This window comes from Pseudomonas sp. LAMO17WK12:I1 (assembly GCF_900177315.1).
Taxonomy (GTDB): Bacteria; Pseudomonadota; Gammaproteobacteria; order Pseudomonadales; family Pseudomonadaceae; genus Aquipseudomonas; species Aquipseudomonas marginalis.
In genome coordinates this window covers 1-55,782 of record NZ_FWZV01000020.1, presented here as the reverse complement: position 1 = coordinate 55,782, position 55,782 = coordinate 1, and the positions used below count along the sequence as shown (strand labels likewise).

The window sequence follows — 55,782 nt, the reverse complement described above, 5'->3', positions numbered from 1 at the left end:
CATCACGCACGCCACCGTCTGGTTCCGCTGGCGCTCCCAGGCTTGTACCGGATAGGTCTTGTTCCAGGCTTCGTACAACTGGCGATCCTGTTTCGACAGGCGCAAGCCGTACTGCTTGCTCATGTAGAAATACGTGCGTGCGATCATCCCGCGAATGGACGGGCGCGGCATGACCTTCTTGGCCTTGAAATCCACCTGGGTCAGGCACGAACCGTATTGCCCGCTTTGCACCGGCAGCCAGCCAAAACTGAAGTTACTTCGATCTCCATTGACCTCGCCGATGCTCGGCACCAGGTTGTGCAGATCCGCTTCGGCACGCTTGAATACGTCGTCATGGCGGGTGCAGTTCTTGCGTCCACCGTCTTGCCAGCACTGGCGCTGATGGCCGATCTGCCAGGCTGGAACAATGTGCTCCCACTCGATGCGCGCGGCACGGTTGGCGTTTTTGCGTGGGATGTAGCCGCAGGCTTTCAGGTCAACGCGGTTGCCGGTGTATTTGCAGCCGCAATAGAACTCGGTGGATTGTGGCGCGTACAACTTCCAGGCAACCTTTTTGGCTTCGCTGAAGGTTCGGGGCGCCTGGGCATGGGCAGTGACAGCAAAAAGCAGGCAGCACACAGCAATAAAACGGGCACTCATTGAATCAATCTTCCTTCGGCACAACCCAGAAAATCTGCACGCCGCCGTCATCCCGATAGGCGAGGGTGACGTTGTCGTTCTCCGCGATTTCCTCCAGCAAGCGCTGCCACTCGTCTTCTGGCTCGTCCGGCAAGCGGAAGATCAAGGCTGCCTTGGCTTTTTGAGCGTTGGTGGAGTTGATGATCTTTTGCACACGAATGGCCAGGCGTTCGTAGGCATCAGGTGGGGTTAGGGCTACGGAAGAGGACTTTGCCACGGAGTGTTCCTTAATAAGCTGTACGTGCATACAGTATTTAACTGTAGGCAATTTCGCAACTGCTTAAAATTCAATAAGTTCGTCTGACGGCGGTTTAGGCGAGTTGGTGTAAGGCGGGGAGGTGTTGGTTGCGGGATTTACACATGAAGTAGAGGCGGGTAAACCCGCCTCTACAGAGATGCCAATAGGAATCAATATTCCCAGAACATCCGTTGCAGTTCTTTGCTGTCCTGGGTCTTGGTCAGGGCGACCATCGCCAGAATCCGCGCTTTCTGCGGGTTCAGGTCGAGGGCGGCGACCCAGTCGTACTTGTCGTCCGGCTGTTCGGCATTACGCAGCACCATGCCCCCGGCATTCACGTGGGAAGAACGGATGATCTGCACACCTTGCTTGCGCAATTCCACCAGCGCAGGAACCACTTTGGACGACACCGAACCATTGCCGGTGCCGGCGTGGATGATGGCTTTGGCGCCAGCCTGGGCCAGTGCCTTGTAGGCGGTGTCGCTCACGTTACCGTAGCCGTAGGCGATTTCAACATCGGGCAGGCTCTTGATGTTCTTGATGTCGAATTCCGAGTCCATGGTGTGACGCTTGGCCGGCAGGCGGAACCAGTAGGACTTGCCTTCAACGACCATGCCCAGCGGGCCCCATGGGCTCTTGAAGGCTTCGGTCTTGATATTGATCATCTTGCTGACGTCGCGACCCGATTGGATCTCGTCGTTCATGGTCACCAGTACGCCTTTTCCGCGTGCATCCTTGCTGCCGGCCACGGCGACGGCGTTGTACAGGTTGAGCATGCCGTCGGCCGACATGGCGGTGCCTGGGCGCATGGAGCCGACCACCACGATAGGCTTGTCGGTTTTTTCCACCAGGTTCAGGAAGTAGGCGGTCTCTTCCAGGGTGTCGGTACCGTGGGTGATCACGATGCCGTCCACGTCCTTGCTGTCGGCCAGTTCGGCGACGCGGCGACCCAGTTGCAGCAGGTTCTCGTTGTTGATGCTTTCGGACGCAATTTGCATCACTTGCTCGCCACGCACATTGGCGATCTGGCTAAGCTCAGGAACTCCGGCGATCAATTGCTCGATACCGACTTTGGCAGCCTGGTACGTCGCACTGTTGGCGGCGCTGGCGCCCGCGCCGGCAATGGTGCCGCCGGTGGCGAGGATCACCACGTTGGACAGTTTGGTCTTGGATTCAACCTCCTTTGCCTGGGCGGCAACGGGGAACAGCAGCAGAAGGGCCAACGCCCCCGGAACAAAGTTCTTCAATGCAGATTTCATTATTTTTCTCTCTGGTTTTTGATGAGTGCTGTAGCAGGTTCATCTAGAACACCTGGGCATTGCTGAATGCCTCCAGGCGCTGTGTAGGAGCAGGATCTGTACCATGCCGAATATGTTCGAGCATATAAATTAACTTGTTGATATATATAAATTTTTACTGATTGAGCGATGAGGTTTTGCTTGCTGGGTGTCCGGCTTTCCGAACAACCTGGGGTGTGGCGTTCGGTTGTCCGAAAGTTATGACGAAAGAATCCTGAGTGCCGCGCCAAACCTGTCGTTTCAGAGAACGACCGAACGTGGCAGATGTTTAGGAGCGGCCTTCGCAGGACGGGAGAGCCGGGGCTGTAGGTCTTGCATGAAAGGCCATGTTCTACCGTTGACAAATCTCGACAAGGTTCTCATAGTTTGGCTAACGCAAACGTTTGCGAGATGTTTCACGAGACCCTCATTAGAGTCTCCTGTCAGCTCGTATCAGCCACCCGGGTGGGAGGGCCGCCGAAGCACACTTCGGTGCACGCGTTGCTCACAATAATCATAAGATCGGAGTGAACCCATGAAGCTGCCATTCGCCGGACGTCTTCTTGCTGTCGCTGTGCTTGCTGCCGCATCCGCCGCCTTACCTTTCTCCCCTGCATTCGCTGATGACGCTGCCGCCAAACCCAAGGTCGGCCTGGTGATGAAGTCCCTCGCCAACGAATTTTTCGTGACCATGCAGGACGGTGCCAAGGCGTATCAGAAAGACCACGCCGCCGATTTCGACATGATCACCAACGGCATCAAGGACGAAACCGATACCAGCGCGCAAATCGGTATCGTCAAGCAGATGATCCTGGCCAAGGTCAATGCCATCGTTATCGCGCCTGCTGATTCCAAGGCCCTGGTAAAAGTGCTGGAGGATGCCTCTAAAGCCGGGATCAAGATCGTCAACATCGATAACCGCCTGGACCCGGACGTGCTGAAAAGCAAAAACCTCGATATTCCCTTCGTCGGCCCCGACAACCGCAAAGGCGCCAAACTGGTGGGCGACTACCTGGCCAAGCAACTGGCTGCCGGCGACAAGGTCGGCATTATCGAAGGCGTACCGACCACCACCAACGCCCAGCAGCGCACCGCGGGCTTCAAGGATGCGATGGACGCTGCCGGTATGAAGATCGTTTCCACCCAGTCCGGCAACTGGGAAATTGACCAGGGCCAGAAAGTGGCCTCGGCCATGCTCAGCGAACACCCGGACCTCAAGGCGCTGCTGGCCGGTAACGACAACATGGCCCTGGGCGCCGTCTCCGCCGTACGTGCGGCAGGCAAGGCCGGTAAGGTGCTGGTGGTGGGTTATGACAACATCGACGCCATCAAGCCGATGCTGCAGGACGGTCGTGTGCTGGCGACCGCCGACCAGGCGGCTGCGCAGCAAGCGGTGTTCGGTATCCAGAACGCCCTCAAGCTGGTCAAGGGTGAGAAAGTCGATGCCAAGGACGGCATGATCGAAACCCCGGTCGAACTCGTCCTCAAGAAGTAATCCTGGCAGCACCCAACAGCGTCCGCCCGTCCTGGGCGGACGCCTGGAGATTTTCCTATGTCATCTTCCGCCCCGAACGCTGTCCTCTCGGTCAGCGGTATCGGTAAGACCTATGCCCAACCGGTTCTGGCCGACATTACCCTCACGCTTAACCGGGGTGAAGTACTGGCGCTGACCGGTGAAAACGGCGCGGGCAAGAGTACCTTGTCGAAGATCGTCGGTGGGCTGGTCACCCCGACCACCGGGCACATGCAATTCCAGGGGCAGGATTACCGTCCGGCCAGCCGTACCCAGGCTGAAGCGTTGGGCGTGCGCATGGTCATGCAGGAACTCAATCTGCTGCCGACGCTGACCGTCGCTGAAAACCTGTTTCTGGATAACCTGCCCAGCCACTGTGGCTGGATCAGCCGCAAGCAATTGCGCAAGGCTGCGATCGAGGCCATGGCTCAAGTCGGCCTGGACGCCATCGACCCGGACACTCTGGTCGGTAGCCTCGGCATCGGCCATCAACAGATGGTCGAGATCGCCCGCAACCTGATCGGCGACTGCCATGTACTGATCCTCGACGAGCCCACCGCGATGCTCACGGCCCGCGAAGTAGAGATGCTGTTTGAGCAAATCACCCGCCTGCAGGCCCGGGGCGTGGCGATCATTTATATTTCGCACCGGCTCGAAGAACTGGCCCGTGTCGCCCAGCGCATTGCGGTACTGCGCGACGGCAAGCTGGTCTGCGTCGAGCCGATGGCCAATTACAACAGCGAACAACTGGTCACCTTGATGGTGGGCCGGGAGTTGGGTGAACACATCGACCTGGGGCCGCGCAGCCTCGGCGGCCCGGCCCTGACCGTGAAGGGCCTGACCCGCTCGGACAAGGTCCGCGACGTATCCTTTGAAGTGCGTGCCGGTGAGATCTATGGCATCTCCGGCCTGATCGGCGCCGGTCGTACAGAGCTACTGCGGCTTATCTTCGGTGCCGACCTGGCCGACAGCGGCACTGTGGCTTTGGGTTCGCCGGCCCGGGTGGTGAGTATTCGCTCGCCAGTGGATGCCGTGGGTCATGGCATTGCCCTGATCACCGAAGACCGCAAGGGCGAAGGGCTGCTGCTGACCCAGTCGATCAGTGCGAATATCGCATTGGGCAACATGCCGGAAATTTCCGCTGGCGGCCTGGTTAATAGCCGCGATGAAACTGCCTTGGCCAAGCGCCAGATCGATGCCATGCGGATCCGCAGTTCCAGCCCGGCGCAATTGGTGTCCGAACTGTCCGGTGGCAACCAGCAGAAAGTGGTGATCGGCCGCTGGCTGGAGCGCGACTGCTCGGTGATGCTGTTCGACGAGCCCACCCGCGGCATCGATGTCGGTGCCAAGTTCGACATTTATGCCTTGCTGGGTGAATTGACTCGCCAGGGCAAGGCGCTGGTGGTGGTGTCCAGCGACCTGCGTGAACTCATGCTGATCTGCGACCGCATCGGCGTGCTGTCCGCCGGGCGCTTGATCGAAACCTTCGAGCGCGACAGCTGGACCCAGGACGAATTGCTTGCCGCCGCCTTTGCCGGCTATCAGAAACGTGATGCGCTGCTCAACGACGCAGTGCTTAGGGATACCCCATGAAACTAACAACTTTCCCCGGTAAAACCGGCGGCAACTTCTACGGCCTTGGCACCTACCTGGGGCTGGCCGGTGCATTGCTGGCGATGATCGCGCTGTTTTCGGTGCTCAGTGATCACTTCCTGTCCTATGACACGTTCAGCACCCTGGCCAACCAGATTCCTGACCTGATGGTGCTGGCGGTGGGCATGACCTTCATCCTGATCATCGGCGGTATCGACCTATCGGTGGGCTCGGTACTGGCGTTGGCGGCATCGGCGGTCAGCGTGGCGATTCTCGGGTGGGGCTGGAGTGTCTTGCCGGCGGCCTTGCTCGGCATGGGCTGCGCCGCGTTGGCCGGCACTATCACCGGCTCGATCACGGTGGCCTGGCGCATTCCCTCGTTTATCGTGTCCCTCGGCGTGTTGGAAATGGCCCGGGGCGTCGCGTACCAGATGACCGGCTCGCGCACGGCCTATATCGGCGATTCGTTTGCCTGGCTGTCCAACCCGATCGCCTTCGGCATTTCGCCGTCGTTTATCATCGCTTTGCTGGTGATCATTGCCGCCCAGCTGGTATTGACCCGCACCGTATTCGGTCGTTACCTGATCGGTATCGGCACCAACGAAGAAGCTGTACGCCTGGCCGGGATCAATCCCAAGCCGTACAAGATCCTGGTGTTCAGCCTCATGGGCCTGCTGGCCGGTGTGGCGGCGCTGTTCCAGATTTCGCGCCTGGAAGCGGCAGACCCGAATGCCGGTGCCGGCCTCGAGCTGCAAGTGATCGCCGCAGTGGTGATCGGCGGCACCAGCCTGATGGGCGGGCGTGGTTCGGTGATCAGTACCTTCTTCGGTGTGTTGATTATTTCGGTATTGGCCGCCGGCCTGGCGCAGATCGGTGCCACGGAACCCACCAAGCGCATCATAACCGGTGCCGTGATCGTGATTGCCGTGGTCCTGGATACTTATCGCAGCCGTCGTGCCAGTCGGCGAGGCTGAACCATGGCAACGATCAAGGATGTGGCCGCGATTGCAGGTATTTCCTACACCACCGTGTCCCATGTGGTGAACAAGACGCGCCCGGTGAGCGAGCCGGTACGGATCAAGGTTGAAGCGGCGATCAAGCAACTCGACTACGTGCCCAGTGCCGTCGCGCGTTCGCTCAAGGCCAAGACCACGGCCACCATCGGATTGCTGGTGCCCAACAGCCTCAACCCGTATTTTGCCGAGCTGGCCCGGGGCATCGAGGATTATTGTGAGCGTAACGGCTACTGCGTGATTCTCTGCAACTCCGACGACAACGCGGAAAAACAACGCAGCTATTTGCGGGTGTTGCTGGAGAAGCGCGTTGATGGCTTGATCGTGACTTCGGTAGGCGGTGATGACAGCGGCCTCGCCGCAGGCTTGAGCGCCGTGCGCACGCCCATGGTGATTGTCGACCGGGCGCTGGATGGCATCGATGTCGACCTGGTACGCATCGACCACGAGGAAGGCGCCTACCTGGCGACCCGGCACTTGCTTGAGCTGGGGCATCGGGACATCGCCTGCATCGGCGGCCCGGCCCACACCCGCGTCGCGCAAATGCGCCTGGCGGGTTACCAGCGTGCGCTCCATGAGGCCGGTGTGGCGGTGGTGGCCAATCGCATCCAGGAAAGCGACTTCACCAGCACCGGCGGTTATGCTGCTGCCGTGCAATTGCTGGCGCAGAACCCGCCCAGCGCGATTTTTGCCAGCAACGACATGATCGGCTTCGGCGTGTTGCGCGCGGCGGCGGAGCGCAATATCCGCGTGCCCGGTGAACTGTCGGTGATCGGTTTCGATGACATTCAAATGGGCCGCTACGTGTACCCGGCGCTGACCACGGTCGGGCAGTCGATCCTGCAACTGGGCGAGACCGCGGCCGAGCTTTTACTGCGACGAATTGCAACCCCCCAACTGCCGATCGATCAACGCATCGTGACGCCGAGCATCGTGTTGCGTGAATCGACGGCGCCCGTCGCCGGTGTGTTCGCCCAATACCGCTGAACCGAATTGATGAGTACTGATGTATGCCAGCAAAAGTAGTGGTAATAGGCAGCTTGAACATGGACCTGGTCACCCGCGCGAATCGGCTGCCCCGTGCCGGTGAGACCCTGGTCGGCCAGACGTTTTCCACGGTGCCTGGCGGCAAGGGCGCCAACCAGGCCGTGGCCTCGGCGCGACTGGGGGCCGATGTGGCAATGATCGGCTGTGTCGGTAGTGATGCCTATGGCACTGAACTGCGTGGCGCCTTGCTGGTGGAAGGTATCGATTGCCAGGCGGTGAGCACCGTGGACGGTTCCAGTGGCGTGGCCTTGATTGTGGTGGACGACAGCAGCCAGAACGCGATCGTGATCGTTGCCGGCAGCAACGGCGAGCTGACCCCCGCCTCACTGCAGGCGTCCGATGCGGTGCTGCAGGCCGCCGATGTGATTATCTGCCAGCTGGAAGTGCCGATGGATACCGTGGGCTATACCCTCAAGCGCGGTCGTGAACTGGGCAAGACCGTGATCCTCAACCCGGCGCCGGCCAGCGGCCCGTTGCCTGCCGACTGGTACGCCTCGGTCGACTACCTGATTCCCAACGAAAGCGAAGCCAGCGCACTGAGCGGCGTGACAGTCGACTCCCTCGACAGTGCCAAGGTCGCGGCGACCCACCTGATCAAGGCGGGGGCGGGCAAAGTCATCATCACCCTGGGCGCCCAGGGGGCGTTGTTTGCCGATGGCCAGGGCTTTGAGCACCTGGTGGCGCCCAAGGTCAAGGCGGTGGATACCACCGCTGCCGGCGATACCTTTGTCGGTGGTTTTGCCGCAGCACTGGCCAGTGGCAAAAGCGAAGCCGAGGCCATCCGTTTCGGCCAGGTCGCGGCAGCCTTGTCAGTCACCCGTGCTGGTGCGCAACCCTCCATTCCTACGCTGCATGACGTTCAAGGTTTTGTGCTTTTATGAAAAAGACCCCTCTGCTCAATATCGCCTTGTCGCGTTTGATCGCATCCCTGGGCCATGGTGACATCCTGGTGATCGGCGACGCCGGCCTGCCAGTGCCGCCCGGGGTCGAGTTGATCGACCTGGCGCTGACCCAGGGCATTCCCGACTTCATCAGCACCTTGCGTATCGTGCTCAGTGAAATGCAGGTGGAAAGCCACGTGCTGGCGGAAGAAATCCTGCTCAAGCAGCCACCCGCGCTGACGGAGCTGGATGCTTTGGCTGAACAGGCCGCCCTCGGCGAGCGACGTCTGCTCAGCCATGAACAATTCAAGCAACTGAGCCGTAGCGCGCGCGCTGTCGTGCGTACCGGCGAGTGCCAGCCTTACTGCAATATCGCGCTGGTCTCCGGCGTAACCTTCTAGAGTTTCCCAACGACAAGGAGTGTTTTATGCAACGTGGTCTGCCAACCCTGAAAAATCTGTTTCGGAGTGTCCTGCTTTTGTCCGCACTCACTGCTGCCAGCGCCCAAGCGGCGGAAAAAATCGACTTGATCATCGACACCGACCCAGGTGCCGACGATGTGGTAGCCTTGCTCTTCGCCATGGCTTCCCCGGACGAATTGAACATTCGTGCGCTGACCACCGTCGCCGGCAACGTACGCCTGGACAAGACCTCGCGTAACGCGCGCCTGGCCCGCGAGTGGGCCGGGCGTGAAGAAATCCCGGTGTACGCCGGAGCACCCAAGCCGCTGTTGCGCACACCGATCTATGCCGAGAACATCCATGGCAAAGAAGGTATTTCCGGCGTCACCGTCCATGAGCCTAAAAAGGGCCTGGCTGAAGGCAACGCCGTTGATTACCTGATCAAGACCCTGCGTGCGGCCAAGCCTCACAGCATCACCATTGCCATGCTCGGTCCGCAGACCAACCTGGCGCTGGCCTTGACCCAGGACCCGGAAATCACCCAAGGCATCAAGGAAGTGGTGGTGATGGGTGGCGCGCACTTCAACGGCGGCAATATCACCCCGGTTGCCGAGTTCAACCTGTTCGCCGATCCGATTGCAGCCGAGATTGTGCTCAAGAGTGGCGTCAAGCTGACCTACCTGCCGCTGGATGTGACCCACAAGGTGCTGACCAGCGAGGCGCGCCTGAAGAAGATCGCCGACATCAATAACAACGCGAGCAAGGTCGTCGGCGATATTCTCAATGAATACGTCAAGGGCGATATGGAACACTACGGCATCCCGGGCGGCCCGGTACATGACGCCACTGTCATCGCCTACCTGCTCAAGCCGTCCTTGTTCACAGGGCGTCAGGCCAATATGGTGGTGGACAGCCGCGAAGGCCCGACCTTCGGCCAGACCATCGTTGATTGGTACGACGGCCTGAAGCAGACAAAAAATGTGTTCTGGGTTGAGAACGGCGACGCCCAGGGCTTCTTCGATCTGCTCACCGAGCGCCTGGCACGCCTGAAGTAACCCGGTCGACGTTCGCCAGCCGGTTCTTATTCACGCTCGGGGTCTGGTGCCCCCATGTGATCGGCCGGGTATTTTTCGAATACCTGGCCGATGAATGCCTGTGCCGCCTGGGTGCCGAGTTCCTTGACCAGCAGGTCGATACCGATGATTGCCAGTTCTTCCGGGCTTCCTGGGCTGTAGGAGCTTTGTCCTTGGGGCCATTTGGCTTTGATGTCGGCTTGGAGCGTTACGGTGGTCATGGAAGTCTCACGGGTTGAAATGCTGGGCAATGCGCTGGAACGCGGCTCTAACCGGCGCAGTTAATCATTTTGCGCGGCGCTTGGCACTGCTACTTAGGCATGAAGCAGGTGCTGTGCGACACTGTCTCCCTGTTTAATTGCCGGGGGACCCCGCGTGCAGATCGATTTGAATAACCCCGAGAACCTGACACTGGCCGCCGTGCGTCAACTGATCGCCAGTGCCAGTGATGACGAGCATACCCAGTTGCGTGTGACCAGGGCCGGAATTGCCTACATATCTTCCGGGGTGGTGGGAGGCACTGACATCGATGGCCTGCTGTTCCGCCTGGAGACCTGGGCCAAGGGTTCCGGTTACGTCGGCAACGTCGCGGCCAGCGACGAGGTCTGGGTTACACAGATTTTCAATGCGCTGAAGCAGAACTGGCCGAAGCCGCCGTTCGATTACATCGACATCTACTGATTACGCTCATATTTGGTCACGATTGATCGGGCGAATGCCTGCTGATAGTCGGGCAGACTTACCTATCGGCGGTTTACGTTTTGAAACCTATCAGCCAGACCGCTGTCGCACGATCTCTGTTCATTTTTCAATAGGAGGCTTCATGCCTTGGAAGCTCGCATCATTCGGTACTTTGTTGGCAGCACTCGCGTTGGCGGGTTGCAGCACCCCGGGTGCCTCTGAGCCAGCCAAAGACGCCGCCGTGACCGATGCCGGTCATAGCCGCTGTGAGTCGAAGGCCGCCGAATTCAGCATTGGCCAGAAAGCCTCGCCGCAGTTGCTGGAGCAGGCCCGTACCCGTGCTGGCGCACAGAACGCGCGGATCCTCAAGCCCAACGATATGATCACGCTGGAATACCGCTCCGACCGCCTGAACCTGAACACCGATGACAACCTGGTGATCACGCGCGTTAATTGCGGCTGATCGTTTCCAGGCTTTTGCAACGCCCATAAAAAACCCCGTCACATGGACGGGGTTTTTTTAGCTCAGCGGAGAATTACTCGCCGCGAACCTGTGCAGCTTGCATACCCTTTTGGCCTTTCTCAGCCACGAAGGAAACGGTTTGGCCTTCTTTCAGGCTTTTGAAACCGTCGCTTTCGATAGCTTTGAAGTGTACGAACAGGTCGTCACCGCCACCTTGAGGAGTGATGAAGCCGAAGCCTTTTTCATCGTTGAACCATTTAACGGTGCCGGTTTGGCGATTAGACATGGTGTATCTCCAAGAAACATATATTTTCAGTAGTGCTGTGCTGCTCAGGCCAACTGGGCACACCGGGCTATCATAGTCGAAATGTTCGGCTTGGGAGCCCCCCCAAGGCATTGTTTGCTAATCAATAGCGTTGCGTTTGCTACTTGTGTCGGCTGAAAGCCCCGATCTACGGGGCTTCGGCGTGAAATATCAGCTGGTAAAAAAAGCCGTAAAAGCTGCGTAATTTGTGCGAAATGGCAGTTTTCGGGCTGTTTTCCTGGCAAAACGGTCGTCTGATCCCAGGCCGGTCTTACTTTTTCTTCACGACTTTGCAGGACGAAATAGCCGCGACTGCTTTGTTTTTAAGCTCCGGGCTGGCGTTCTGGTTAGTCATGAGCTCCTTGATTTCCGCAGTGCTCAATTCGGCGTTGATCTTGTCGGCGCCACATTCGCAGTGGGCCTTGGCAGTCTTGACGTCTACGTTCTGGCTGGCGGCCGCGCTGCAGTCGCTGACGAAACTGTCACGGGCACCGGCTGGCCAATTGGATGGAGCGGCAGCCTGCGCGCCGAGGGAAAGGAGGCTCAGGGTAGCGGCGAAAGCAAGGGTCGAGGTAAAACGCATCATGGGATGCTCCTTTGATTCGAGGACGAACGGCGATTCTCAGTGGGTTTGAGGTGTGGCGTACAGCTCAAGTTCACTTTTGCAGCTATAAAGGCTGGAATTTGTCTTTGCAGCGGATACTGCCGGCGCGGTGACCGTTCATCTGTGCTAGCATCCTTGGCTTGGCTAATTCCGGGTGCGCCATTTGCCGCCTTGCCATGTTTCTTTTCTGCTCACTCCAGTCACTGTGGTTCGATTATCGGTTGGCCGAAAGGCTCCTGCCGCTGTAAGGCAGGCGTTCATCATTGAACGGCCTGGTGTTGGATCTTGTACTGGCTCATCCCAACCCACGTGACCTTTGGTAGGGGTCACCACTAGGAGAGGAGGCGCCATGCCAACTATTACTCTTCCCGACGGCAGTCAACGTTCATTCGATCATTCGGTTTCCGTAGCCGAGGTCGCCGCATCCATTGGTGCTGGCCTGGCCAAGGCCACCGTGGCCGGCAAGGTCGATGGCAAGCTGGTTGACGCCAGCGACCTGATCACCTCCGATGCCAGCCTGCAAATCATCACGCCCAAGGATCAAGAGGGGTTGGAGATCATTCGCCACTCCTGCGCGCACTTGATTGGCCATGCGGTCAAGCAGCTGTATCCGACTGCGAAGATGGTGATCGGCCCGGTCATCGACGAAGGCTTTTATTACGACATCGCCTACGAGCGTCCTTTCACCCCGGACGATCTGGCCGCTATCGAACAGCGCATGCACGCCCTGATCGAAAAAGATTACGACGTCATCAAGAAAGTCACCCCGCGCGCCGAAGTGATCGACGTGTTCACTGCGCGTGGCGAAGACTACAAGCTGCGCCTGGTGGAAGACATGCCGGACGAGCAGGCCATGGGCCTGTACTACCACGAAGAATACGTCGACATGTGCCGTGGTCCCCACGTGCCGAACACGCGCTTCCTCAAGTCGTTCAAGCTGACCAAGCTGTCCGGTGCCTACTGGCGCGGCGACGCGAAGAACGAGCAACTGCAACGCATCTACGGCACTGCCTGGGCTGACAAGAAGCAGCTGGCCGCTTATATCCAGCGCATCGAGGAGGCCGAAAAACGCGACCACCGCAAGATCGGCAAGCGCCTGAACCTGTTCCACCTCCAGGAAGAAGCGCCGGGCATGGTGTTCTGGCACCCGAACGGCTGGACCCTGTACCAGGTGCTCGAGCAGTACATGCGCAAGGTTCAGCGCGACAACGGTTACCTGGAGATCAAGACCCCGCAGGTCGTTGATCGCAGCCTGTGGGAGAAATCCGGGCACTGGGCCAACTACGCCGACAATATGTTCACCACCCAGTCGGAAAACCGCGACTACGCCATCAAGCCGATGAACTGCCCATGCCACGTGCAGGTGTTCAATCAAGGCCTGAAGAGCTATCGCGAGTTGCCGATGCGCCTGGCCGAGTTCGGTGCCTGCCACCGTAACGAGCCATCGGGTGCGCTGCACGGCATCATGCGTGTGCGCGGCTTCACCCAGGACGACGCCCACATCTTCTGTACAGAAGAGCAGATGCAGGCCGAATCCGCCGCGTTCATCAAGCTGACCATGGACGTTTATCGTGATTTCGGCTTTACCGAAGTCGAGATGAAGCTGTCCACTCGTCCGGAAAAGCGCGTCGGTTCCGACGAGCTGTGGGATCGCGCCGAAGCGGCCCTGGCCGCAGCGCTAGACAGTGCGGGCCTTGCGTACGATCTGCAGCCGGGTGAGGGGGCCTTCTACGGGCCGAAGATCGAGTTCTCGTTGAAAGATTGCCTTGGCCGTGTCTGGCAATGTGGTACCTTGCAGCTCGATTTTAACCTGCCGGTCCGTTTGGGAGCCGAATACGTCTCCGAAGATAACAGTCGTAAACACCCGGTTATGCTGCACCGGGCGATCCTCGGCTCGTTCGAACGGTTCGTCGGTATCCTGATCGAGCACTACGAGGGTGCGTTCCCTGCGTGGCTGGCTCCGACTCAGGCAGTGATCATGAATATCACTGATAAACAGGCGGATTTTGCTGCTGAAGTTGAAAAAACTCTCAACGAAAGCGGATTTCGTGCCAAGTCCGACTTGAGAAATGAAAAGATCGGCTTTAAAATCCGCGAGCATACTTTGCTCAAGGTTCCCTATCTTTTGGTTATCGGAGATCGGGAAGTCGAGATGCAGACTGTCGCTGTGCGTACTCGTGAAGGTGCTGACCTGGGCTCGATGCCCGTCGCCCAGTTCGCTGAGTTCCTCGCGCAAGCGGTTTCCCGGCGTGGTCGCCCAGATTCGGAGTAATTATTATTAAGCGTGAAATGAGACAAGATAAACGAGCTGCACCGAAAGCCCCGATCAACGAGAATATCTCGGCACGCGAGGTTCGGTTAATTGGCGCTGACGGCGAGCAGATTGGCATCGTCTCGATTGATGAAGCGCTTCGTATTGCAGAAGAGTCCAAGTTGGACCTGGTGGAAATCTCCGCCGATGCAATCCCACCCGTTTGCCGGGTGATGGACTACGGCAAGTCGATCTTCGAAAAGAAGAAGCAGGTTGCCGCGGCGAAGAAGAACCAGAAGCAGATTCAAGTAAAAGAAATCAAGTTTCGTCCAGGGACGGAGGAAGGGGATTACCAGGTAAAACTGCGCAACCTGGTACGTTTCCTGAGTGATGGGGACAGGGCCAAGGTATCCTTGCGATTCCGCGGCCGTGAGATGGCCCACCAGGAGCTGGGGATGGAACTCCTCAAGCGGGTTGAAGCTGACCTGCTCGAGTACGGTTCGGTCGAACAGCATCCTAAGATGGAAGGACGCCAGCTGATCATGGTCATCGCCCCGAAAAAGAAGAAGTAATCAACAGGGCACGGCAGGCCTTCTGATTATGTTTATCAACTGAATGCGGAGTATCCGAACATGCCAAAGATGAAGACTAAAAGTGGTGCTGCTAAGCGGTTTCTGAAAACTGCTAACGGTATCAAGCACAAGCACGCTTTCAAGAGCCACATCCTGACCAAAATGTCGACCAAGCGTAAGCGTCAACTGCGCGGTAGCAGCTTGCTGCATCCGTCTGACGTGGCAAAAGTCGAGCGCATGCTGCGCCTTCGTTAATTTTTGGATCAAGAATAGAGGAAGTAACTCATGGCTCGTGTAAAGCGTGGCGTCATTGCCCGTAAACGTCACAAAAAAATTCTGAAACTCGCTAAAGGCTACTACGGCGCACGCTCACGCGTATTCCGTGTTGCCAAGCAAGCGGTAATCAAGGCAGGCCAATACGCCTACCGCGACCGTCGTCAGAAAAAACGTCAGTTCCGCGCTCTGTGGATCGCTCGTATCAATGCTGGTGCACGTGTTAACGGTCTGTCCTACAGCCGTTTCATCGCTGGCCTGAAAAAAGCGTCCATCGAAATCGACCGTAAGGTTCTGGCTGAACTGGCCGTGAACGAAAAAGCGGTGTTTGCTGCGATTGTCGAGAAAGCTAAAGCCACCTTGGCTTAAGTACCCCCGACAGTCACCCTGGGCTGCGCCTGTAGCCCAAGGTGGTAAACGTCATAAATAGGGGAAGAGCCTTCAAGCTCTTCCCCTATTTTGTATCTGGAGTCTGTACATGGAAAACCTGGACGCGCTCGTCGCTCAAGCTCTTGAGGCTGTGCAAAGCGCTGAAGATATCAATGCCCTGGAGCAAATCCGGGTTCACTACCTTGGCAAAAAGGGTGAATTGACTCAGGTGATGAAGACCCTGGGAAATTTGCCGGCTGAAGAGCGCCCGCAAGTCGGCGCGCTGATCAACGTTGCCAAGGAGCGTGTCACAGAGGTGCTCAATGCGCGCAAGGCGACCATGGAGGAGGCCGATCTCGCGGCCAAACTCGCCGCCGAGTCCATTGATGTAACCCTGCCTGGTCGCGGCCAGGCCTCGGGCGGTCTGCATCCGATCACCCGGACTCTGGAACGCATCGAGCAGTTCTTCACCCACATCGGCTACGGCATTGCCGAAGGCCCTGAGGTCGAAGACGACTATCACAACTTCGAGGCGCTCAACATCCCAGGCCATCACCCGGCCCGGTCGATGCACGACACCTTCTATTTCAATGCAAACATGCTGTTGCGCACCCATACCTCGCCGGTACAGGTCCGCACCATGGAAGCGAACAAGCCGCCGATCCGCATTGTCTGCCCAGGCCGTGTGTACCGTAGCGACTCAGATATCACCCACTCGCCGATGTTCCACCAGGTCGAAGGCCTGCTGGTTGATCGCGACATCAACTTCGCCGACCTCAAGGGCACCATCGAAGAGTTCCTGCGAGTGTTCTTCGAGAAAGAGCTGGCGGTGCGTTTCCGTCCATCATTCTTCCCGTTCACCGAGCCATCCGCAGAAGTCGACATGGAATGCGTGATGTGCAGCGGTAAAGGCTGCCGCGTCTGCAAGCAGACTGGCTGGCTGGAAGTGATGGGCTGCGGCATGGTTCACCCCAACGTGCTGCGCATGTCCGGGATCGATCCGGAAGAGTTCTCGGGCTTTGCCTTCGGCATGGGCGTTGAGCGTCTGGCCATGCTGCGTTACGGCGTGAACGACTTGCGTCTGTTCTTCGACAACGACTTGCGGTTCCTCGCGCAATTTCGCTAGTCGTAACGAATCTTTAGGAGAGCAGGATGAAATTCAGTGAACAATGGCTGCGCGGCTGGGTAAGCCCGCAGGTAGATCGCGATGCGCTGGTTGCGCGTCTGTCGATGGCCGGTCTTGAGGTCGATAGCGTTACGCCGGCCGCCGGTGTTTTCAGTGGTGTGGTGGTGGGCGAGGTGCTGAGCACCGAGCAACACCCCGATGCTGACAAATTGCGTGTGTGCCAGGTCAGCAATGGCGCACAAACGTTCCAGGTCGTGTGCGGAGCGCCTAACGTGCGCCCGGGCCTGAAGATCCCGTTCGCCATGATCGGTGCCGAACTGCCGGGCGACTTCAAGATCAAGAAAGCCAAGCTGCGTGGCGTCGAGTCCAACGGCATGCTGTGCTCCCAGGCGGAGCTGCAAGTAGGCGAGGGCAACGACGGCCTGATGGAACTGCCGGGCGATGCGCCAGTGGGCCAGGACATTCGCGTCTACCTGGAGCTGGAAGACGCCAGCATCGAGGTCGACCTGACTCCGAACCGTGGCGACTGCCTGTCCCTGGCTGGCCTGGCACGTGAAGTGGGCGCGCTGTACAACGCGCCAGTCACTCGTCCAGTGGTGGCCGCAGTGGCTGCGGTGCACGATGAAGTGCGACCGATCGAAGTACTGGCACCAAACGCCTGCCCGCGTTACCTGGGGCGTGTGATCCGCAACGTCGACCTGTCCAGGCCAACCCCGCTGTGGATGGTTGAGCGCCTGCGTCGCGCCGACGTGCGCAGCATCGACGCGGCCGTCGATATCACCAACTACGTGATGCTTGAACTGGGCCAGCCGCTGCACGCTTTCGATCTCGCTGAAATCAATGGCGGCATTCGCGTGCGCATGGCCGAAGAAGGCGAGAAGCTGGTTCTGCTCGACGGCCAGGAAGTCAGCCTGCGCGCCGACACCCTGGTGATCGCTGACCATTCCCGCGCCCTGGCGATTGCCGGTGTGATGGGGGGCGAGCACAGCGGTGTGTCCGCGACCACGCGCGACGTATTCCTTGAAAGTGCGTTCTTCGACCAGATTGCTATCGCTGGCAAGGCCCGCTCCTACGGCCTGCACACCGATGCGTCACATCGCTATGAGCGCGGTGTGGACTGGAAGCTCGCCCGTGAAGCCATGGAGCGCGCCACTGGCCTGCTGCTGGAAATCACCGGTGGCGAAGCCGGCCCGATCACTGAGATTGTCAGCGAACAGCATCTGCCGTCCGTTGCGCCGATCACCCTGCGCGCCAAAAGCGTTGAGCAAATGCTTGGCCTGGTCATCGCCCCGGCTGAAATCGAACAACTGCTGTCGGCCCTCGGGTTGAACATTTCTGCGGGTGGGGAAGGGCAGTGGCATGTTGAAGTGCCAAGCCATCGCTTCGATATCAGCCTGGAAGTCGATCTGATCGAAGAGTTGGCTCGCCTGTACGGTTACAACCGCCTGCCGGTTCGTTACCCGCAAGCGCGCCTGGCGCCGCAACCCAAGGCAGAAGCGCGTGCGCACCTGCCTGAGCTGCGTCGTCTGCTGGTCGCCCGTGGCTATCAGGAAGCGGTGACCTACAGCTTCATCGATCCGAAGCAGTTCGAACTGTTCAACCCGGGCGTCGAGCCGCTGCTGCTGGCCAACCCGATCTCCAACGACATGGCCGCCATGCGTTCATCCCTGTGGCCAGGCCTGGTGAAAGCCCTTTCCCATAACCTGAACCGTCAGCAAGACCGCGTGCGCATGTTCGAAAGCGGCCTGCGGTTTGTCGGTCAACTCGACGGCCTGAAGCAAGAGCCGATGCTGGCCGGTGTTGTTTGCGGCAGCCGCTTGCCGGAAGGCTGGGCGCAAGACCGGGATGCCGTGGACTTCTTCGACGTTAAAGCGGACGTGGAAGCGGTACTGGGCTTTGCCGGTGCACTGGACGACTTCACATTTGTGCCAGGCAACCATCCGGCGCTGCACCCAGGCCAGACTGCGCGTATCGAGCGCGAAGGTCGCCTGGTGGGCTTCGTCGGCGCCATCCACCCGGAACTGTCGAAAACCCTTGGGCTCGACCGCCCGGTCTTCGTCTTCGAACTGGTCCTGGCCGAGGTGGCCTCGGGCAAGATGCCTAAATTCAGCGAGTTGTCGCGCTTCCCTGAAGTGCGTCGTGACCTGGCCCTGATCGCCGATCGTGAAGTCGCCGCTACTGCTGTTCTGGATGTAATCCGTGAAAATGCAGGGGAATGGCTGACAGACCTCAGGCTATTTGACGTCTATCAGGGTAAAGGCATTGATCCGCATAGAAAAAGCCTTGCAGTTGGCTTGACCTGGCAGCATCCATCGCGCACTCTTAATGACGATGAGGTGAATGCCACGACACAAAATATCCTCACCTCGCTCGAACAAAGGTTGAACGCCACGTTAAGGAAGTGACGTATGGGGGCTTTGACGAAAGCTGAGATGGCGGAACGTCTGTACGAAGAGTTGGGTCTGAACAAGCGCGAGGCCAAGGAATTGGTCGAGCTGTTTTTTGAAGAGATCAGACACGCTCTGGAAGACAACGAACAGGTCAAATTGTCCGGTTTCGGCAATTTTGATCTGCGGGACAAACGCCAGCGGCCTGGCCGCAATCCAAAAACGGGAGAAGAAATCCCGATCACGGCTCGCCGTGTGGTCACCTTTCGTCCAGGGCAGAAGTTGAAGGCCCGAGTTGAGGCTTATGCTGGAACCAAGTCATAACGACGAGCTACCCGTCATCCCAGGCAAACGCTACTTCACCATTGGTGAAGTCAGCGAGCTTTGTGCGGTAAAACCGCACGTGCTGCGCTATTGGGAGCAGGAGTTTCCTCAACTCAACCCCGTCAAACGCACCGGGAACCGTCGGTATTATCAGCGCCAGGATGTGCTGATGATCCGACAGATCCGTGCGTTGCTTTACGATCAGGGATTCACCATCAGCGGCGCGCGCCAGCGTATGTCCGGTGATGAAGCCAAAGACGACACCACCCAGTACAAGCAACTGATCCGCCAGATGATCTCCGAACTGGAAGATGTGCTGGTGGTTTTGAAAAAATGATTCAGGCTTTTAAAATACTTCCACATTTCAAAAGCTTGCGGTATATTCCTGATCGCTTCGTTGCGAAGCGAACCCAGTAACACGCCTAGTCGGGGCGTAGCGCAGTCCGGTAGCGCACTAGCATGGGGTGCTAGGGGTCGAGTGTTCGAATCACTCCGTCCCGACCATATTATTCAAGGAGTTAGCCCAATCTGAGAAGGTTGGGCTTTTTCATGTCTGAAAAAATACTCCCACATTTACTCCCACGAAAATTTTTTATCTGGGTGGCGTTGCCATCCGGAAGGCGCAATTGTGTTCTGATCTCGTGTCTGGACGCTCTCCTTGCCAAGGCAATGCTCTGAAGTGACAAGTGCGTTCGTCAACATTGCCCATATCGAAGATCCACGAGGCGAGCATCGGGGGAAGGTATTAGCGGGGTGATAGTCTCGGTTGCTGCTGAGGTGATTCAGACAATCGCTCAGATTCCAGCAGAGGCATTAAGTATCACGCGTTTTTAGCGGCGTGACGTGGAGAGGGCTGATCAAGCGTGATCCCACTCAGCGAGCCGCAACCATCAGCAGCAACCACGGGTGGACGTGGGTATAGCATTTTGCTAGCTTCGATTCATTTCCCGTTACTCCCTAGGTAACTTTTTCGGCGTCGACTGGCCCGTTTTATAGCTCTGTTGGGTACAAGCAAGTACCGGCCAGGGTTGAGGTCGCGCGCAAGGACAGTCTTCCAGTCCCTTTCACATCAGTTGCGTGAGGCAAACAAGGAGTTCAGTTTGGCGGCCGTATTTATCCACCTCTCCGATATTCACTTCGGACAAGAAAAAGCTAGCAGCATTCGAATAGTCAATGAGGACGCTCGAAGGCAGCTAATCGAAGATGCGGCCGCACACGTGGCAGCACTACCTACCAGAACAGCTTCGGGGATCTTAGTGACCGGAGACATCGCATATGCGGGCAAACGTCATGAGTATGACGCAGCTGGATTGTGGCTTGATGAACTTGCCTCCCGCGTTGGTTGTACGGCAGCTGATATTCAAATGGTCCCAGGAAATCACGATGTCGATCGAGATCAGATCAAAGGATTGACTGAAATGATGCTCGCGGCGATCGGTAACGAAGGTGAAGCGAAGCTGGATGACTTTCTTGAAGAGGCGGTGGCAAGAGAGGTCCTTTATCTTCGCTTTGAAGAGTACCGACGCTTCGCCGACGCTTACCAGTGTCCGCTTGACTGCAGCGGCAATAGCAGTGCAGAGCGTAGGGTGGAGCTCGCCGATGGACGAGCGATTCGCTTTGTCCGACTAAACTCCGCTTTGATTTGTTCGAGGCGTAAAGACGAAAAGGGAAATTTGCTTCTGGGAGCCCGCCAGCGGGTTATGAATGAGGCGATCGGCGAAGAGCTGGTGGTGCTAACTCATCATCCACTTGATTGGTACGCCGACTCGGCTGAGACCAAGAGGTTCTTAAGAAGCCGAGCTCGAGTTTTCATTTCCGGCCATGAGCACCTAGCAGCAGTAGATGTCCAAAACGTAGAACCTGGGCGCGACCTCATGATGCTTGCCGCTGGAGCTACGACACCTGATAGCTTCGATGACACCTACACTTATGCTTACAACATTATCCAGTTTGACTGGGATGAGAACGACGATGCTCTTGCCGTGACACTGTACGCCCGAGCATGGAACGACGACATGAAGCGGTTCGAATCAGACGATGTGCGTCTTGGTGGGCATGGGCAACGAACCGTTTTAGGTTCACCCAATTTTCTTAAGGCAACAAGGCCTTCCATCGGCACCAGGGTCAAAACAGGCCAGGATGTGGAGCCGGCGTCGGTCGAGATTATCTTACCGCCGGAGGAAGAGATGACCGGCAGCTCGCGCGTTGATGAGACGGAGTATCAGAATCTCCATTTGCGTTTCTTCCGCGATCTTACAGAGGGCGAACGACTTCGTATTTTGGTGGAGCTTGACGCCGTACCTAATGAAAATATGGATCATTTTACTCACGAGACGGAAAGTAAACTTTTCCGAAATATCGCTAAAATGAATCGTTTCGATCAACTGCGCGAAAAGGTGGAAGAAGCCCTCACCAAGCGTAAAATCAACAAGGACAATCAATGAGCAACATGGCCGAATATGCTCGTATTTTTGATACTGGTACTGACGACGGATTGGTGGAGAAACGATTAAAAGCTGTGGCTGAAATCAAAGCGTGGTTTGAAAGTCTCACCCCGGATTTGGCCATTAGTACGGCGAGTCGTATTTCTTCCTCATTCGGCACCAGCGCATGTCTTCCCGATGAAATTGCAGCTATTGGTGAAGAAAAAATTCAGCGGCATGCTGTCTCATTTGTTCGGTCCGCCAATCCAGATGATCTGCAAATCAAGGTGGTTTTGGCAGTCGCCGCAATCGACGTTTTTCAAAGTGTCACTGCTAAAAGCGGCGGGACCTCGGTGGATGCTCTGGCGGCGGCCTTCTGGTCAGCTCTTGCGTTTCAGCGCCCTCTTGAATTGGAGAAGGTTGAACGCCTTCGTCAAGACTTGCTGACAGCCAGCCGCACACATGTGCTGAAAATTGCCGATGCCGCGCGCGTGCGGCAGACGGTGCCATCAATCGGTCTCGTGTCCATCAGTCAGGATTCAACACAGCCGTCTAGAGTCAATAAAGCCTTTAGCCAGGCCGTAGAGCCAATGATCTCGGCGATGCGTGAAAATGCTGTACTCGACCGTGAAGAGCTGGACTTTATGTGGTGGCTCCTCTCCGGGCGGAGCGAGTTGCTGGACGAGCCGCTCGATAGTTTGCCGTGTGCAGTTCGCGCCGTCGCCGCCGGATTGGATGGGGCGCTCAAATTGAGAAGACTTCCTGCGGACGCTCACCGCAACATCGTTCTGCGTAATATTGAGAATGGCGAACCGTTGTCACTCATGGAACTTATCGAGCTTTTAGGTGAACGCCGTACTAAATTAGCCACAAATTTTGATTCGGTTAAGGCTGATGAATCCGCGGTATTTCCGCTCATGGCGGCGATTAAAACCGGAAGTACTGATGCTTGCGCCTCGGATGAAAAGAAGACCGCTTGGGAGTGGGGCGCCCGCGCGTTACTGGAGGGGGCAATTCAGCATTTGCGTAAAGGGATGGCTAACGGACTATGACCGAGCCAGTGTGTACAGTCCCGGAATGCACATACTCACAGACTGGGGTATGCATGCAGAGCTATGCCACGCTTGAGGAGTGCCCAGCTCATCACGCATTGTTGTCCTTGACTGATGATTTGGATCTCCTGAAGGACGAGACGAGCACCGATTATGAGGGGCGGGCGGTCTCTGGAGATAAGGCAGGCCCTGGTCTCGGAGAGGCCGTCCTGGATGCGCCGACGAACAAGGCTCAGTTGCCACGCAGTGGCACACTTGGACTAGCAGAGGCTGATCTGCTGATGAGCGAGAGATACGTCAACCTGATCGGCATTGTTGGTCTACCCGACGCCGGTAAGACAGCCTGCATTGCAAGTCTTTATTTGCAGCTAGCCCATGACTCCCTTGACGGCTTCAGTTATGCAGACAGCATGACGCTCATGGCGTTTGAGGAGATTTCCCGCGGTTCACGACGCTGGAATGATGGCAGTCCTCCCCGACAGATGACGGTCCATACAGAACTGCCTGACGACAGGCAGGCGGGTTTTTTACATCTAAGGTTGCGGCGCCATTCGGACGCTTACAAATTCGATGTCTTGATGCCTGACCTTCCAGGCGAATGGTCGCGGAGCCTGATTCAAAATGGTGATTCAGAAAGGTTCGCCTTTCTCAAGGCCGCCGAGGTCCTTTGGATTATGGTGAACGGTCGAGACTTCCTTCACGGTAAAACTCGCGAACTGGCCATCCATAGGACGACGAATCTATTCGAACGTCTTTCTTTAGTGCTTCCAGTCTCACGGCCAAAAATAATTCTTGTCGCCAGTTGGCGAGACAGCGGAAGCATCCCTGAGCAGGTATTAAAACGCGTGCAGGACTCGGGGGGAGAATTTGGTTTTAAGATTGAATTCGCTTCGATCGCATCTTTTTCTGAGAGCCACGAAGTAGCACCGGGTTCTGGTTTCGCTGAGCTAATTAGTCTGTCGCTTAAACCCTCAGAGCAAGCTCCAGATCCATGGCCTGTGGACCAAGTGTCGCATTCGCATCGGGCGTTTCTCAACTTCGGAAAGGATTTATGAACCGGAAGTCTATAATTCTTGTAGGTGGGCCTGACTCCGGCAAGAGTAATTACGTCGGGAGGCTTTGGGCCGCGCTGAAAGCTGGTAAAGGGCAACTGAAACGCGCAGGCATGCCGCAAAATATTGAGTATGTTGAAAGCATCTGCGAAAACTTGCTTCAAGGAGAATTCGCTGGTCGAACGGATACCAATACTGAGCGCCAGGATTTTTGTGTACCGCTCAAACTCGAGCAGAGTAATAACCCTACTGAATTAATCGTCCCGGATTTCACAGGTGAGCTCTGGCGAGACGCGGTGAAAAACTCAGACATCCCACGTGAGTGGTTGGACACGTTGGAGAGCGCTGAGGGTGCTCTGCTCTTTGTGCGAGTACTGTCACCCCTGAACGTGCAGCCGCTCGACTGGGTGGCCACACGAGGTGCCCTTAGCTTCATCGGAGAGGGGAACGAGGAGGTAGAGCTGCCTACGCAAGTGATTCTATGCGAACTCTTACGTCTCTTGCAGCAACGTCTCTCTGTTAGACCAGATGGTGAAAAACCACGAGTGGCTGTTGTTGTAACTGCTTGGGATAAGTTAGACGCTGCCAGCCAAGAAGCTGGTCCACAGGCCTATTTACGTAGACAATTTCCATTGTTTGCAGGGGCGCTGGAGGATGTTCAGCGAGTCGAGGCGCGAGTTTACGGGGTCACCATCGTGGGCGGTGATCTGCAGTACGACCCTGAGTTTCAGGAAAAGTATCAGAGTATGATCATGGCTGAGAGTGGTTCTGTTACTCTCGAGCGTGATGGCGCCTGGTATCAAGATGCTGATGTCACAATACCTGTAGCTTGGGCCATAGGCGCCTAATGGAATCATGACAATTTTAGATCAGCAGCTACATGGCTACCGAAACGGGCACCAGCTCCTCTCCTCCTCGGCCAAGCTGTCCAAGACCGATCAGGATTTGGTTGACCGTCTATCTGACGTGGCCGGACCGCTTCGACCTGGCGAGCATTTTGAACCCTACCTCACCTGCTATCCACTTCCATCGGGATCGTACTACGTCATTGCACGAACGTGGCAGGACTTGGATGCGCCGAGAGCGGGTTGTGTTCGAACCCGCAGTTATTTCATTCCGATGCTGGATTGGACTAGCAGCGTTGATGTCCTAGCACTGGCGAGATCACTTACTCACGAAGGTCCCACCGCGCCCGCTAAGCGGGTTCATCTTGCTCGAGAAACTGGTTCGTTTGCGCCAGTGGACGCCGCTCAATGCATTGAGTTGGTCGAAGCGTTGTTCCTTGAGGATCGTAAACCGATTGTCGTTTTCGACGCCTCTAAGCCGGAAGGAATTACGCTTCGGCTTCTGACAGCGTTATGGCCTTCCTTGCGAACAAGGTTCGCTGTCTCCACTTTTGCTCTATCACCTCGGTCCATCGGCAGCATCAGCTTTGACTTGGTGTTCGCACCTAAGGATGCCAGGTCTCGCTTCAGCGATTGGCCGGGCCGTCGCATTGATGGGCGCAATTCTGCTGAAGGCCGTCACCGCTGGTCTCGAAAAATCGTGCAGAGTGTATTTCAGGATCAGCCGCCTGTTCTGCTGAGCGACGACGTGTTGGGTGAGCTATCGACAGCGCAAGGAGGAACTGAGGCGGATTTGAGGATCTCTCTTCTCTGGAACGAGCTGTACGACAAGCTTGAAGTTTCACCCAACGCAGCATTGGGGCTGTTGGACATTGCCAATAGCCGATCTCCTCGCAATATTAAGGCAATTAAGTGGCTTGAGCCGGAACTCGGTCATGCGGCAATACGTGCCGCTGAATCGCTCCCATCCACCGACGCGTGGCGCTTTTTATTAGCCCTTACGGAAAAGCTGAATGGCGTACGGCTAAAACTTTCATCGGCCAAGGCTATCCGCAATTCGGCGATGAACTTAGCCACGAAGTCCCCGAGTGAGGCTATTCGCAGTGTCGAAATGCTTGCTAATGGTCGAGGTCGTAAGCTGCTCATCGGTGCGATTGGAGATGGACTAGCCCAGCGGTTTGACACTGATGTTGCTGAAGCGATTGCCGCGCTTCAGCCGGCGACTGTACTTCAACTACTATTGCTAAGCCCCCCGCTCTCTAAAGTGGCCCTAAAAGAATTTCCGAGCCTCTCAGAACCGCTTGCGACGGCCATTGTTGACGCGTCGAAATCAACTCGTGATTTAGCGACGCGGCGTATTTTGAAGTACTTAGTCGAAGAGCTATATGCTCCGGCTGCGCGACCCTTGATCGCTGAACTTGATGAAGAGGAGCTGTTGGCAGAAACCAGCCTACTCTTTGAGGCAAACCGTCTCGCTGCTGAGAGCCTGCACCGGCCTCTGGCCGAAAGGGCAAAGGAAATAGGCGCGCTATCACCGTTACGCACCCTGACCGTTAGTTTTCCAGAGAGCGCTGGAGCAGATGCGCTCCTTACTCATCTTATAGCTCCAGTCAGGGAAGACCTCGAATGGGTAATGGCTCATAGTTTGATCACGGACCAGCGACGGCTGCACTATGTATGCCGATTGCTGCAGTCAGCCAGTTTAAGTCAACTAAGGTCCATGGTTGGAGGTGTCAACGAAACTGATGTGTTAGACCTGCTGATGAAGGATCCTGGTGGAAACGTCGATACGGTTAAACGGGTCTTGGACGCCAATGTTCTATCTGCGTCTTTAACGATCGATATGACGTTGCGTCTGCTGCCCTATGCAGGTAGTGATGACGCCGTGAGGCTGGCATCGCGCGCGGTGGAGGTCGTTCTGGGGCGCGAAGCGGGTGAGGTTGACAGTGCTGCGTTGGAATTGCTGCTTCAGACTGCCGGTGATTGCCTAGACGGGCGCAGAGCTATCTTCGTTGGGCTGAACAGGAAGGCATCGGCTAAGGTATTCGCTGCGCATTTATCAGCCTTCAATCGCTCGTCGAGTGAAGTTCGCCAGCGCATAATGTCGGCAATTCCCGAACTTGCTACGGCAATTATCGCGAGAGGGCGAATTGATTATCCGGAGTCGGCAGTATCGGACGCGGCCAACTTGCTTTGGGATTCTGGGACCCGCTACCAACGCGGATTTCTTGATGCTTCTGCGGCGTTAATGCCATTCCTACTGCAAGCGAGACACGATCCTGTTTCGCCTCTGATAGCCGCTGCATTTCCTCCAGTTTACAAGCTGTTGATGAAAGACAATAACGCACCTGATTTCCTGAAGTTCTTTCTTTTCGTAGATTGGGACAAATGCAAAACTGCCCGACATCACTTGGTAGATGCATTCATGCATTCAAATTGGCGCGCTACGGACATAGCGCTGGCTGCCGCACGTGCAGGAGATCTCGACAAGATACTTCATCGCATCGCAGAACAAGCTGGCGGGGGGCAGCGAATTTTAGAGATTAAACGCGATCTATTACTCATCCCCGATCCATGGTCAAACCAAATTCGAGGAGCATTGAGATTTCTGACTCGCGATGACTCGTTCTCAGATGGACCGAGTTTTTAGGTTTGTCAACTTCTCGAAGGAAACTGGTCAGAACCTGGATTTTCGTTGGGCTTCCCTGACCTTGGCGCTTCGTTGAAGGTGGTGTGTAAGCCGGAAGACTTAGGGGGGATATCAAATGATTGACCGACGCCCGTCAACAGGGCGTCACCTCCATCCGCGGCAGTTGTTGGCCGATAGCTGCCTGTGCTGAACGTTGGTAATGGACCCGTCGCAGCCCGTCATAAGTGGCTGTGCCAGAATATTTCTGTCGGTCGCTAAATGCGGTCACTGAATGCTTCAAGTGTCCCAGTTGATTTTAACGAACAGCCTATTCATTTTAGATTCCCATTCCGGCTCAACCGATTTTGCATACGAGAGTTTGCCGATCAGGAAGTTTCGCAATCCCCAAAAGGAATCGAAGCCTCGGGCTTTCAGATGTTTTCGGACACCTATATCGGATCTTTGGAGGAAATGGAGGTGGGTACGAATTTCTTGTTTAAACTCCTTGGTTAGCCTGGGTTGGGCGCCGTCGACCAAGAGCCCTAAAACGATCTTCCGTGCACCTGGCGGCACGATCTGCGTTTTGCTTTTGTTCGGCCACAAGCCATTAGCCCGCATGAATCCATAGATCTCATGGATTTTTTTTACAACATCCTCTCTGACAAACTCTTCAGTTGAAGAGAACGTAAGGTCATCAGCATACCTGGTGTATATAAGCTGGTTGAGAAGCGCGAAATTTTTAAGACTCTCATCTAGGTCACGGGCTGCGAGGTTGGACAGGTGGGGGCTTGTGGCCGCGCCCTGCGGCAGGTGGCCTATCTGCACAGTGTTGTATGGCAAGCCTTTTTTGTTTGGATCTGCCCGGTTCGAGTACACCGGATTGCCAGAAGGACGTGTACGCGTGCAAACTCTAGCCAGTTCGAAAGCCACTAAAGGCTGGTACCCAATGGTTCTAAATATCTCGTAAATCTTTGGCTCTAGAATTGACTCGAAAAAGTTCGTGGCGTCCAGCTTGATAAGCCATCTGCAGCCAGCGTGCATGCTGGCAGCGTCGTAGACACTGCTCCCTGGGCTGTAGGCATAGCTTGCTTCGTGGCCAGGGATCTTTGCCAGGATCTCCCTGTTAATCCACCGCTGAGCTTTCAGAAGGTAGGGGTGAGGGGCGCACACGAAGCGAAACCGTTCACGGCCAAAACTCCTCACCTGCTTCTTCAGCTTGAAGACCCGGTAAGGCTCTACCTGCTTGTTTCTCGCCACTACCATTCGCAGGAAACCGTAAGGTACACCTGTGTAATGCGCCAAATGCCGTAGTGTAAAAACCGGGGGGAGATTCGGGTTGCATTTATGCAAATGCTTAGCTGTTTCGGCTGCCGTTTTGAGGATGGCAGGGGCAACGCCTTGATCGTTGCCAATTCGAATGTAGTGCTGAGAGCTCCAGCGATTCATCTACCTTAGATTCCGCTCTGGCGGATGGGTGCCTCGAAGCCCGCAAGACTCCGCCGGCGAAGATGCGAGGTACCCAACCTCCTGTAATGCGAATGTTCTTCCATCGGACAGCATAGCCTGCTTCCTACAGCCTCTACCAATTGCAGAGGATTCTAGATTCCGCTAAATCGGAGCTCTCAGCTGAGTTGGATAGTAGTGGGTTTTCGATCCATAGACCAGGGTCGTCTTGCTTCGGCGTGGACTCAAACTGTCGAGCAATGCACGCCCTTTTTGTGTGAGGCGTGCTCTGTGGTTGATCAAGCCGAGCTCTTCAGCCATCTCCATTGATTGGAACAGAACTTTCACGGGGAAATCTGTGACGGCAATCAACTCAATGTGACTTCTTCTGCCCTTGGAAACCGCAGCAGTAATCAAGACAGCTGCGCGTTGTGCGTTGTTGAACTGTCTGTAAGTCATTGACTGGGGGATGGTGGGCAACCCCAGTGTCTCAAATTTCAGATCGACTGATTTCTCATCGTACGGTGGATTCAACCAGAACGCTTCTGTAGAGCGATTGATAAACAAAGGACTCCAAGGTCTGACATTGCTAACGTTTTGCTCCGTAAAAATCGCGGGCATATTGTTCGGAGCGGAATGTTCAAAGGCCATCAGCGCCCCTACCTCCCCGTAACCGAGAGGATCTCCAGAGAAGCTTCCGTAATCAGCGCAGAGCGTCAGTATCTGATCGCTTTCACTCGGGTCGAATGAATCGAAAATCGTGGGGCAAGGGTAACAAGTTATGACGGTTGGCTTGCTGGGGTGGCGCTTCACCGCTTCAATGCCGGGCTTCGAGCCGCTGACGGCGACTACGACTAGCTCAGCAAGCCCATACGACCTCCAGCTACGGATGCTCCTGACTCGCCAGAAAGAACTCAACATCCTTTTGACCCGGTCACCGCTGCCAATGAAATCAGTCACGATGATGAGCTTCCTCACACCATTGTCCCGTATCTCATCCGCTGACGGATGGAACATAAGTTTATGAGCATGCTGGACGCATAAGGAAGAAAGGGCCTGTGCCAACACCCCTTCGCTGCCAATCACCTGGCGCTTGTTCTTCAATGACTGTACTGCAGGTTTTGCCGCGCCTACGGCTCTCAGGGCAACTCGCCTTCTGCGTTTCTTGCTCGGTACTTTCTCCTCCCTGTACATGGGAGGCGGTAGACCCTTTTTATGTCTTGTGCGCTGAAGCTCTCGCTCGACGTAGATAGCGGAGGAGGGGCTGTTTTTGCACACACGAGTGATCCTTTTCTTCAAGGTCACTCTTACGTCGGTGTGATTCATGTAATTGACTTTGGAGAGCAATAGTTCTGCCAGCGGGCGGTCAGCAGGGTCTTTGTTGAATTGATCCAGCCAAAGCTCTATCTCTGGGAGGTACATTTTTCTCTCCGGTCAGGGCGGATGCTCCCCTCAAGCTGCCCGCAATATCGGGCAGGATACCTTGGATCAAGCCTGAGTGGTGGGGGGGCGCACCTCAAACAGTACGTGTCAGCAATCTCCGATTAGCTCATTGGCCGTATCGCCACACCGGCTGAGCGCAGGTGCGTAACTGCACTCCACTTGATCACCCGTTTGCATTGCCACTCAGTCAATTTCATTCGAACTGACGAGGCGTTTGCATCGGATTTGATCAGCATTGGGTGACCTTGACCGGCAGAAGTTGGGCAGAAACAGCCGTTGGTACTGTAAATTCGCCTTCTTCAATGACAGACGAACTTCCTAACCGATATTTTGAGGTATGAGCGCTATAGACCGCGCTACTGTAGTAGGACCCTGTTGCGACAGACGACTGCAACTGCACGGATGGGTAGGAAGTGGCGTAAAGCTACTATCAGGTCTATTCTCAGCGCACTAAAAAATGGGAATAGGACATGACCACGGCGACTCGCCCACTTCACCTACATACCCTGGATAGCCTTTGCGCAGACCTAATAGCAGGTTTATCTGTCGGTGTGGGCGATGATGGAAGTACCTTCCAGCTTAAATCCAGCACGGCGCGTGGCGTGCTTTTTTGGTACACCAAAAATAAAACGCGATGGGCGGCCAACGTTCAAACCACCGACGTGGAGGCGATAGTCGACGCCGCTCTTGCTTTGCCCGCTTCCCAGCACCCAGCTGCGCATGTCAGCCGACCAGACTCTCCCCGCATATTTTCGCTCGCCTCGATCCAAGCGCATCAGTTCGCCGGTCTCCATCATGCTGGAACCACCCAAGCCAAACCAAACGACTTCGTCTTTAACATCGAAAGTGGTGTGACGCTCTTCGAAGGCTACAACGGCTGCGGTAAGACATCCCTGATCAATTCCATCATCTGGGCGTTGACGGGGGAGGTGTTACGACCACAGCGACCACCAGAGTCCGGCGGCAAGGATTTTGATTTTGAAGTTGATGAAGTCGCCACTCATGCAGCTCCACCAGTAGTACCGCTGCCTGATCCGACGCTGGAGTCGCTTACCGCGCAGGCGATTCCGGTCAACACCTGGGTGGAATTGGTGTTTGAAGATCAAGATAAGCAGCGTTACCGAGTTCGTAGGAGCCTGAGGCGCGTCGCGCGCAATACCTTGAAGGAAGAAGTCTCTGGTCTGGACGAGATGGGGCTCGACCCAATCAGCACGCGGGTTGGTACGACGATTCCCGGCATCCTTCCCTATGTGCAAGTTGGCTCTACCTCCGCATTGGGCAAGGCGGTATCAGAGCTCACGGGTATGGCACCTCTGGTCCAATTGGCTAACCACGCTAATAAAGCCAAAAAGAAAATTGATGGCGACCTGACAAAAATTAAACGCAGCGAGCTAGAGGGTTCTGATGAGGCCTACATCGTCACCCGTAGCGACCTATTGGATTTGATCCATCAACACACGTTGGCCATTGACGAAGAAGCCGTTCCACTACCTTCAGACGATGCGTGTCTTGAGACCAAGCTCGATCAACTTGCCTCTGAACTCGAAATGCTCAAGACGTCCGGCCTTGATCACGCGAAACAGGTATTAGGCGACACATTCGATGCTCAGGATGAGAGACAGCGGAGCGACTTGATGAAGAGCATCGCACCGGCACTGAGTGCAGTTGGCAAACTCGGCACGCTTCCCTCAATTGCGCGGCTGGGTGGATTGACCAAGCTCTCGGATGATGAAGCGGCGCCCGTTAGGGATTTCATCGCAGCAGTGCGTAAAGAAGCAGAGGAGCTTGTTGAGATTGCTGCCGAGCCAAACAAGGCAGCGCGTGTACGACTCTACGCGCGGGTTGCAACTTGGATACGCGAACACCCCGGACTGCAGGACGAGAACAGTTGTGCGATCTGTGGCCACAGTTTAATCGACGTCGTGGATGAGATCACAGGGCTAAAGATTAAAGACCACATAAATGGGGCGGCCAAGGAGGGGGATTATGCAGGGCAAACCTTCACTGCTTGGGCGAATCACGTCATCGGTCAAATCACGACGCGACTCCCGGTTGCTATCGCAGCAGAGGTAAGGCGCGACCTTTCAGCAAGTCCGACTTCACTACTACGTCAAGCAGTTGTGGACGAGCTGTTTCTTGATACAGCCTTTATCGGAAGTCTAGCGCTGCTTAAACAGAGCGTTGCCGAAGCCTGCGATCATAGCTTAGCGTCTTTTCCTAAATTTAATTTTACTGCTTCGCCGGAACTGGGAGGGGGACGTGCTGAACTAAAAACGCTCAATCAACTTATCTATCGGGTTGAGCGCGCGTTGGCCTACCCCGCATGGCGCAAACATGCCACGTTGGCGAGGAACAGCTTCATGTCGGAGGTCGTTGGCCAAGAGGCGACTGCCGAGCGCGAGACCGTACCAAGTTCACTCATGGGACTACTGCAAAAGTTGCAAGCCGTGGTCGCAGCGATAGCCCCTGTCGACGAGGCCGCCGTGAAGCAAAAGCGGCTGGTAGCTGAGCTCAGGAAACGTCGGAGTTTTGAACAGCGGCTGAAAGCCTATGGCGAAGCAAGCTTGGCGCTGAAAGAGTGTGTCACCGTAGGTGATTTGGCGGAGCAGCAAGTTCTGCTGCTGCAACGGAGGTTACGTAGCAGCGCTACCGCTTGGCGCCAGAAGATTTATTCCAGTGCCTTTCCCTCAACCAGCTTGGAGCTTGTCGACACCCGAATGAGCAGCAACGGTGAACTGCAACTGCTAGTCGGTGCTAACAGGCTCGCCGCACCAGCGCAGCACGTGTCGAACGCGTCAGCTCTACGCGCAAGCCTTCTGGGCTTTTATCTTGCTTACTGGCAGTACATGCTCAGCGAGCGCGGAGGATTGCAGTTGCTCCTGCTGGATGACCCCCAAGAACTGCTTGATGGGGATAACCGCGATAGGCTTGCTGAAGCTTTATATGAAATATACAAAGCTAGTGCGCAATTGATCATCACCACACATGACACGCGCTTCGCCCTAGCAGTAGCCAGACGTCTGCAGGGCAAGTCAGTTCCCTTTAACCATCAGTATGTACACCCTGCTACAGCCACCCGAGGCACTATCTTCCTGACACCCAGTGTTTCCAGAGTTCAGACGGCGTTTGAACAGTTCAAGGCTCACCCCGACGATCCTAGGGCGGCGCAGGACTATCTAGCAGAATGTCGTGTATTTCTGGAGGGGCGTATGGGGGACCTGTTTGATGACCGTGCGTACCCCGCAGCCGCGACGGTCAGCTTTGCACCTACACTCGGTGACCATCTAAGCCGACTGCGCGGCCTGATCAAGAACCCGCCTAATGAGTTGTTCAAGAGCCCGATCATCAAGGGCTTTGTCAACGATCACGCGCTGAACGATGGTTCTGCAACTCTAGGGCTGCTCAACAAATCCCATCACAGAGATAAAGAAAGAATCCGCCCACAGGATGTGTCTGATATTAAGGAGCATCTTGAGCGACTGCGTAAAGGCGTAGAACGTGCGCATGAGGAGTTTCGAACCTTCAACCGCCGCGAGCCATTAGCCATACCTTCCACCACTATGGCCTCTTTATGTCCTGCTGAGGTATCAGAGTTTCGAGTTTCCATTAGAGCCTCCCTGAAAGCGTTTGTGCGAGGTGCCACGGTGGGCGACTCTCAGGAAGTTGAGTTTGAGGAAATTACCTCCGACTGGTTCCAGTCCAAAGCGTTCTTCTACATCAGGTCGAACACATTAGGGTTCGCGGGGCCACAGGGCAGCGTGGCGATTGTTGAGATAGAGGCTTCTGCCCCAACGGATCGACAAATTGTCATTGCACGCATGGGGAAAGATGTTTTTGCTCGTCGATTGCTGAAGCCCCAGCACTCAGAATTTGTCGCTCTGGCCGCCGAAACGCCTGATCCACGCAAAAGTCCGCCGACACAGTTGCTACACGAAAACCAGTTGCTGCTGCATCCGATTGTGGGAATGTTCTTCGGTAGCCTAGACTTCGTGCCCAGCTCCAAAAATGAAGCCGTGCAGGTACCTGCAGTTCCTCAGATTCAGAAAATCCAGTCTGCGTACCGTATCAAAGAGGATAGCGCTGTACCCCTCGCACTCCCAGATCAAATCGCACTGGGTGGTGCAGCCATTGCCATGGACGACTTCGATGCGCATCTCGACGAATATGTTGCGTTGCACCTCGACGATGGCAGCAGCCTATTTAAGCGGGTAGGGGCCAAGCTCCCTGCACCGCTGCAACATCTTCGCCAATTTGAATCTATTGGTGGGCTGGGCTTAGCGGATGTTCTTGCTGTCGACTCTGAACATATTGGGCTGAGAAGGGTGCTCGATGCTGTTTCCATCATCGGTGTCCTGTATCGATAAAGCCGACGCAATGGCAAATGATGGCGTTTTGGAGCCAAAGCGCTTGCAAGTGCACTGATACTCGGCTTAGAAGCAAGGCTGCACACTGCGCCGCATTTTATGATCAGATTCATCGTAACTTGGTGGGCTAGTTGCAATTAGGAGGCAAACCAGACGTCGCTCTTGGCTGATGGTTACCTATTGCGAAGACTGCGGTCGACCCAAGGTTGCTGTTGACGAAAAGAGGGGGAGCGCCTCGGGATAGCTAATAGAGCGATAACGCAGCGTGTGTGAACTCCAAAGCCAACTCTGCGATCTGATGTCCCAACATGGGATGTCATTGAAATTATTTTTTTTCGATTTTAAGAAAGGGATTGTCGGAAGGCACAATGTTGAACAACAACGCTGGAGTATCGAGCAAATAGCCTTTGAGATTTGCTTTCTTCCGAGGACCCTCGATCTGACAGACCCATATGTTCAAGCCATCGTCACGTTTTTTGTGAATTTTCAGTTTCTCAAACTGCTTCTGCACCCAACGCCATTCTTCGATCTCTTGGCAGGTGCCCTGAGAGATACCGGGGAACTCCTGCGCGTAACGTTGGAAGAGACCAGGCGTGACCAGAAATACGCTGCCACCCACCGTGTGGATTTTGGCCTTGCTGTCGTTGATGATCAGTTTGTGACTCTGGATGCCTTCCCTGACCCAATCCAGGAATGCCTGGCCGGGGTTATCCGATTGAAGCGTTGGAATTTCGACAGCACTTTCTGACAGTGCGTCTTTGGCCTCGGGCTCTTCCAATTCGAACATGTCCAGCAGCGTGCCGAGGTAATCGGCATCCTCTACTGTCAAGGTATCCGGCTGCGGTTGACTTTGACCTGATCTTGTACTGGCTGTCTCGGGCGTTGGTGTTGGTACCGGGGTGTCAGTTGAGTGGTCATGGGTCGCAATGCTCACCGTTCCGCTGAAAGCCTCAGGCCGGTCTTCGTTCCCCCAAATCAGTGCTGGTTGAAGGCGCAGAAAGGTGAAACTCTGCTGCCAGTTCCCCTGTGTCACAAGCGCGGTCCAGATGGCTTTGCCGTCGGGGGTAGACTCGACCAGCCCATGCGACTGTAGCTCATCGAACACCGCAAGGTTGGACGACGGAATCCCCTCTATCGCTTGCGACAGCAGATAGGCTCGCAGCTTGTCCGTGACCGTCTTGCTGACCAGCCAGAGGGCGTCCTGGGTCAGCCATCCCACGGCACCCGGTTGGTTGAGTTTCAGCTCGTGCTGAGCCAGATGACGCAGTCCGCTGATCAAGTGATGTTGCAGCGAATGAGTCGGCGCTTGCAGCGCCTTGCTCGGGTTCCCACCGATGTTCTGTGCGGTCGAAACACGGTCTGCCTGCATCACTAATTCGCCGAGCACGCCGGCACGTTCGTACTGGCCCGCCAGGACATATAGCAGACTGGCCCACAGTGGCGGAAATCCACTGAGCCAATCGAGGATCGGGCGGTCGAGAATCTGCGTGTAGAGCAAGCCTGCGGCCGCGCCGTGCAGGTGGTAGTCGCGCCCCTTGAGGTAGCGGAAACGGTAGGGCTGATCCAGCGATCCCTGCCAAGGATGCCAAACACGGCCATCCTGGCATTCGACCAACAGGTCCACGGCGATCTTGCCGATGTCATGCAGCAGGGCACCGTAGGCGATGCCAGCGGACCAGGCGTCGGTCTGGGCGGCTTGGTCTTCGGGCGCCGCGCCGGTGGGAAGCAGATACGACTGACGCAGCTTCAAACTACAGGCGACCAGCTCCAACCCATGATCGAGCATGCCGCCAAGATAAGCATGGTGGTGCGTCTCGCTGGCTGGAAGCTGCTGGACCAGCTCGGCGTAGCGATGGATCGGATTTAAATAGAGCTGGGTGAATTGGACGTGGGAGAGGGCGGTGTATTGCCAGATGCGATCGAGCAACTGACGGCGGTGCTCCACTGCTAAGAGGGTATGGGCTGACTCGATGGACAGGTAACCTTCGGCGACGTTGACGGTCGGTGGCGGAGGGGGCTTCAGCCTTTTGTGGCGAAACAGACTGAGCATCGTGACCTCCGGGAAGTGGCTGGGTCAGTGGCCTTTTAGCCTTTTCGGATAGCGCTCTTACCCTTGAGTGCCCATTCCCTTCCAACCCTTACCCGTCCTTTTGGCTCGTGTCCCTTTGTGCGGCAATCGGAATATCGATTTGTCCTAGTGCCGTTTTGTTGGATGCGCGTGCTGGTACGAAAAAGGAAAGTGTCGGTACACTGCGGTGCGAATTTTATCGGGTCTTGCTATGAACCTCACTGACGCCACGCTCATACTGCTGCTCGCGGCACGTATCCATGGAACAGACGAAGCCGTCAGGACTTCGGCGAAGAGCGTGGTCAAGAAGTTACCGCGCAGTAAACGCGATCTGATCTACAAGGTGATCGACAGTCGAAGTCCGCTCGAGCTGGTGGATTTTCTTGCGCAAAACCTGGATGAGGAATGACAGGCTGCGGGTATGCCGCTCTCTGATTCTTTGCGTCAAAGTCTCCGGAAAGGGGATTTTCTGAGCGCAGAAAAAAGGGTCCAACTCGTGTTGGACCCTGTGAATCGTTTGCAGCGGAGAGGTAACGATCAAGCTCCAACGTTCATGCAGAGTGAGTCGTCCAAGACCGCTCGCTTCAGCTGCTGCTCCAGGTTGAGTACATATTCAGAGGCGCTTCGGGCGTGACCACTGGCGCGAAAGATCGCGCGTTTGTCAGCCTTGAGCAGGCCGAGCCAGGAGTCGATGTAGCCCTCGTGCCGCAGCTCCCCATGTATACCGGCGTACGCACATAAAAAAGCAGCGCCCATCTCGGCGATCAACTCCTCAAACGCGTAGCCTGGCGAGCCGAACGGACAGGCTGACGTCACCCCTTCGCGCTGCAACCGAGCGTGATGCCCGGTCCAGTGCGTCAGCTCATGAAGTGCCGTGGCGTAGTACCCGCTTTCATCGTGAAATTGTGCTTTTGTCGGCAGTTGGATGAGATCCCTGATCGGGTGGTAAAAGGCTTCGTCGCCAGGCCGATGAACGATGCGTGCACCTGAACTTAACAGCAGATTTTCCGCGGCGCTGTTGGGCTGGAACGGATCACTCGGTTCCGTCTCGAGCAGGCTGTCAGTGAGCATTTCGAGCCCCTCCGTTTGCTCGATGTTGAACAGAAAATGTGTCCTGAGAATGCCGAAGTGAGCGACCTTGGGGTGACCGTTTTCATCGAGTACGGGTTGGCCTGACTCGGTCTGTTCCTCGCGCTCCATCGGCCTGTAGAGCACCGCCAGAGTGCTGTGCTCCCCCTTACGAATGTGCCCGCCAGCTTTTTTGGCTTGATTGAAAGTCAGCCAACGATCTTGAGTGAACCTCTGCAATCTGGCCTCGGCCCAGAGCAGCGGTAAATTGATGCCCGAATACGGACGTCGCGTGATGGCGTTGATGGGGTAGGGCTGATGACCGATGTCAACTGAGCCACTTGAGGACCAGGGTTTGATCCAGGGAACAACGCCTTGGTCTAACGCGGTAACGATCTTGTCTGTCACGTCTTGGTAGATATCGCGCATGGCAATTTCCTCGAGAGAAAAACGGAGGAACGCCTTGCCCGTCGGGGGAGGGTTCCCCGGTTGGGTGATGGGTTGGATTGATGCAGGTCTTGCATGCACGTCTGAATGTGGCGTTGAACACCGCCAATTGCGCTTAGCGCTGGTGTTCTCCTGCAAGCGCTATCAGCAAAGCGGCAGGCTGCCCCGGTTCTTGGAGTAGGCTCAGACTCAATTGCAGCAACGGGTCATGGTCTAGGTGATCGGTTGGTTTAATGTGGATTACCTCGAACAGCACGTAAGGCTTGTGCGGAAAGGCCAGGTGGGCTTCGAAGGCTCTGCGCAATACGTGGCTCAACCGATCGACCTGCAGCTTCTCAGCGTGATCGGATCGCTCGAGCAGTACTGCGTGTTGCCACGCGCCAGGGGTGAACACGATGGGCAACCGGAGGGTGTTCAGTGTTTCCGGTGTAAGTGAGTCGGGCATGGTATGTCTCCGTTGAAAACGCGAAGAAACCTGTCCTGTGCGGGGAAAGATTTCCCCGCAGTGGGTTGAAGAAAATCAAGAGGGCCTACCTCACGAGCATCGCTCGAAAGGCGCTCAGGAGAGCAGTAGGCGTTCATCACCGTAGCAACGGTCACCGTGCGAACCACCGAACGCTAATCGCACTTGGGGGGAACCATCACCGAAGTGACGTAGCCTTGAAGGTTCTGGCTACCTGGGGAATGCTGTCGATAACAGCGATCCGTACCTCGGGTTTAGCCGAGCTGTTCGCGAATAGCAACGAGATAAACCAACGCGTTAGACGAACGGAGGCTAGTGAAAGCCAGCCTTGTTTTTTCGACCGGATTGACTGACAAACGGTTAGGCTTGGAGCGCTACCGGCAAGCTTCTAAAGGGCGTGATACTAGGGTGATGATGTTCTATGAAGTTGTATGAAAATGTGGTTATCGGAAATTTTCTCTACGGGCTGGGGTTCGCTCTTGGTTCACAGCTGAGATCCGGTCAGTTACCAAGTATGGTGAACTTGCTTCAACAAACGCCAGACGATAAACGATTGGGGGATTTGCTGATGGCATTCCCTGGCACAGTACGTTTGATCGAGTTTAAGACTGAGGCTAACAAGTCAAAAAAAGAGGCTGGTCGTCACCAGTTTCTATCTCGAATTTTTTCCGAAAAATTGGACGAATTGCCTGACCTGCCAGGTACTTCGCGGCGGGTGCATTGGTACATCGAAACGGCGCCTCTTCCTAGTGCTGCATTGTCGGCACGCATTGAGCCCTATCTCGATGCGTTTGGCGAAGGCGCCAGGCAACGGCCTAAGACAAGCGAGAGGTTCCAAAATTTTATCGAGGAGCTGGCTGCTTGCATTCTACAACGCAGATCGGCTGAGATCACAAGGGCTGAGCGCGACTACATCGATCTGGTGCGGCTTGCTCAAGGGCCAGAGGAGACCGGAACAGGCGGATTGGTGCTGGTGGCCGGCAGCGGTGGAGGTCTGCATTTCGCCGCCTTACAGGATTTGATGGATTTGAACCTGTCCCACAAACAATGGATCGAGTACAGCCAGGAGCGATATCTTTCCCTTCAGAGAGAGATGAAGCAACCAGATCACGAGATGCCCGATTTAAAAGGTCCAACTTTAGGGAGATATTGATGACCGGAACAAATCAAGAGCAAGCGCACGACCGAAATTTTCAGGCCCTCTTTGGCGCGGCTCGCAAAGTTCTCGAAGCTGTAGAGATCGATGAGAGCAAGTCTCGACGGGCTACTGATGCGTTGCGTGAGCTGCAGGACAGTGTCGAAAAGAAACTGGTTCGACTGGAGGCGGACGTCAAGCAGAGCATCGAGAGTTCTGCACAGTCAACTGCGAATCAAGCCGCTGAGCTGTTGAGCAAGAGATTCACAGAGGCAGATGCTGCCGCCCAGCGGGCGGCTGAACTGTACAACATGGCAGCAAAGAAATTGAATAGCAGGCGTTGGCTCTACTCCCTGTCGGCGCAGGCTACGATCTTTACATTGGTAGTAGTGTCTCTCTATCTGTGGGTGCCGTCGTTAGACGAGATAAAAACGCGTCGAGTTGAAGTTGCCAGGCTGGAGGAATTGGCTAGTCGGGTTGAGTGGTCGAAGTGCAATGTTGGGAATGGTCAGATGCGCGATTGCATACGCACGGACGAATCGGAGTATCCGAAATTTTTCGAAGACCGTACAAAAAAGGGCAAGACCTATCGCATACCGAAAGGTTACTAGCCGTTTACGGGTCCTATTCTTGGCGGACTAGGATATGGGGGCTGTTTTCAACGCGCAGCCCATATCAACGCTCGCGGCGCCGTCTGAGCAACTGATAAACGGTCAGATATGGACCGCTTTCAGTAGTAGGCTAATACTCTTGCCTCAACCATGAAAACGCTCAGAAGAGGGCGAGACCATGCCGACTCAGGAACCTTTTCAGAGTTCACGTGCCCACCGCTGGGCGTACGCCTGTGGTCTGTCCGGTGAAGCGTGGTTACCGTAAGTTGAAAGCGTTTGAATCCCGCGTGGTTGAGGGTGCGGAGACGGCAGGAATGCCCGCAGGTAAAGTACTTGTTCGCGGGAGTTTTCTAGTTATCAAGTTGGCAATAGCCGCCGGACTCCTTCTAGTTAGCTTATGGTTCACAGTGTCGGTGATGATCCTTATTGTCTTGTGTTGGGCCATCGCCAATGGAACGCCTATCAAACCTAAGAATGCTCTCCGGTACCAGGCATATGGCGACCCATATGGTGAGTATGAGTATGGCCGCGCACCCGGTCAGCCTGATTTAAAAGACCTGTAGTCGAGTTCTTCACCCCTTCCTTAAGGCCTTTCCAGCAGACATCAGAGCTCCAGCGCCCCTTGCACCAGCGTCCTGCGCTTGAGCTGCTCCTTTGCTAAGCATGCCGTCGGCAATTGAGCCAACGCTATATCCTGCCCAGCTCATTGCAGCCAAAAACAACATCGGAAGCACGACGAACATTGCCCCCATCACGTACTCGATCACCTGCGCCGTGACCGTTCCATCCATAAAACCGGATGTGGGCAGCGACAACAGCACCTGATTGGACGCCGAAACCTGGTTGTACAAGGTATCGAGCATGCTGGAGTCGACCCAGCGGGCCAACTCCCACCAGAAGGTCAGCATGTGCAACGTGAACAGTGCGAACGTCACCGTCATGACAGTCTTTAGCTGGTAGGTACTGACCAGCAGGATCAGCGGCAAGCTGATGATGACGCCCATGATCAGGAAAGCCTGCACCATGGGCAGGGCGGCGCGTAGCGCATTCATCGCCGGGAAGTTGCTGAAGGAGCCTAGGGCTAGCCCAGTATTGGTCGCCAGGTTATTGAGCCCCTGATTGATCGACCCTCCGCGAGCGCTTGAGCCATAGTCCTGGTATACCTGTCCTGGCGACATGGACATCGATTGTTGGTGCGGGCTGACCAGTTCGCGGAGCGTGGCATCCTCGATCTCGTTGATCGAACGGCCAGCCAACCAACCTTTCAGCTGAGTCAGCAGCGAAGGGTCGACCTGCTGGATCAAGCGTTCGCGCAATCCGACACTACTATCACTCCACCACTGCTTGCAGGTGGGGTAGCCCGCGCCATTCTCTAACCGAGGCAAGGAGACATCGCGGCTTTCATCATAGGGCCAGTTGACGCGCGGCGTGCGTGAACGATCCGTATCGTAGTAGCCGGGCGTATCGAGAAAATAGCTTGAGCCGATCCAGGACGCATCATGACTTTGTGCCTCGTCCAACTGCGGACGGTTGGTGAACAGCCGAGAGCGGGAATAGCCATAGCAGTCTCGGGTGAAGTCGGCGACTTCCTGCAGTAGCACTTGACTGTCGATGCGCGAACTGTCGATCTCCATGCGCATCTGCCGGATATCCGGTGCACAGGGGATGGAAGCGGTGGCCGCGGCGGTCACGCCTTTGCTCAAGGCATGCACCAGAAACCACCAGATCGGCACGTTGGCGGAACGTTCGCCAATAGTATTGAAGGTCGACCCCCAGGCGGTTTCTGCGGGCTCGGCGACACTCACACCGCAGCGCTGGCTCGTCGCATCATCAAATGTCATTGAAGAGAGGCTCAGCGGAAAGACCGGCGCGCAGCCGAACAACACGACGACGTAGGCCAGCCATAAACGGTTCTCGATCCGCGGCACCGAGAGCAGGCCCTTGTTACCTTCATCCGCGCCTTGCTGACGGGCCGACAACCATTCTTGCAAGATGATCGCACCAAAGGGCGCAGCGAACAGCCCAGTGTCGGACAGGACACTCCAGAGGCCGTTGTTGATGATCCAGGCCAGCAGGGATAGGTAAAACTCCAGGTAGCTGTTGGTGCTCATGAGCATGGTGGCGGCCTCACAGTCGGGTGAGTTCGATGCAGGCAAAGAGAACGAGCCCTAGTGTCCCAATGCGTTTCACGCGCAGTCGATCCTGTGGACGATGTCGGTAGCGCCGAAGCAAATCCCACCAGAGCGCAGAAAGGGCGCCGTAGAGCAGGGCACGCCACCATCGCAGATGAGGCCGTAAGGATTCGAGTGCCTGCTGCCAAGCCTCGAAACTACCCAGTGCAGTGCGGCCGATCCAGGCGACCAGTGCGGCGGTCAGAATCATCACCGCGGCAATCCCCAGACCTGAAAGTAAAGAGAATAGCGGTAAGCGTTTCATGGCTCACTTGCGCCTGGCGTCAGCATCATGGAGTCGACCGGGCTCGGGGTCGCCTTGCTCGACGGTACGCGAAGCACCAGCACCACCGGCATGCCGATCAAGCACCAGGCTGGCGGTGTTGGTGGCGAGCATCTGCCGGACCTGCAGCTCGGTTTGTAGCAGGCGTATTTCGCGCTCCAGGGCGTCAATGTTTTTCGTCAGGGCGGTTTGGGCCGGCTCGGCGGAAGCGATGTTCGGTTCGTGACTGCCCGCCAGCAGCGTGCGTAGTAGCAGCAGTGCTTTGTCGAGCATACTGGATAAGGCCGTCTCACTGGCCAGGCGCTGAGCCAACACACCCTGATCAGGATCGTCGCGCAGGGCTTCGATCACACCACGGGTCACCGGCAGCATCGGGCTGGAGGCTTTGCTCAGATTGTCAGGGGTAGGCGGCAGAAAACCGGACAGCAATCCTTGCAGGGTCTTGAGGTGTTCACTGTAGGCCTCCTGGATCAGCGGCGTCAGTCCGCTGCCAGCGGTAGCCCGCAGAGTCTCGCAGGTGTCGCAGGTTGCGACTTCGGTCTCGCCCAACACTCGAACAGCCCATTCAGATTCCTCTTGGGGTGAGGTCCATGCCTGGCAAATAGCGCCGCCCAGGCAATCACTGCTACTGATTGAGGTGCTGTCATCCACCGACCGGTTATGCAGCAAGTTGTAGCCCGCGCGCACCACGTCGGCGGTCACCCGAATGGGCGTCTGCCCATTACCTCCGGCCTTCGAACCGCCGACCCAGGACACTCCATTGCTGCCGTTACGCGCCTCGGTGTTTTTTACAGCAGCCACCGCATCACCGCCGGTTTGCTCCAGATTGCCCTGCATCTCCTGGTTCTTGGCCAGCGCGCCCCAACCGGCTTGACCAACCTTGTCTGCCATCTTTTCGGCCATGGCCTGGCAGGTCAGCTTGGAACGGTCGAAGTCGATACGCCCCTGCAACACCCCGTTACTGAGCAACTCATAAAGGCCGGGATTGGCGCGCTGGATGATCAACGCTGGCAGCGACATCACCGCTTGGGTCGCGTTTTGTACAACGCTGCCCATGATCTGCTGGAAACCTTCGGTGGCGCCGTTCAACTGGTTCTGCAGGGTATTGGTGAGGCTCATGTTTCCGCACATCATGTTGGCTCGCCAGGACCCGCCGACCCCGAGACCGCTGGGTCGGTAAAGCGAGCTCGGTGAGCCCACTGCCGAACCGCCACCGATGGTGTACATCACCCGGTCGTCGAGCACTTCGCCCTGCGTGCCCAGCCGGTAATTGTCCTCGGCGGCGGGGGCATGGGGCGCAATGGCGAGCAGTCCACAGAGCAACAGACTCATCACGCTAAACCGTAGTTGCGCGAAAAACCAACTCATGACGCACCGCCTTCGAAGTCGATGCTGAACAGAAACGTCTGCCCCTCGCGCTTGCAGCAGCTATAAGGACGCCACAACGACCAGGCATAGCCGCCATCCGCGTTCTGTACCGAATCGCTAGGGAAGATGGCGCATGTTGGCTGAACCAAGGGGGAGAGCAATTGCCATTTGTGGGTCGAAGCGTCGTTTTCAACGATTGGGCCAGGCGGCCAATAACCATCGCGCGGTGCGGGTGTGAGCGGTAAATACACGTGCGGTTGCCAGTTGCGGGTAATGAAGTCGCCCGCTCGCTGCGCCATCACCGCAGCGGCTTTGAAGTCGTCAGGTTGTACCAGAAATCCTTGCCGCGGATAGACGTTTCCCCACATGTTTCCCGCAAGCTGACGACCGATTTCACGGATCCCCGGCACGAGCGATTCTGGGTAAAGGCTTTCCGGAATGCCATGGCGCCAGGCTAGTGAGTCCAGAGTGCTCAGGTAGTAGGGCAAGAATGCTGTGGCGCCGCTGACGCATGCGTAACCGGATTGCGAGGCCAGTTGCGTGGCGGCCCATCCACCCGGGTGACCGATGCCATCAACGTTTTTGAAACGAGGCAGGTTATCGCGCTGTGTGTTCGGCGTGATCAGGTTACCACCACCTTCCGCACCACTGATGGGAGAGGAGAGGGGAGCCATCTCGGTCCAGGGGTTATTGCCGGTGGTGGCGTAGCTCGAGACCACCAGTTCAGGAATGAAATGTCGAACCTTGGTTGAGGTTTTAACCGTGCAGCCGAGGGGCGTGCAGAGCATCCAGAAACAAATGCCGACGACCCTGTATTCGAGGCAGTCTGGAGAAAGCACGGAGGCGGTAATGCTGGCGGTATCCAGTGCCACGCTTGGGCCGCATGCCAGCAGGGCGCTCAGCGCTAACGGCCGTAGCTTCGTGGGTGAGGAGATTGACGAGCGGGCAACAGGCATGATCCAGGCTCTATGTGTATGGCCTGGGCAGGTTCGGTTAGGGTCTGAAGACTGTCAGCGGAAATTATGAAGGCGAATCTATCGGGATTGTGAGAAGTGAGACTATTATTTGACGGGAAGGGAGCTACGCAAGTTATCGGGCTCCACAAGTAACTGATCTGCGGTAATTTCGAAAATGTTGGCGAGTTTGCACAGGACCAGTAGCGACGGATTGCCCGTGCATCGTTCGATTTGACTGACGTAGGTACGATCCACCTCGGCCATGAGCGCCAATTGCTCTTGGGTAAGGTTCTTCAGGCGTCGCATTGAGCGGATATTTTCCGCCAGTTGCAGACGAAGCTGTTCGTAGTCTTGAGTCATGCGCGCAAACTGCGCCTTGAGGGACTCTCAATCCACGGGATATAGTCTACATTGGCTCTGATTTGGGTTTTTTAGAGCTTAGGCGCCAGTATCAGCTTCGTTTCTATGATGCGCAGACCAGACGCAACGTCAAAAATAAACAGAATCTAAGGTGTGTATGGACGAAAACTACGTTTCAATTCCAGCAGCGGATGGTTGTCCAAGCCTTCTAACACCGTGGGGTAGCGAGTTTGCTTCCGTAATCGAATACGGCGTGCAATGCGCCCAGACATGGCTCGATACACCTAGTGAGATACCGCTGTGGTGGGAGCTGGCGCAGGCACGTAAAACCTGTCCTGCAGGAGACAGCCAAGATGCGTTCGAAGCCGGTTTTTTGCTGAGAATTCAACAGCGGCTTCGGGGCGCGTCAGCGTAACCGCGCGGCTCCAGTCCTGATGACATGGCTTGCGGCAGGAAAATTTGTTGGAAGGTATGGTTTCAGCCTCCATTCCTCTAGAATGGATATCTGACAGACGTAGCGTTGGTCTGCGACAAACAGATTAGCTAGGATTCTGATAAGTGCAGATTCTGCACGCTCTGAGAACGTGGAGCGCGATATGAAAGCCGACCAAGTGTTGAGTGATGATCTGGTGAGTCGACTGGAGGGTAAAATCCCATCCATGGCTGAAGGCGCGATCAATACGGCCTATATCAATGCCCTGGCGGCCGGACGTAGCGTGATGGAAGTCATGGACGGTATGCTCGTTGAGACGACTGCTGATGGTAAGCACAAGGTTATTCGAGTAGCCAAACCAAAGCATAAAGTGACTTTGGGCGGCATTATCAAGGTGCATCGCTGCTCATGACGGTCCCTCGGCTGAGGGTGTTTGCCGGTCCTAATGGTTCCGGTAAAAGCACAATGAAAAGTGCCGTCCCTTCCCACTTGATCGGTATCTACATCAATCCAGATGAAATCGAAAAGACCGCCAAAGAGGGGGGACGCCTGGAATTCAGCGATTTTCAGCTGGAAGCCGAAGGCGATGAGGTTCTCGGTTTTATCAAGGCGCACCGACTGATTCGGTCGACCCAGCTTGGTGAAGAGGCAGCCAAAATAGGCTTCAGCAATAACGGCCTGAATTTCCAGGCCGTCTCGATGAACTCCTATTTTGCATCCGTGCTTTCTGATTTCATCCGGCATAAGCTCCTCGAGGCCCAGCTGTCTTTCACCTTCGAAACGGTGATGTCCAGCGAGGACAAAATCGCTTTTATGCTCAAGGCAAGAGCGTTGGGGTATCGCACCTACCTCTATTTTGTGGCCACTGAAGACCCTGATATCAATATCAACCGGGTCAAGAACCGTGTTGCATCGGGCGGACATCCAGTTCCCACGGAAAAAATTGTACAGCGCTACGGTCGCTGTCTGAACCTATTGCCTGCGGCCATCGCGGCCTCGAACCGGGCTTATATCTTTGATAACTCGGGTGCTGATCTGGTGCTGCTCGCTGAGGTGACGGACGGAACTGACCTTGAGTTCAGAGCTGATGAGATCCCTGACTGGTTCATGCAGGCCTACGTGGAGAAGGTGTTCAAGGATTTGCTACCGGGTTGATCGAAACCTAGGATCAGCTCTGTTTCACTTAATTCCTCGCATCCTATCGATCCGTTCAGCTACCTGATAAGCCGCCTCCAGTTCCGAGCAGCCGGTGCTCTGCATTAGTGTCCAGCGCTCGGCTTTTTCCTCAGGCTCCGTCATGGCTAGGGCTAAGTAAAGACTGGGCGGCACTGCTCGAAACAATGTTTCAAGTTTCTTCGACAACACCACTCCTTCCGTGTATTTACCTGGCTCCTTACTGGCGGAGAGCAATAATGCTTTCTGTGCCGGCGTGAGCTTCTTGAATCGTGCTATCTCCTCAATCTCCGCCGGCGGCATATTCAAACAAATCCACCATTCGATCATGTTGAGCATGGTCTGCGCGGCAGTGGGGAAGTCGGCGAGATTTTGCGTCGCCAGCCAGAACCAGGCGCCGAGCTTGCGCCACATCTTCGTCCCCTTGACCACGAAGGGTGCCAGCAGCGGGTTTCTGGTGATGATATGGCCCTCGTCGGTGACCATGATAATCGGTCGGCCCAGGTACTGATCGCGTTCGGCGAGGTTGTTCACGGTGTTCATCAAGCTGATGTAGCTGATGGACATCTGTGCCTCGTAGCCTTCGCGAGCGTAAGTGGCAAGATCGACGATGGTCACATCGCTCTCGGGCCAAGGCGTGCCTTCGCGGTCGAACAGTTCCCCCTCGAACCCCTGGCAAAACAGGTCGATGGACTGGCCCATTTCCTGGGCTCGCTCACGACGCTTTTCTGGCAAGTGCGGGTCGGCGGCGACGCACAGCAAGGCGTCGCGCACGTCGCGGGTCAGCACCTGACACCCCGCGGTGACGCAGGTCTGTGCCGCATCGAGAATGCTCTCGCGGATTAGACTGCGATCGGCTCGACTCAGGCGCGCCTCTTCCTTGGTTTCGCCGCCGGTGATCATCAGCCGGGCGGTGATTTCCAGTTCTCCGAGAACATCGCGCTGGTCTTCGCGACTGGTTATCAGCTCATCGTCCCACTCATCGATCGAAAGACTCGCCACCTGATCCGGTTGCTCGACCAGGCGCCAAGCATCGGCGAACGGGGCGAGACTGACCGAGGCGCCAGGTTTTAATTGGACCTTGTTGACCGACAGGCCCTGTGTTGCGAAGTAGTCGCCCTGCAAGCCGAATGAGTTGCCGGCCTCGACGATAAACAGGCGAGGGCGGTACACCGCCATGACCTGCATTAGTAGGGTGACCAGCGTGGCCGACTTACCGGCGCCGGTAGGGCCGAACAACAGCAGATGGCCGTTCATGGCCCGGTCCAGGCGTGACAGAGGGTCGAAGCTCAGTGGCGAACCGCCGCGGTTGAACAGGGTTATGCCCGGGTGGCCGGTGCCCGTGCTACGGCCCCACACCGGAACCAGGTTCGCCAGGTGCTGGGCGAACATCAGGCGGGTGTACCAATTGCGCGTGTCGCGAGCCGGGTTGTAAACCATCGGCAACCAACGCAGGTAGCTGTTGCAGGCGGCGACTTCATCGCCTTCGCGTACGGGTTGCAGCCCCGCCCCCAGCAGCGCGTTGGCCAGGCTGACCGAGCGCTGGTGCAATTGCTGTTCATCGTGACCGCGTATGTAGAACGCCAATGTTCCTCGGTAAAGCTTGTGCTGGCGGCCTATGATCGCGCGAGCCTCTTCGACATCCTGACGAGTCTGGGTGGAGGCCAGGTTTTCTCCGATGGCTTTGCGCGCCAGTCGGTTCAATTGATCCTCAAGTACATCCTGCGGTTTGACCACCAACGTTAGACTCATCACTGTACCTTCGGGTAACTGGTCGAGCAGTGCATTCAGCGCGTCACCTTTGCGGGTTTCTCCGGTGAGTTGACCAATCAAGGGCGCTCGGCGCAGCTTGTCTACCACCATGACCCGGTGGGGTTGATCGTCAAAAAACCACAGTCCGTGCTGCACATCCGAACGCGGCTCATAGAAGAACAGCCGCTCGGCGAAGTCATGATCGAAGGGCAGATCCAGCGACCCATCGTCACCCGACTCCGGATAGGCTACGCGGCGGTAGAACTCCTCGGGTGCTTCATCAGTCAGTCTGGGCGCCGGATTGAACCAGGGCAACAACCAGGCATACAAACCGCGGCCATCGACTCGCGTTGATTGCACCCCGCACGCCTGCAGCGAAGCCGCGATACGTTCGCAAGCCTGTTGCAGGCATTGCACCGGGGTGAGCCCCGTCTCTCCAGAGTCAGACCCAAGCCAGCGATAGACCACCAGGCGCACCCGTCGGTTATTGCCACGCCAGGGAAGGCGCGTCACCACCTTATCCTCGAACAGCCCCCCGGGTTTGGCGATGGCCTTCAGATGACGACGGCTGAGCTCTAAATATGCCTCGGTGAAGACCGTGCCTCGTGCGCTGTCCTGAATATAATCGTTGAGCTGGGTCAGGTAGGGGGTGAAGTCGTTGTCATCCTGGCAGAAAAACTGCGCCACCCAAGGCGCTTGATCCAGCTCGTCAAAGCTATCCTGCAGGGCATCCTCAAGAGCATCTCGGGCCGCCATCAACCAATCCGGTTCGCGCCCTTCAGTGCCGATGGGCAGCAACTCGAACACCGCACCCACCGAGCGATTGTCATCGAGAAGGAAACACTGCTCGGTGTCGAGGTACTCGACCCACGGCAGGTGATCGGTGAAGCTGGGGTTGTGTGCATAAAGTGCGGCGTCATCGGCCAACGTGGCGCGAGGACGTAATGGGTTGCGCCAGGCTTTCCACGCGCCAGTGCGGTTACCCGAATCGCCGTTACGCATTACAAGTCTTCCTGACGTTCACCCAGCAATGCGTACTGCACACGTTGGTAGAACGGAAAGACGGTCGAGTAACCCGGGACCGGTGCCTGCTCGGTACCACTCAGATGCGGATACACGTACAGCACCAGATCGGGATTGGGCAGGCGAGGGAACAAATTGTGGATCTCGTTCGCTGCGGTGCGCGTATACGGTTCCTGGAGAGACACGGAGAAATCCGCCTGAGCGAGCGGGCGGCGTAGCTGCTGCCGAGCATCTAACAGTTGCTGCTGAGTGCCTTGCGAACCGGCGCCGTTCCAGATGTCCAGCATGGTTTGCTCGCCATGGGGCAGAAGCGTTTCTTTGTCGGTGGAACACCCTGCCATGCCCCAGCAGAACACGCTAATCCAGATTAGGTAGGGAGGCATGATCTTCTTCATGGCGAACACTCCGGCCCTTGGGCTCGTAGTCGATGGTGATTTCATGGTCGAGGTGCAGCGCGACTTGGGCGGCCGGTGGCACGTATACGGCAGCAAAGGCTTCGCCATAGAGTTTGTTGATCCACTCACGGATGTCGCTGACCCCGCCACTGAGAATTGAATTCAGTGCGCTATTGCCACTGCTGCTGGTGACTCCGAAGGCAGTGCCGCCCGAACTGATCACGCTGCTGTTGTTTTGCTCATTCCCGAGCAAGGCAGCGACGCCCGCGCCCGCCGCAGTGATCAAGCTCTGGCTGCCGAGATACTGGTGGGCGTTCGAGCGGCGCTCGCCGGCAATGCAAGGAATGCCATATGGATCGGACAGGTAACCGAGTCCACCGCGTATTTTGTCGGTGTTTGAGCTCTGGGTGGTGGAGGCATTGCGGCTGGCTACCGACTTCGGCTGAGGCACCGTGCGGATGGTGCCGTCGGTAAACACAAAGGTGATCGACTCGACTTGTCCGCGGACACAAGACAGGGTCCAGTCGCCGGACGCCGTGCCGCTCATTACGGCGCCCGCGACGTCCGGCAGTTCGATGCCGTTGGCGGTCAGGTTCTCGGGGCCGACCAACACCTTGAAGGGGTAGGGATCATTCACTGTGCCGTCCACCGGGACTCGGCCGATCAGCGCGGTCATGGCGACCGAGCCCATCAGCGTGGCGTTTTCAGGAATGGTGTAGACCGGCTTCGCTCCTTCAGTGCGGTCAACGGATCGCGTCAGGTCACGCTCCCCCTTGGTGACTGCACGTAGCTGTTTTTGACTACGATCAATGGCATTATCTTTCAAGCCTTCCAGTGAGTTGAAGGCGGTAGGGAGACTCAGTGCAGAGGAGGTCTTGGTGTTGCTTCGGGCGTCGGTGGACGGAGCATCCGAGGGTTCAATCCACTGCAGCGCATCATTGGCAGAATGCTGCCCTCCAAACTGCGCCCCGTCGCCCGACTCAAGCCCTAATCCGATCGGAATATCCTTGCCTTTGCCAGACAGCCCCGACAACTGTTCCTGCAATTGCGTCAACAGACCACGAGCCTGACGACTGTCTTGTTCTGCTTTGAGTCGGGCCTCGTTGGCCTGGCGGCGACCTTCGTCGACCTGCTGCGTCACACTGCCAAGCGCTGTCCGGATACGCGAATCGACACTGTTTTCCCGCTCGCGCAGGCGGTTGTTCTCCGTCTGCAGCGAATCGTTGTGTTTCTTCAAACCGAGCATGTCGCTGCGCATGGCCTTCACCTGGCCGACAAGAGTGGCGACCGTATCGCGTGGGGTGTCGCCAGCAATGCCGAGCGACTTGGCTTGCTCGGCGGATAACTGAAGATTGCTCTGATCAAACGGTTTCTCTGGAGATGAGCTGCTGCCACCCGCGACCCAGGTTTTCAGGATGATCAGCACCACGGCCAGCAGCGCAGCCGGTACCAGCCATTTGAGCAAGGCGTTAGCCTTCATCGTCAGCACCTCGCGCTACGGGCGGGAGCAGCATGGCGTGTTCGAGGCCAGCACCGTGGGTGACGAGGTAGGCAATCGTGGTGTCTTCAGCGCTGCCGACAGGCCCGAGGAACACATGCTGGAAGGCCGCGGCGAACAGCTTGGCCTGAAGCTGACGTGGGTCGAGCTGCAGAGTCTCTGAACCACGATTGCGTAACTTCACCGCCGTCACCCAGTAATCACCGAGTCGCCAGGCGGCGATGGGTGTGCTGGACACGTTTTCGGTCGGCAGCAGGGTCGGCAATTCGGTGCGCAGCTTGAGCGGGACGCGGCGTACACCGGGCAGGGACTCCACGGTGCGCAGAGGCGCGTACAGGCTTTGCGCGGCGTAGCGCGTCAAAGCGACCGGGATCGGTGTACGTTGTGCAACAGGGGCGGCGCTCGATTCAACCTCGGTAGCCTGCGCCTGGGCATTCTTGAGAATACGCACGGGCTCCAGCGGTTGATCGCCAGGCGTGGCCGCGATATCCAGCAGGATGATCTCGCCCGTCGTGACCGATTGCAGTTGCAGGCGGGTCGGGGCAATGGCTTCCGACGCGCGCAGGTACAGTGTGCCACCGGTGGATTGCACGCGCAGCTTGCCCGTCAGGGTTGAGGGCACGCCGACTCGAACATCCTCATCGACAAAGACCACCCGCTCCTGATTGATCACCAGTGGGACCGCGAGGGGTAGGCGTTCCCAGTGCATCAGCTCGACGGCCTGTGCCGCGACTCCCCGCAGCGTCAGTGCGACGGTGAGTCCCAGGGTTGAAATCCGCTTCATGGGTCACTTCCTGGCAGGGAGATTTTTTGCGGCGTGCCCTGATAACAATCCAGTGCCAGCCCCCACTTATTGCGTTCGGGGTCCAGATCAAACCGCACCACGCGTAATGGATAACGCACCACCACTCGTTTCACCGGTTCGGCGGCGTAATACTCATCGGCGTTGAGGTCGAGCTTGACCAGCCAGCTGTCGCGATCGAGTTGCTTGACCCTGAGTTCCGGATCTTCGCTGTAGCCTCGGCCCAAGATCTCATAGACGCCGCGCACCCGCTGGCGCAGTTCACCAGCGGCCTTGCGATACTCGTAGTCGCCGTCGAGGAAAGCCTTGCAGGAAGGTGTCAGGTAGGACTGCAAACCATAGATAGCGCGGCGATAATCCTGCTCGCCATCCGAGGGCCAGCGGTTGAGCTGACCAAAGATGTACAGGGCAAAGGCATACACATTCTCTGAGGGGATATCCCACCACTTGCGAGTGCTGCCCGAGCGCAGATCCGGGGGTACATGCACGGTCAGATCGGTCGGTGCCGAGCGCCAGCCGTACCAGAGCCCGGCACAGACTAGGGCAAGGATCATTACCGCCAGACGCAAGCTGAAGATATGGGCCTGTTGGGCGTCGACCTTGTTGCGAAAACGACTCATGGCTGCCACCGGGACAGGGCAAGGCGCAGTCGACGCGAACGGCGAACCGTCCAGGCGCTGGAGTGAAGGATCAAAGTCCCTCGACCCAGGCGCCAGCGGCTAGCCAGTACCCATTCGAGCTTGCGGTACAACCAGGTGTCGGGGCGAGCCCGTTTGGCTCGGCGCAGTAGCGTGCCACCGGCGAACAACACCAACGCCATGCTTGCGATCATGCTGGTCGGCGCCATTGCAATGGAGGCGGTGGCGATCGCCAGAGGAACGCCCAGCAGCAGGCCAATGACGGCGCCAGTGCCGAGCGCTACCCACATCTCATCGTTGGTCAAACCGCGCAATACGGCGGGATCACGATTGAGTCGCTCGGGCAGAAAGACCAAGGTGCCGTCGGCAAGGCGTTCGATAGTGTCGTTCATGTCGACCTCACAGAATCGCGGCGGCCTTGGTCAGGAACCAGATGATGATCACCACCAGCAGGGCGCCGATGCCGACCACCGCGCCGAGGTCTTTCCAGGTCCTGCGCTGGTTCTGCACATCGGCATACACCGTCAGCGAGTGCCAGGCCACACCCAAGAAAGCGAGCAGGGCGATTAGCAGACCGAGCAAGATGCCGCCGTCGTAGGCGTAGTTTTTGATCGTCTCGATCAACCCGGAACCTTCACCACGCGAAGGGGCTTCCATGGTCGGGAGCTCGGCAAACGCTAGGCTTGGACCGAGCACCAGGAGTAAACCGATCAAGCGCTGGCTGGCACGATCACGCAGGTTGTTTTTCAAGGGGATAAGGCATTTGAGCATGACGGTGATCTCCGGTGTTAGGACAGGGTGAAGAACATCAGTACGAGCAGGGCGAGCAAGACGCGCGCGGCGCTGCCGCCGAAGACTCCAAAGCGCACGTTGCCGGTGGCCCAACCCCGGTAAGCTGTCCACATCACCCAGGCGCACCACAGCAAAGCCAGAACGAGAACCAGGGACAGCCACAGCGTCGAACTGCTTTGCGGTGAGAAACCGGAGGCGTTTTGGAACGCAGCGGTTTGAGCGTCAGTCATGCTCATGGCGACGGCTCCGCTGACGGAGTGTCGAGGCGGTAATCACCGGGTATTTCACTGGAATCACGAGGCTGGGCGCGGGACGGAGACAAGTAATCCTCCACACCTTGACGGACGCGTTGCATGTCCTGATTCAGTCGGGGATAGTCGAAGCGATAACGTTCGTTTGGTTCAGCCGTACTGACTGTCTTAGCTCGCGTCGCAAGGCGTTCGATAGTGTCGAGTTGTTGTTGGATTAGGCTGAGCTGTTCCTGCTCATGAGCAGAAGCGGCATAGCCACTGCTATGTACCAGCACCAGCGGGATCAGGAATAGGTAGCAATGAGTGGTAGTCTGCATGATGCTGAACCATAGTCATATGGCACCAGAATCAAGTGAAAATCGGGGAAGATCAGTAAGAAAAACGAGATATGTGGAATCGTTTTCTTGTTGGGTACACAGGGAAGCTGAGGCGGAGGCAGGTCGAATCCGGATTTCAAGGATCTGGGGGACTCCAATCGTACCAGGCGGTTTTGAAGCACTTAGCTATGGAGTGGTAACGACGTTCGAATCCACGTGAGCGTTTGCTGGAGGATAGAACAACACAGAATTGCTGAAACCCGACATTACGTCGGGTCTCAGTGCCTTACAGGATGTTCAGCGGGTAACTCACGATGACCCGATGCTCATCGCTGTCACGCTGAGTCGTCACTTCGGTGCGCAACGACGCATGACGCAAGGCGATGCTTAAGTTTTTCAGTGGCCCTTGCTGGATCACGTAGCTCACGGTCAGGTTGCGTTCCCACTCGCTCTTGTCACCCGTGGGGGTGCGGATGTTCGAGCCGCTTTCGTACATGCCCATAAAGCTCAGGCCTGGCACGCCGACCGTGGCGAAGTCATAGCCGTAACGCACCTGCCAGGTGGTTTCCCCGGCGCGCTGGAATTTGCCGATCATCGACTCGGTCATGAAGTAGGCCGTGGAACCGTCACCCTGGTTCAGCCACACCGCATCGCTGTCGCCGCTGACCTGTTGCAGGCCGGCGGCAATCGTGTGGCCGTTGACCAGGTAGGTGAACAGGGCGCTGCTCAGGCGGCTGTCGACCTTGCCCTTGGTCACGCCGTCGCCGTAGTAGCCGAAGGTGTAGAACGCCGGGTCGTTGCCGTTGGCACCGTCGGAGCGGTTGTCGAAGTGGCGCAGGTCGGTGCGCAGGGTGCCCGGGCCGATCTGCCAGTCGTACTTGAGGCCCAGGAAGTTCTGCTTGTAGAAGTCCTGCAGGTTGCCATAGTAGTACTGCAAGGTCAGGTCTTTGGTGGGTTTGTAGTCGACGCCGCCGTAGTAGAACTTGTTGACGAACTCACCGCTGACCGCGTTGTTGGCGCCCGGGATCGACATGCCCATCTGGTTGCTCGAACCACGGCCTTTCACGTGTTCCAGCTGGCCGAGGGTGAAGGTGAAATGGTCCAGGTCCTTGGACTGCACCTGTCCGCCGTTGAAGGTCTGTTGCAGCATGCGGTCGGTGGACATCACCACCGGCAGCATGGGCACCAGGGTTCCGTATTTCAGCTCGGTCCGGGCAAAGCGCGCCTTGGCGGTCAGGCCCAGGCTGCCGAACTCGTCCACCGCGCGACCATCGTGATCGGTGGGGAATACGTTGCCGTTGAACGCGGTGCTTTGCGGGTTGTAGTGACGGCCCTTGCCGGAGTCCAGGCGCACACCGAACATGCCGATGGCGTCGATGCCGAAGCCCACCGTGCCCTGGGTGAAACCCGACTCGAAGTTGGCGATAAAGCCCTGGCCCCATTCCTGGGTGTAGTTGGG

At 56.7% G+C, this 55,782-nt stretch carries 55 protein-coding genes and 1 tRNA gene (1 of these 56 only partly in view); 30 read left to right on the top strand and 26 right to left on the bottom strand.

What is annotated here, in order from left to right; genetic code table 11:
• The 3 genes from B9N88_RS29485 to B9N88_RS29475 form a co-directional block, all read right to left on the bottom strand.
• Nucleotides 1–639 carry the 5' portion of an endonuclease gene (locus B9N88_RS29485; protein WP_027604097.1) on the bottom strand. 51 nt of this gene lie to the left of the window's left edge, so 639 of the gene's 690 nt are visible here — the first part of the coding sequence; it begins with the start codon at nucleotides 637–639; the stop codon falls past the left edge of the window.
• Nucleotides 640–643: 4 nt separating this feature from the next.
• On the bottom strand, nucleotides 644–895 hold the full coding sequence (locus B9N88_RS29480) for a DUF1654 domain-containing protein (protein WP_027604098.1): 252 nt from the start codon (nucleotides 893–895) through the stop codon (nucleotides 644–646).
• 191 nt (nucleotides 896–1,086) lie between these two features.
• Nucleotides 1,087–2,175 (bottom strand): asparaginase, encoded by a 1,089-nt coding sequence (locus tag B9N88_RS29475; protein WP_010209102.1) that lies wholly within the window; start codon nucleotides 2,173–2,175, stop codon nucleotides 1,087–1,089.
• Between the two features lie 553 nt (nucleotides 2,176–2,728).
• Here B9N88_RS29475 and B9N88_RS29470 point away from each other — a divergent pair.
• The 7 genes from B9N88_RS29470 to B9N88_RS29440 are packed head-to-tail and all read left to right on the top strand — an operon-like array spanning nucleotide 2,729 to nucleotide 9,696.
• Complete coding sequence (locus B9N88_RS29470) at nucleotides 2,729–3,688, top strand: sugar ABC transporter substrate-binding protein (protein ID WP_027604099.1); 960 nt, start codon at nucleotides 2,729–2,731, stop codon at nucleotides 3,686–3,688.
• A 57-nt stretch (nucleotides 3,689–3,745) separates the two neighbouring features.
• Nucleotides 3,746–5,299 carry a sugar ABC transporter ATP-binding protein gene (locus B9N88_RS29465; protein ID WP_027604100.1) on the top strand — a complete coding sequence of 518 codons (1,554 nt, stop codon included), beginning with the start codon at nucleotides 3,746–3,748 and terminating at the stop codon, nucleotides 5,297–5,299.
• Nucleotides 5,296–6,273: an ABC transporter permease gene (locus B9N88_RS29460; RefSeq protein WP_027604101.1), complete on the top strand. Its 978-nt coding sequence runs from the start codon at nucleotides 5,296–5,298 to the stop codon at nucleotides 6,271–6,273. Before B9N88_RS29465 ends, B9N88_RS29460 begins: the two co-directional genes overlap by 4 nt.
• Nucleotides 6,274–6,276: 3 nt before the next feature.
• A complete protein-coding gene (locus B9N88_RS29455; protein WP_027604102.1) occupies nucleotides 6,277–7,299 on the top strand; it encodes a LacI family DNA-binding transcriptional regulator in 1,023 nt (340 codons plus the stop codon).
• Between the two features lie 23 nt (nucleotides 7,300–7,322).
• Nucleotides 7,323–8,240, top strand: a complete 918-nt coding sequence (rbsK, locus tag B9N88_RS29450; protein ID WP_027604103.1) for a ribokinase — start codon at nucleotides 7,323–7,325, stop codon at nucleotides 8,238–8,240.
• The gene (gene rbsD, locus B9N88_RS29445; protein ID WP_027604104.1) at nucleotides 8,237–8,641 is read left to right on the top strand and encodes a D-ribose pyranase; all 405 of its coding nucleotides are present in this window, start codon (nucleotides 8,237–8,239) and stop codon (nucleotides 8,639–8,641) included. The genes rbsK and rbsD overlap by 4 nt, the downstream gene beginning before the upstream one ends.
• 26 nt (nucleotides 8,642–8,667) lie before the next feature.
• Entirely contained in the window at nucleotides 8,668–9,696 is a 1,029-nt protein-coding gene (locus tag B9N88_RS29440; protein ID WP_027604105.1) for a nucleoside hydrolase, read from the top strand.
• 26 nt (nucleotides 9,697–9,722) lie between these two features.
• Here B9N88_RS29440 and B9N88_RS29435 read toward each other — a convergent pair whose 3' ends face one another.
• Complete coding sequence (locus tag B9N88_RS29435; RefSeq protein ID WP_027604106.1) at nucleotides 9,723–9,935, bottom strand: hypothetical protein; 213 nt, start codon at nucleotides 9,933–9,935, stop codon at nucleotides 9,723–9,725.
• A 154-nt stretch (nucleotides 9,936–10,089) separates the two neighbouring features.
• Between B9N88_RS29435 and B9N88_RS29430 the strand changes: the two genes are divergently transcribed.
• Both B9N88_RS29430 and B9N88_RS29425 read left to right on the top strand, forming a co-directional pair.
• Nucleotides 10,090–10,395: a hypothetical protein gene (locus tag B9N88_RS29430; RefSeq protein ID WP_027604107.1), complete on the top strand. Its 306-nt coding sequence runs from the start codon at nucleotides 10,090–10,092 to the stop codon at nucleotides 10,393–10,395.
• A 142-nt stretch (nucleotides 10,396–10,537) separates the two neighbouring features.
• Nucleotides 10,538–10,858: an I78 family peptidase inhibitor gene (locus tag B9N88_RS29425; protein WP_027604108.1), complete on the top strand. Its 321-nt coding sequence runs from the start codon at nucleotides 10,538–10,540 to the stop codon at nucleotides 10,856–10,858.
• A gap of 73 nt (nucleotides 10,859–10,931) precedes the next feature.
• Here the strand turns inward: B9N88_RS29425 and B9N88_RS29420 are convergent, their stop codons facing one another.
• Together B9N88_RS29420 and B9N88_RS29415 are read right to left on the bottom strand one after the other, a co-directional pair.
• On the bottom strand, nucleotides 10,932–11,144 hold the full coding sequence (locus B9N88_RS29420; RefSeq protein ID WP_003234260.1) for a cold-shock protein: 213 nt from the start codon (nucleotides 11,142–11,144) through the stop codon (nucleotides 10,932–10,934).
• 289 nt (nucleotides 11,145–11,433) lie between these two features.
• Nucleotides 11,434–11,748 (bottom strand): hypothetical protein, encoded by a 315-nt coding sequence (locus tag B9N88_RS29415; RefSeq protein ID WP_027604109.1) that lies wholly within the window; start codon nucleotides 11,746–11,748, stop codon nucleotides 11,434–11,436.
• Nucleotides 11,749–12,115: 367 nt separating this feature from the next.
• Here B9N88_RS29415 and thrS point away from each other — a divergent pair, with 367 nt between their 5' ends.
• The 14 genes from thrS (at nucleotide 12,116) to B9N88_RS29345 (ending at nucleotide 27,090) form a co-directional block, all read left to right on the top strand.
• Nucleotides 12,116–14,038 carry a threonine--tRNA ligase gene (thrS, locus tag B9N88_RS29410; protein WP_027604110.1) on the top strand — a complete coding sequence of 641 codons (1,923 nt, stop codon included), beginning with the start codon at nucleotides 12,116–12,118 and terminating at the stop codon, nucleotides 14,036–14,038.
• The gene (infC, locus tag B9N88_RS29405) at nucleotides 14,038–14,589 is read left to right on the top strand and encodes a translation initiation factor IF-3 (protein WP_015884933.1); all 552 of its coding nucleotides are present in this window, start codon (nucleotides 14,038–14,040) and stop codon (nucleotides 14,587–14,589) included. Before thrS ends, infC begins: the two co-directional genes overlap by 1 nt.
• A 60-nt stretch (nucleotides 14,590–14,649) precedes the next feature.
• Complete coding sequence (gene rpmI / locus B9N88_RS29400; RefSeq protein WP_002553160.1) at nucleotides 14,650–14,844, top strand: 50S ribosomal protein L35; 195 nt, start codon at nucleotides 14,650–14,652, stop codon at nucleotides 14,842–14,844.
• 30 nt (nucleotides 14,845–14,874) lie between these two features.
• A complete protein-coding gene (gene rplT / locus B9N88_RS29395; RefSeq protein WP_003174975.1) occupies nucleotides 14,875–15,231 on the top strand; it encodes a 50S ribosomal protein L20 in 357 nt (118 codons plus the stop codon).
• A 109-nt stretch (nucleotides 15,232–15,340) separates the two neighbouring features.
• Nucleotides 15,341–16,357, top strand: coding sequence for a phenylalanine--tRNA ligase subunit alpha (gene pheS / locus B9N88_RS29390; RefSeq protein WP_017737822.1), 1,017 nt, complete (start codon nucleotides 15,341–15,343; stop codon nucleotides 16,355–16,357).
• 26 nt (nucleotides 16,358–16,383) lie between these two features.
• Nucleotides 16,384–18,762 carry a phenylalanine--tRNA ligase subunit beta gene (gene pheT, locus B9N88_RS29385; RefSeq protein ID WP_027604111.1) on the top strand — a complete coding sequence of 793 codons (2,379 nt, stop codon included), beginning with the start codon at nucleotides 16,384–16,386 and terminating at the stop codon, nucleotides 18,760–18,762.
• A gap of 3 nt (nucleotides 18,763–18,765) precedes the next feature.
• Nucleotides 18,766–19,068, top strand: coding sequence for an integration host factor subunit alpha (gene ihfA, locus B9N88_RS29380; RefSeq protein WP_002553164.1), 303 nt, complete (start codon nucleotides 18,766–18,768; stop codon nucleotides 19,066–19,068).
• Nucleotides 19,049–19,405 carry a MerR family transcriptional regulator gene (locus tag B9N88_RS29375; protein WP_003174972.1) on the top strand — a complete coding sequence of 119 codons (357 nt, stop codon included), beginning with the start codon at nucleotides 19,049–19,051 and terminating at the stop codon, nucleotides 19,403–19,405. The genes ihfA and B9N88_RS29375 overlap by 20 nt, the downstream gene beginning before the upstream one ends.
• Nucleotides 19,406–19,495: 90 nt before the next feature.
• Nucleotides 19,496–19,572 (top strand) — tRNA-Pro (locus B9N88_RS29370).
• 596 nt (nucleotides 19,573–20,168) lie between these two features.
• Nucleotides 20,169–21,512, top strand: coding sequence for a metallophosphoesterase (locus B9N88_RS29365; protein WP_027604112.1), 1,344 nt, complete (start codon nucleotides 20,169–20,171; stop codon nucleotides 21,510–21,512).
• Nucleotides 21,509–22,543: a GTPase-associated system all-helical protein GASH gene (locus tag B9N88_RS29360; RefSeq protein ID WP_027604113.1), complete on the top strand. Its 1,035-nt coding sequence runs from the start codon at nucleotides 21,509–21,511 to the stop codon at nucleotides 22,541–22,543. The genes B9N88_RS29365 and B9N88_RS29360 overlap by 4 nt, the downstream gene beginning before the upstream one ends.
• Nucleotides 22,544–22,596: 53 nt before the next feature.
• On the top strand, nucleotides 22,597–23,598 hold the full coding sequence (locus B9N88_RS29355; protein WP_256221104.1) for a TRAFAC clade GTPase domain-containing protein: 1,002 nt from the start codon (nucleotides 22,597–22,599) through the stop codon (nucleotides 23,596–23,598).
• On the top strand, nucleotides 23,595–24,443 hold the full coding sequence (locus B9N88_RS29350; RefSeq protein ID WP_027604115.1) for a TRAFAC clade GTPase domain-containing protein: 849 nt from the start codon (nucleotides 23,595–23,597) through the stop codon (nucleotides 24,441–24,443). Before B9N88_RS29355 ends, B9N88_RS29350 begins: the two co-directional genes overlap by 4 nt.
• A 7-nt stretch (nucleotides 24,444–24,450) precedes the next feature.
• The gene (locus B9N88_RS29345; protein ID WP_027604116.1) at nucleotides 24,451–27,090 is read left to right on the top strand and encodes a GAP1-N1 domain-containing protein; all 2,640 of its coding nucleotides are present in this window, start codon (nucleotides 24,451–24,453) and stop codon (nucleotides 27,088–27,090) included.
• Between the two features lie 276 nt (nucleotides 27,091–27,366).
• Here B9N88_RS29345 and B9N88_RS29340 read toward each other — a convergent pair whose 3' ends face one another.
• Both B9N88_RS29340 and B9N88_RS29335 read right to left on the bottom strand, forming a co-directional pair.
• A complete protein-coding gene (locus B9N88_RS29340) occupies nucleotides 27,367–28,515 on the bottom strand; it encodes a reverse transcriptase family protein (RefSeq protein ID WP_081744381.1) in 1,149 nt (382 codons plus the stop codon).
• 162 nt (nucleotides 28,516–28,677) lie between these two features.
• Nucleotides 28,678–29,934: a phosphoribosyltransferase-like protein gene (locus B9N88_RS29335; RefSeq protein ID WP_051429309.1), complete on the bottom strand. Its 1,257-nt coding sequence runs from the start codon at nucleotides 29,932–29,934 to the stop codon at nucleotides 28,678–28,680.
• 491 nt (nucleotides 29,935–30,425) lie between these two features.
• Between B9N88_RS29335 and B9N88_RS29330 the strand changes: the two genes are divergently transcribed.
• A complete protein-coding gene (locus B9N88_RS29330; protein ID WP_027604118.1) occupies nucleotides 30,426–34,319 on the top strand; it encodes an ATP-binding protein in 3,894 nt (1,297 codons plus the stop codon).
• 325 nt (nucleotides 34,320–34,644) lie between these two features.
• Here the strand turns inward: B9N88_RS29330 and mobH are convergent, their stop codons facing one another.
• Nucleotides 34,645–36,369, bottom strand: coding sequence for a MobH family relaxase (mobH, locus tag B9N88_RS29325; RefSeq protein WP_027604119.1), 1,725 nt, complete (start codon nucleotides 36,367–36,369; stop codon nucleotides 34,645–34,647).
• 229 nt (nucleotides 36,370–36,598) lie between these two features.
• On the opposite strand from mobH, the gene B9N88_RS29320 reads away from it, so the two are divergent.
• On the top strand, nucleotides 36,599–36,796 hold the full coding sequence (locus tag B9N88_RS29320; protein WP_027604120.1) for a DUF7740 domain-containing protein: 198 nt from the start codon (nucleotides 36,599–36,601) through the stop codon (nucleotides 36,794–36,796).
• 128 nt (nucleotides 36,797–36,924) lie between these two features.
• Here the strand turns inward: B9N88_RS29320 and B9N88_RS29315 are convergent, their stop codons facing one another.
• On the bottom strand, nucleotides 36,925–37,884 hold the full coding sequence (locus tag B9N88_RS29315; RefSeq protein ID WP_027604121.1) for an ArdC family protein: 960 nt from the start codon (nucleotides 37,882–37,884) through the stop codon (nucleotides 36,925–36,927).
• Nucleotides 37,885–38,017: 133 nt separating this feature from the next.
• Nucleotides 38,018–38,347, bottom strand: a complete 330-nt coding sequence (locus B9N88_RS29310; RefSeq protein WP_027604122.1) for a hypothetical protein — start codon at nucleotides 38,345–38,347, stop codon at nucleotides 38,018–38,020.
• A gap of 439 nt (nucleotides 38,348–38,786) precedes the next feature.
• Here B9N88_RS29310 and B9N88_RS29305 point away from each other — a divergent pair, with 439 nt between their 5' ends.
• Together B9N88_RS29305 and B9N88_RS29300 are read left to right on the top strand one after the other, a co-directional pair.
• Nucleotides 38,787–39,518 (top strand): hypothetical protein, encoded by a 732-nt coding sequence (locus B9N88_RS29305; RefSeq protein ID WP_027604123.1) that lies wholly within the window; start codon nucleotides 38,787–38,789, stop codon nucleotides 39,516–39,518.
• Complete coding sequence (locus B9N88_RS29300; protein WP_051429310.1) at nucleotides 39,518–40,111, top strand: hypothetical protein; 594 nt, start codon at nucleotides 39,518–39,520, stop codon at nucleotides 40,109–40,111. The genes B9N88_RS29305 and B9N88_RS29300 overlap by 1 nt, the downstream gene beginning before the upstream one ends.
• 572 nt (nucleotides 40,112–40,683) lie before the next feature.
• Here the strand turns inward: B9N88_RS29300 and B9N88_RS29290 are convergent.
• From B9N88_RS29290 to B9N88_RS29270, 5 genes are all read right to left on the bottom strand, one after another.
• Nucleotides 40,684–42,228: a conjugal transfer protein TraG N-terminal domain-containing protein gene (locus B9N88_RS29290; RefSeq protein WP_027604124.1), complete on the bottom strand. Its 1,545-nt coding sequence runs from the start codon at nucleotides 42,226–42,228 to the stop codon at nucleotides 40,684–40,686.
• A 10-nt stretch (nucleotides 42,229–42,238) separates the two neighbouring features.
• Entirely contained in the window at nucleotides 42,239–42,547 is a 309-nt protein-coding gene (locus B9N88_RS29285; protein ID WP_081744382.1) for a hypothetical protein, read from the bottom strand.
• 3 nt (nucleotides 42,548–42,550) lie between these two features.
• Nucleotides 42,551–43,897, bottom strand: coding sequence for an integrating conjugative element protein (locus B9N88_RS29280; protein ID WP_143491278.1), 1,347 nt, complete (start codon nucleotides 43,895–43,897; stop codon nucleotides 42,551–42,553).
• A 32-nt stretch (nucleotides 43,898–43,929) separates the two neighbouring features.
• Complete coding sequence (locus tag B9N88_RS29275; protein WP_027604126.1) at nucleotides 43,930–44,889, bottom strand: TIGR03756 family integrating conjugative element protein; 960 nt, start codon at nucleotides 44,887–44,889, stop codon at nucleotides 43,930–43,932.
• Nucleotides 44,890–44,994: 105 nt separating this feature from the next.
• Nucleotides 44,995–45,249, bottom strand: coding sequence for a helix-turn-helix domain-containing protein (locus B9N88_RS29270; protein WP_027604127.1), 255 nt, complete (start codon nucleotides 45,247–45,249; stop codon nucleotides 44,995–44,997).
• 157 nt (nucleotides 45,250–45,406) lie between these two features.
• Here B9N88_RS29270 and B9N88_RS29265 point away from each other — a divergent pair, with 157 nt between their 5' ends.
• The 3 genes from B9N88_RS29265 to B9N88_RS29255 all read left to right on the top strand — a co-directional run bounded on the left by B9N88_RS29265 (nucleotide 45,407) and on the right by B9N88_RS29255 (nucleotide 46,837).
• On the top strand, nucleotides 45,407–45,664 hold the full coding sequence (locus tag B9N88_RS29265; RefSeq protein ID WP_081744383.1) for a LasR-specific antiactivator QslA: 258 nt from the start codon (nucleotides 45,407–45,409) through the stop codon (nucleotides 45,662–45,664).
• A gap of 181 nt (nucleotides 45,665–45,845) precedes the next feature.
• Nucleotides 45,846–46,094 (top strand): hypothetical protein, encoded by a 249-nt coding sequence (locus B9N88_RS29260; protein WP_027604128.1) that lies wholly within the window; start codon nucleotides 45,846–45,848, stop codon nucleotides 46,092–46,094.
• Nucleotides 46,091–46,837 (top strand): zeta toxin family protein, encoded by a 747-nt coding sequence (locus tag B9N88_RS29255; RefSeq protein WP_027604129.1) that lies wholly within the window; start codon nucleotides 46,091–46,093, stop codon nucleotides 46,835–46,837. Before B9N88_RS29260 ends, B9N88_RS29255 begins: the two co-directional genes overlap by 4 nt.
• Before the next feature lie 24 nt (nucleotides 46,838–46,861).
• On the opposite strand, the gene B9N88_RS29250 is transcribed toward B9N88_RS29255, so the two are convergent.
• The 10 genes from B9N88_RS29250 to B9N88_RS29205 form a co-directional block, all read right to left on the bottom strand.
• Nucleotides 46,862–49,609: a conjugative transfer ATPase gene (locus tag B9N88_RS29250; RefSeq protein WP_027604130.1), complete on the bottom strand. Its 2,748-nt coding sequence runs from the start codon at nucleotides 49,607–49,609 to the stop codon at nucleotides 46,862–46,864.
• Nucleotides 49,609–50,025 (bottom strand): TIGR03751 family conjugal transfer lipoprotein, encoded by a 417-nt coding sequence (locus B9N88_RS29245; RefSeq protein ID WP_027604131.1) that lies wholly within the window; start codon nucleotides 50,023–50,025, stop codon nucleotides 49,609–49,611. The genes B9N88_RS29250 and B9N88_RS29245 overlap by 1 nt, the downstream gene beginning before the upstream one ends.
• Entirely contained in the window at nucleotides 49,988–51,505 is a 1,518-nt protein-coding gene (locus B9N88_RS29240; RefSeq protein WP_027604132.1) for a TIGR03752 family integrating conjugative element protein, read from the bottom strand. The genes B9N88_RS29245 and B9N88_RS29240 overlap by 38 nt, the downstream gene beginning before the upstream one ends.
• Nucleotides 51,495–52,307 (bottom strand): TIGR03749 family integrating conjugative element protein, encoded by an 813-nt coding sequence (locus B9N88_RS29235; RefSeq protein ID WP_027604133.1) that lies wholly within the window; start codon nucleotides 52,305–52,307, stop codon nucleotides 51,495–51,497. Before B9N88_RS29235 ends, B9N88_RS29240 begins: the two co-directional genes overlap by 11 nt.
• Nucleotides 52,304–52,945 carry a PFL_4703 family integrating conjugative element protein gene (locus B9N88_RS29230; RefSeq protein ID WP_027604134.1) on the bottom strand — a complete coding sequence of 214 codons (642 nt, stop codon included), beginning with the start codon at nucleotides 52,943–52,945 and terminating at the stop codon, nucleotides 52,304–52,306. Before B9N88_RS29230 ends, B9N88_RS29235 begins: the two co-directional genes overlap by 4 nt.
• Nucleotides 52,942–53,355, bottom strand: coding sequence for a TIGR03750 family conjugal transfer protein (locus tag B9N88_RS29225; RefSeq protein WP_027604135.1), 414 nt, complete (start codon nucleotides 53,353–53,355; stop codon nucleotides 52,942–52,944). The genes B9N88_RS29230 and B9N88_RS29225 overlap by 4 nt, the downstream gene beginning before the upstream one ends.
• Before the next feature lie 7 nt (nucleotides 53,356–53,362).
• Nucleotides 53,363–53,734 carry a TIGR03745 family integrating conjugative element membrane protein gene (locus B9N88_RS29220; protein ID WP_027604136.1) on the bottom strand — a complete coding sequence of 124 codons (372 nt, stop codon included), beginning with the start codon at nucleotides 53,732–53,734 and terminating at the stop codon, nucleotides 53,363–53,365.
• Nucleotides 53,735–53,751: 17 nt separating this feature from the next.
• Nucleotides 53,752–53,991: a TIGR03758 family integrating conjugative element protein gene (locus B9N88_RS29215; RefSeq protein WP_027604137.1), complete on the bottom strand. Its 240-nt coding sequence runs from the start codon at nucleotides 53,989–53,991 to the stop codon at nucleotides 53,752–53,754.
• Nucleotides 53,988–54,323, bottom strand: a complete 336-nt coding sequence (locus B9N88_RS29210; RefSeq protein ID WP_081744384.1) for an integrative conjugative element protein, RAQPRD family — start codon at nucleotides 54,321–54,323, stop codon at nucleotides 53,988–53,990. The genes B9N88_RS29215 and B9N88_RS29210 overlap by 4 nt, the downstream gene beginning before the upstream one ends.
• A 286-nt stretch (nucleotides 54,324–54,609) precedes the next feature.
• Nucleotides 54,610–55,782 (bottom strand): OprD family outer membrane porin (locus B9N88_RS29205; protein ID WP_085205434.1); only part of this gene is annotated, 1,173 nt, incomplete at its 5' end.

Excerpts from the sequence above, each read along its gene's own strand:
- pheS (WP_017737822.1), top strand. The coding sequence starts at position 15,341 with ATGGAAAACCTGGACGCGCTCGTCGCTCAAGCTCTTGAGGCTGTGCAA.
- B9N88_RS29250 (WP_027604130.1), bottom strand. The coding sequence starts at position 49,609 with ATGCGTAACGGCGATTCGGGTAACCGCACTGGCGCGTGGAAAGCCTGG.
- B9N88_RS29235 (WP_027604133.1), bottom strand. The coding sequence starts at position 52,307 with ATGAAGCGGATTTCAACCCTGGGACTCACCGTCGCACTGACGCTGCGG.
- B9N88_RS29340 (WP_081744381.1), bottom strand. The coding sequence starts at position 28,515 with ATGAATCGCTGGAGCTCTCAGCACTACATTCGAATTGGCAACGATCAA.
- B9N88_RS29455 (WP_027604102.1), top strand. The coding sequence starts at position 6,277 with ATGGCAACGATCAAGGATGTGGCCGCGATTGCAGGTATTTCCTACACC.
- B9N88_RS29260 (WP_027604128.1), top strand. The coding sequence starts at position 45,846 with ATGAAAGCCGACCAAGTGTTGAGTGATGATCTGGTGAGTCGACTGGAG.
- B9N88_RS29470 (WP_027604099.1), top strand. The coding sequence starts at position 2,729 with ATGAAGCTGCCATTCGCCGGACGTCTTCTTGCTGTCGCTGTGCTTGCT.
- B9N88_RS29435 (WP_027604106.1), bottom strand. The coding sequence starts at position 9,935 with ATGACCACCGTAACGCTCCAAGCCGACATCAAAGCCAAATGGCCCCAA.
- B9N88_RS29310 (WP_027604122.1), bottom strand. The coding sequence starts at position 38,347 with ATGCCCGACTCACTTACACCGGAAACACTGAACACCCTCCGGTTGCCC.
- B9N88_RS29320 (WP_027604120.1), top strand. The coding sequence starts at position 36,599 with ATGAACCTCACTGACGCCACGCTCATACTGCTGCTCGCGGCACGTATC.
- rplT (WP_003174975.1), top strand. The coding sequence starts at position 14,875 with ATGGCTCGTGTAAAGCGTGGCGTCATTGCCCGTAAACGTCACAAAAAA.
- B9N88_RS29420 (WP_003234260.1), bottom strand. The coding sequence starts at position 11,144 with ATGTCTAATCGCCAAACCGGCACCGTTAAATGGTTCAACGATGAAAAA.
- thrS (WP_027604110.1), top strand. The coding sequence starts at position 12,116 with ATGCCAACTATTACTCTTCCCGACGGCAGTCAACGTTCATTCGATCAT.
- B9N88_RS29245 (WP_027604131.1), bottom strand. The coding sequence starts at position 50,025 with ATGAAGAAGATCATGCCTCCCTACCTAATCTGGATTAGCGTGTTCTGC.
- B9N88_RS29465 (WP_027604100.1), top strand. The coding sequence starts at position 3,746 with ATGTCATCTTCCGCCCCGAACGCTGTCCTCTCGGTCAGCGGTATCGGT.
- B9N88_RS29375 (WP_003174972.1), top strand. The coding sequence starts at position 19,049 with ATGCTGGAACCAAGTCATAACGACGAGCTACCCGTCATCCCAGGCAAA.
- B9N88_RS29300 (WP_051429310.1), top strand. The coding sequence starts at position 39,518 with ATGACCGGAACAAATCAAGAGCAAGCGCACGACCGAAATTTTCAGGCC.
- B9N88_RS29255 (WP_027604129.1), top strand. The coding sequence starts at position 46,091 with ATGACGGTCCCTCGGCTGAGGGTGTTTGCCGGTCCTAATGGTTCCGGT.
- pheT (WP_027604111.1), top strand. The coding sequence starts at position 16,384 with ATGAAATTCAGTGAACAATGGCTGCGCGGCTGGGTAAGCCCGCAGGTA.
- B9N88_RS29440 (WP_027604105.1), top strand. The coding sequence starts at position 8,668 with ATGCAACGTGGTCTGCCAACCCTGAAAAATCTGTTTCGGAGTGTCCTG.
- mobH (WP_027604119.1), bottom strand. The coding sequence starts at position 36,369 with ATGCTCAGTCTGTTTCGCCACAAAAGGCTGAAGCCCCCTCCGCCACCG.
- B9N88_RS29350 (WP_027604115.1), top strand. The coding sequence starts at position 23,595 with ATGAACCGGAAGTCTATAATTCTTGTAGGTGGGCCTGACTCCGGCAAG.
- B9N88_RS29290 (WP_027604124.1), bottom strand. The coding sequence starts at position 42,228 with ATGCTCATGAGCACCAACAGCTACCTGGAGTTTTACCTATCCCTGCTG.
- rbsD (WP_027604104.1), top strand. The coding sequence starts at position 8,237 with ATGAAAAAGACCCCTCTGCTCAATATCGCCTTGTCGCGTTTGATCGCA.
- B9N88_RS29360 (WP_027604113.1), top strand. The coding sequence starts at position 21,509 with ATGAGCAACATGGCCGAATATGCTCGTATTTTTGATACTGGTACTGAC.
- B9N88_RS29225 (WP_027604135.1), bottom strand. The coding sequence starts at position 53,355 with ATGAACGACACTATCGAACGCCTTGCCGACGGCACCTTGGTCTTTCTG.
- B9N88_RS29275 (WP_027604126.1), bottom strand. The coding sequence starts at position 44,889 with ATGCCTGTTGCCCGCTCGTCAATCTCCTCACCCACGAAGCTACGGCCG.
- B9N88_RS29355 (WP_256221104.1), top strand. The coding sequence starts at position 22,597 with ATGCAGAGCTATGCCACGCTTGAGGAGTGCCCAGCTCATCACGCATTG.
- B9N88_RS29315 (WP_027604121.1), bottom strand. The coding sequence starts at position 37,884 with ATGCGCGATATCTACCAAGACGTGACAGACAAGATCGTTACCGCGTTA.
- B9N88_RS29330 (WP_027604118.1), top strand. The coding sequence starts at position 30,426 with ATGACCACGGCGACTCGCCCACTTCACCTACATACCCTGGATAGCCTT.
- B9N88_RS29280 (WP_143491278.1), bottom strand. The coding sequence starts at position 43,897 with ATGAGTCTGTTGCTCTGTGGACTGCTCGCCATTGCGCCCCATGCCCCC.
- B9N88_RS29345 (WP_027604116.1), top strand. The coding sequence starts at position 24,451 with ATGACAATTTTAGATCAGCAGCTACATGGCTACCGAAACGGGCACCAG.
- B9N88_RS29270 (WP_027604127.1), bottom strand. The coding sequence starts at position 45,249 with ATGACTCAAGACTACGAACAGCTTCGTCTGCAACTGGCGGAAAATATC.
- B9N88_RS29285 (WP_081744382.1), bottom strand. The coding sequence starts at position 42,547 with ATGAAACGCTTACCGCTATTCTCTTTACTTTCAGGTCTGGGGATTGCC.
- B9N88_RS29460 (WP_027604101.1), top strand. The coding sequence starts at position 5,296 with ATGAAACTAACAACTTTCCCCGGTAAAACCGGCGGCAACTTCTACGGC.
- rbsK (WP_027604103.1), top strand. The coding sequence starts at position 7,323 with ATGCCAGCAAAAGTAGTGGTAATAGGCAGCTTGAACATGGACCTGGTC.
- B9N88_RS29265 (WP_081744383.1), top strand. The coding sequence starts at position 45,407 with ATGGACGAAAACTACGTTTCAATTCCAGCAGCGGATGGTTGTCCAAGC.
- B9N88_RS29240 (WP_027604132.1), bottom strand. The coding sequence starts at position 51,505 with ATGAAGGCTAACGCCTTGCTCAAATGGCTGGTACCGGCTGCGCTGCTG.
- B9N88_RS29220 (WP_027604136.1), bottom strand. The coding sequence starts at position 53,734 with ATGCTCAAATGCCTTATCCCCTTGAAAAACAACCTGCGTGATCGTGCC.
- B9N88_RS29475 (WP_010209102.1), bottom strand. The coding sequence starts at position 2,175 with ATGAAATCTGCATTGAAGAACTTTGTTCCGGGGGCGTTGGCCCTTCTG.
- B9N88_RS29305 (WP_027604123.1), top strand. The coding sequence starts at position 38,787 with ATGAAGTTGTATGAAAATGTGGTTATCGGAAATTTTCTCTACGGGCTG.
- ihfA (WP_002553164.1), top strand. The coding sequence starts at position 18,766 with ATGGGGGCTTTGACGAAAGCTGAGATGGCGGAACGTCTGTACGAAGAG.
- rpmI (WP_002553160.1), top strand. The coding sequence starts at position 14,650 with ATGCCAAAGATGAAGACTAAAAGTGGTGCTGCTAAGCGGTTTCTGAAA.
- B9N88_RS29210 (WP_081744384.1), bottom strand. The coding sequence starts at position 54,323 with ATGCAGACTACCACTCATTGCTACCTATTCCTGATCCCGCTGGTGCTG.
- B9N88_RS29415 (WP_027604109.1), bottom strand. The coding sequence starts at position 11,748 with ATGATGCGTTTTACCTCGACCCTTGCTTTCGCCGCTACCCTGAGCCTC.
- B9N88_RS29425 (WP_027604108.1), top strand. The coding sequence starts at position 10,538 with ATGCCTTGGAAGCTCGCATCATTCGGTACTTTGTTGGCAGCACTCGCG.
- B9N88_RS29335 (WP_051429309.1), bottom strand. The coding sequence starts at position 29,934 with ATGTACCTCCCAGAGATAGAGCTTTGGCTGGATCAATTCAACAAAGAC.
- B9N88_RS29230 (WP_027604134.1), bottom strand. The coding sequence starts at position 52,945 with ATGAGTCGTTTTCGCAACAAGGTCGACGCCCAACAGGCCCATATCTTC.
- B9N88_RS29215 (WP_027604137.1), bottom strand. The coding sequence starts at position 53,991 with ATGAGCATGACTGACGCTCAAACCGCTGCGTTCCAAAACGCCTCCGGT.